This is a genomic window from Pelagicoccus sp. SDUM812005 (genome assembly GCF_031127875.1).
Lineage (GTDB): Bacteria > Verrucomicrobiota > Verrucomicrobiia > Opitutales > Opitutaceae > Pelagicoccus.
In genome coordinates this window covers 343,055-394,898 of sequence record NZ_JARXIA010000002.1, presented here as the reverse complement: position 1 = coordinate 394,898, position 51,844 = coordinate 343,055, and the positions used below count along the sequence as shown (strand labels likewise).

47 protein-coding genes and 1 tRNA gene (1 of these 48 only partly in view) are annotated in these 51,844 nt (G+C 60.5%); 22 read left to right on the top strand and 26 right to left on the bottom strand.

From position 1 onward, the window contains the following. The first annotated feature begins 7 nt into the window (after nucleotides 1–7). Nucleotides 8–84: transfer RNA gene (locus tag QEH57_RS05180), tRNA-Asp, on the top strand. A gap of 258 nt (nucleotides 85–342) precedes the next feature. On the opposite strand, the gene mqo is transcribed toward QEH57_RS05180, so the two are convergent. Next, nucleotides 343–1,845 (bottom strand): malate dehydrogenase (quinone), encoded by a 1,503-nt coding sequence (gene mqo, locus QEH57_RS05175; RefSeq protein ID WP_309005619.1) that lies wholly within the window; start codon nucleotides 1,843–1,845, stop codon nucleotides 343–345. Between the two features lie 53 nt (nucleotides 1,846–1,898). After that, nucleotides 1,899–2,663, bottom strand: a complete 765-nt coding sequence (locus QEH57_RS05170; protein ID WP_309005618.1) for a DeoR/GlpR family DNA-binding transcription regulator — start codon at nucleotides 2,661–2,663, stop codon at nucleotides 1,899–1,901. A gap of 119 nt (nucleotides 2,664–2,782) precedes the next feature. Between QEH57_RS05170 and QEH57_RS05165 the strand changes: the two genes are divergently transcribed. From QEH57_RS05165 to QEH57_RS05110, 12 genes are read left to right on the top strand one after another with little or no spacing between them, the layout of a single operon-like run. Then, nucleotides 2,783–3,457, top strand: a complete 675-nt coding sequence (locus QEH57_RS05165) for a phosphate propanoyltransferase (protein ID WP_309005617.1) — start codon at nucleotides 2,783–2,785, stop codon at nucleotides 3,455–3,457. Nucleotides 3,458–3,499: 42 nt separating this feature from the next. Beyond that, nucleotides 3,500–3,769 (top strand): BMC domain-containing protein, encoded by a 270-nt coding sequence (locus tag QEH57_RS05160; RefSeq protein ID WP_309005616.1) that lies wholly within the window; start codon nucleotides 3,500–3,502, stop codon nucleotides 3,767–3,769. A gap of 51 nt (nucleotides 3,770–3,820) precedes the next feature. Then, a complete protein-coding gene (locus tag QEH57_RS05155; protein WP_309005615.1) occupies nucleotides 3,821–4,099 on the top strand; it encodes a BMC domain-containing protein in 279 nt (92 codons plus the stop codon). A gap of 42 nt (nucleotides 4,100–4,141) precedes the next feature. Further along, nucleotides 4,142–5,326, top strand: coding sequence for an acetate/propionate family kinase (locus QEH57_RS05150; protein ID WP_309005614.1), 1,185 nt, complete (start codon nucleotides 4,142–4,144; stop codon nucleotides 5,324–5,326). Between the two features lie 42 nt (nucleotides 5,327–5,368). Further along, nucleotides 5,369–5,671: a BMC domain-containing protein gene (locus QEH57_RS05145; RefSeq protein WP_309005613.1), complete on the top strand. Its 303-nt coding sequence runs from the start codon at nucleotides 5,369–5,371 to the stop codon at nucleotides 5,669–5,671. Between the two features lie 12 nt (nucleotides 5,672–5,683). After that, entirely contained in the window at nucleotides 5,684–5,998 is a 315-nt protein-coding gene (locus QEH57_RS05140) for a EutN/CcmL family microcompartment protein (protein WP_309005612.1), read from the top strand. Then, a complete protein-coding gene (locus QEH57_RS05135) occupies nucleotides 5,998–7,440 on the top strand; it encodes an aldehyde dehydrogenase (RefSeq protein WP_309005611.1) in 1,443 nt (480 codons plus the stop codon). The genes QEH57_RS05140 and QEH57_RS05135 overlap by 1 nt, the downstream gene beginning before the upstream one ends. Then, nucleotides 7,437–7,712 (top strand): EutN/CcmL family microcompartment protein, encoded by a 276-nt coding sequence (locus QEH57_RS05130; protein WP_309005610.1) that lies wholly within the window; start codon nucleotides 7,437–7,439, stop codon nucleotides 7,710–7,712. The genes QEH57_RS05135 and QEH57_RS05130 overlap by 4 nt, the downstream gene beginning before the upstream one ends. Then, on the top strand, nucleotides 7,709–8,008 hold the full coding sequence (locus QEH57_RS05125; RefSeq protein ID WP_309005609.1) for a EutN/CcmL family microcompartment protein: 300 nt from the start codon (nucleotides 7,709–7,711) through the stop codon (nucleotides 8,006–8,008). Before QEH57_RS05130 ends, QEH57_RS05125 begins: the two co-directional genes overlap by 4 nt. A gap of 34 nt (nucleotides 8,009–8,042) precedes the next feature. Next, nucleotides 8,043–9,185, top strand: a complete 1,143-nt coding sequence (locus QEH57_RS05120; RefSeq protein ID WP_309005608.1) for a class II aldolase/adducin family protein — start codon at nucleotides 8,043–8,045, stop codon at nucleotides 9,183–9,185. 59 nt (nucleotides 9,186–9,244) lie between these two features. Next, entirely contained in the window at nucleotides 9,245–10,255 is a 1,011-nt protein-coding gene (locus QEH57_RS05115; protein ID WP_309005607.1) for a malate dehydrogenase, read from the top strand. A 56-nt stretch (nucleotides 10,256–10,311) separates the two neighbouring features. Further along, nucleotides 10,312–11,496: a zinc-binding dehydrogenase gene (locus QEH57_RS05110; protein WP_309005606.1), complete on the top strand. Its 1,185-nt coding sequence runs from the start codon at nucleotides 10,312–10,314 to the stop codon at nucleotides 11,494–11,496. 169 nt (nucleotides 11,497–11,665) lie between these two features. Here QEH57_RS05110 and QEH57_RS05105 read toward each other — a convergent pair whose 3' ends face one another. Beyond that, nucleotides 11,666–13,537, bottom strand: coding sequence for an ABC transporter ATP-binding protein (locus QEH57_RS05105; protein ID WP_309005605.1), 1,872 nt, complete (start codon nucleotides 13,535–13,537; stop codon nucleotides 11,666–11,668). 37 nt (nucleotides 13,538–13,574) lie between these two features. Further along, the gene (locus tag QEH57_RS05100) at nucleotides 13,575–15,425 is read right to left on the bottom strand and encodes an ABC transporter ATP-binding protein (RefSeq protein ID WP_309005604.1); all 1,851 of its coding nucleotides are present in this window, start codon (nucleotides 15,423–15,425) and stop codon (nucleotides 13,575–13,577) included. Between the two features lie 369 nt (nucleotides 15,426–15,794). Between QEH57_RS05100 and gluQRS the strand changes: the two genes are divergently transcribed. Both gluQRS and QEH57_RS05090 read left to right on the top strand, forming a co-directional pair. Next, entirely contained in the window at nucleotides 15,795–16,658 is an 864-nt protein-coding gene (gene gluQRS, locus QEH57_RS05095; protein ID WP_309005603.1) for a tRNA glutamyl-Q(34) synthetase GluQRS, read from the top strand. Between the two features lie 61 nt (nucleotides 16,659–16,719). Further along, nucleotides 16,720–17,394: a MarC family protein gene (locus QEH57_RS05090; RefSeq protein WP_309005602.1), complete on the top strand. Its 675-nt coding sequence runs from the start codon at nucleotides 16,720–16,722 to the stop codon at nucleotides 17,392–17,394. Nucleotides 17,395–17,441: 47 nt separating this feature from the next. Here QEH57_RS05090 and ybeY read toward each other — a convergent pair whose 3' ends face one another. From ybeY to QEH57_RS05070, 4 genes are all read right to left on the bottom strand, one after another. Then, a complete protein-coding gene (gene ybeY / locus QEH57_RS05085) occupies nucleotides 17,442–17,918 on the bottom strand; it encodes an rRNA maturation RNase YbeY (RefSeq protein WP_309005601.1) in 477 nt (158 codons plus the stop codon). Then, nucleotides 17,875–20,247, bottom strand: a complete 2,373-nt coding sequence (locus QEH57_RS05080) for an HDIG domain-containing metalloprotein (RefSeq protein ID WP_309005600.1) — start codon at nucleotides 20,245–20,247, stop codon at nucleotides 17,875–17,877. Before QEH57_RS05080 ends, ybeY begins: the two co-directional genes overlap by 44 nt. Nucleotides 20,248–20,302: 55 nt before the next feature. Continuing rightward, entirely contained in the window at nucleotides 20,303–21,265 is a 963-nt protein-coding gene (locus tag QEH57_RS05075) for a PhoH family protein (RefSeq protein ID WP_309005599.1), read from the bottom strand. A 61-nt stretch (nucleotides 21,266–21,326) separates the two neighbouring features. Next, the gene (locus QEH57_RS05070; RefSeq protein ID WP_309005598.1) at nucleotides 21,327–21,818 is read right to left on the bottom strand and encodes an HIT domain-containing protein; all 492 of its coding nucleotides are present in this window, start codon (nucleotides 21,816–21,818) and stop codon (nucleotides 21,327–21,329) included. Nucleotides 21,819–21,986: 168 nt separating this feature from the next. On the opposite strand from QEH57_RS05070, the gene QEH57_RS05065 reads away from it, so the two are divergent. After that, nucleotides 21,987–23,279, top strand: coding sequence for a glycosyltransferase N-terminal domain-containing protein (locus QEH57_RS05065; RefSeq protein ID WP_309005597.1), 1,293 nt, complete (start codon nucleotides 21,987–21,989; stop codon nucleotides 23,277–23,279). Between the two features lie 47 nt (nucleotides 23,280–23,326). Beyond that, on the top strand, nucleotides 23,327–23,563 hold the full coding sequence (locus QEH57_RS05060) for a ferredoxin (RefSeq protein WP_309005596.1): 237 nt from the start codon (nucleotides 23,327–23,329) through the stop codon (nucleotides 23,561–23,563). Between the two features lie 116 nt (nucleotides 23,564–23,679). Here QEH57_RS05060 and QEH57_RS05055 read toward each other — a convergent pair whose 3' ends face one another. From QEH57_RS05055 to QEH57_RS05030, 6 genes are all read right to left on the bottom strand, one after another. Further along, nucleotides 23,680–25,155, bottom strand: coding sequence for a TrkH family potassium uptake protein (locus QEH57_RS05055; RefSeq protein WP_309005595.1), 1,476 nt, complete (start codon nucleotides 25,153–25,155; stop codon nucleotides 23,680–23,682). Nucleotides 25,156–25,227: 72 nt separating this feature from the next. Continuing rightward, complete coding sequence (gene trkA, locus QEH57_RS05050) at nucleotides 25,228–26,589, bottom strand: Trk system potassium transporter TrkA (RefSeq protein ID WP_309005594.1); 1,362 nt, start codon at nucleotides 26,587–26,589, stop codon at nucleotides 25,228–25,230. Nucleotides 26,590–26,797: 208 nt separating this feature from the next. Then, the gene (locus QEH57_RS05045; RefSeq protein ID WP_309005593.1) at nucleotides 26,798–27,190 is read right to left on the bottom strand and encodes a DUF1318 domain-containing protein; all 393 of its coding nucleotides are present in this window, start codon (nucleotides 27,188–27,190) and stop codon (nucleotides 26,798–26,800) included. A 27-nt stretch (nucleotides 27,191–27,217) separates the two neighbouring features. Beyond that, on the bottom strand, nucleotides 27,218–27,418 hold the full coding sequence (locus QEH57_RS05040; RefSeq protein ID WP_309005592.1) for a hypothetical protein: 201 nt from the start codon (nucleotides 27,416–27,418) through the stop codon (nucleotides 27,218–27,220). A gap of 108 nt (nucleotides 27,419–27,526) precedes the next feature. Continuing rightward, nucleotides 27,527–30,466, bottom strand: coding sequence for a YdbH domain-containing protein (locus tag QEH57_RS05035; protein ID WP_309005591.1), 2,940 nt, complete (start codon nucleotides 30,464–30,466; stop codon nucleotides 27,527–27,529). Nucleotides 30,467–30,608: 142 nt separating this feature from the next. Beyond that, the gene (locus QEH57_RS05030) at nucleotides 30,609–31,445 is read right to left on the bottom strand and encodes an HAD family hydrolase (RefSeq protein WP_309005590.1); all 837 of its coding nucleotides are present in this window, start codon (nucleotides 31,443–31,445) and stop codon (nucleotides 30,609–30,611) included. 226 nt (nucleotides 31,446–31,671) lie between these two features. Between QEH57_RS05030 and QEH57_RS05025 the strand changes: the two genes are divergently transcribed. Next, the gene (locus QEH57_RS05025; protein WP_309005589.1) at nucleotides 31,672–33,129 is read left to right on the top strand and encodes a hypothetical protein; all 1,458 of its coding nucleotides are present in this window, start codon (nucleotides 31,672–31,674) and stop codon (nucleotides 33,127–33,129) included. 51 nt (nucleotides 33,130–33,180) lie between these two features. Then, nucleotides 33,181–35,946, top strand: coding sequence for an SUMF1/EgtB/PvdO family nonheme iron enzyme (locus QEH57_RS05020; RefSeq protein WP_309005588.1), 2,766 nt, complete (start codon nucleotides 33,181–33,183; stop codon nucleotides 35,944–35,946). A 39-nt stretch (nucleotides 35,947–35,985) separates the two neighbouring features. On the opposite strand, the gene QEH57_RS05015 is transcribed toward QEH57_RS05020, so the two are convergent. The 8 genes from QEH57_RS05015 to QEH57_RS04980 all read right to left on the bottom strand — a co-directional run bounded on the left by QEH57_RS05015 (nucleotide 35,986) and on the right by QEH57_RS04980 (nucleotide 45,776). After that, nucleotides 35,986–37,344, bottom strand: coding sequence for an alkaline phosphatase family protein (locus tag QEH57_RS05015; RefSeq protein ID WP_309005587.1), 1,359 nt, complete (start codon nucleotides 37,342–37,344; stop codon nucleotides 35,986–35,988). A gap of 131 nt (nucleotides 37,345–37,475) precedes the next feature. Next, nucleotides 37,476–38,630 carry a 3-dehydroquinate synthase gene (locus tag QEH57_RS05010; protein WP_309005586.1) on the bottom strand — a complete coding sequence of 385 codons (1,155 nt, stop codon included), beginning with the start codon at nucleotides 38,628–38,630 and terminating at the stop codon, nucleotides 37,476–37,478. 68 nt (nucleotides 38,631–38,698) lie between these two features. Beyond that, entirely contained in the window at nucleotides 38,699–39,577 is an 879-nt protein-coding gene (locus tag QEH57_RS05005; protein ID WP_309005585.1) for a UbiA family prenyltransferase, read from the bottom strand. Between the two features lie 44 nt (nucleotides 39,578–39,621). Further along, nucleotides 39,622–40,815, bottom strand: coding sequence for a metabolite traffic protein EboE (gene eboE, locus QEH57_RS05000; RefSeq protein ID WP_309005584.1), 1,194 nt, complete (start codon nucleotides 40,813–40,815; stop codon nucleotides 39,622–39,624). 127 nt (nucleotides 40,816–40,942) lie between these two features. Continuing rightward, nucleotides 40,943–43,366: a response regulator gene (locus QEH57_RS04995; RefSeq protein ID WP_309005583.1), complete on the bottom strand. Its 2,424-nt coding sequence runs from the start codon at nucleotides 43,364–43,366 to the stop codon at nucleotides 40,943–40,945. A gap of 65 nt (nucleotides 43,367–43,431) precedes the next feature. Then, nucleotides 43,432–44,208: a TatD family hydrolase gene (locus QEH57_RS04990; RefSeq protein WP_309005582.1), complete on the bottom strand. Its 777-nt coding sequence runs from the start codon at nucleotides 44,206–44,208 to the stop codon at nucleotides 43,432–43,434. A 93-nt stretch (nucleotides 44,209–44,301) separates the two neighbouring features. Next, nucleotides 44,302–44,571 carry a hypothetical protein gene (locus QEH57_RS04985; protein ID WP_309005581.1) on the bottom strand — a complete coding sequence of 90 codons (270 nt, stop codon included), beginning with the start codon at nucleotides 44,569–44,571 and terminating at the stop codon, nucleotides 44,302–44,304. After that, on the bottom strand, nucleotides 44,568–45,776 hold the full coding sequence (locus tag QEH57_RS04980) for a PLP-dependent aminotransferase family protein (RefSeq protein WP_309005580.1): 1,209 nt from the start codon (nucleotides 45,774–45,776) through the stop codon (nucleotides 44,568–44,570). Before QEH57_RS04980 ends, QEH57_RS04985 begins: the two co-directional genes overlap by 4 nt. A 70-nt stretch (nucleotides 45,777–45,846) precedes the next feature. On the opposite strand from QEH57_RS04980, the gene QEH57_RS04975 reads away from it, so the two are divergent. Continuing rightward, nucleotides 45,847–46,731, top strand: a complete 885-nt coding sequence (locus QEH57_RS04975) for a LysR substrate-binding domain-containing protein (protein ID WP_309005579.1) — start codon at nucleotides 45,847–45,849, stop codon at nucleotides 46,729–46,731. 14 nt (nucleotides 46,732–46,745) lie between these two features. Here the strand turns inward: QEH57_RS04975 and QEH57_RS04970 are convergent, their stop codons facing one another. After that, complete coding sequence (locus QEH57_RS04970) at nucleotides 46,746–47,747, bottom strand: metal-dependent hydrolase (RefSeq protein ID WP_309005578.1); 1,002 nt, start codon at nucleotides 47,745–47,747, stop codon at nucleotides 46,746–46,748. Nucleotides 47,748–47,875: 128 nt separating this feature from the next. Then, nucleotides 47,876–48,685 (bottom strand): spondin domain-containing protein, encoded by an 810-nt coding sequence (locus QEH57_RS04965; RefSeq protein WP_309005577.1) that lies wholly within the window; start codon nucleotides 48,683–48,685, stop codon nucleotides 47,876–47,878. Nucleotides 48,686–48,936: 251 nt separating this feature from the next. Between QEH57_RS04965 and trpB the strand changes: the two genes are divergently transcribed. Both trpB and QEH57_RS04955 read left to right on the top strand, forming a co-directional pair. Continuing rightward, a complete protein-coding gene (trpB, locus tag QEH57_RS04960) occupies nucleotides 48,937–50,160 on the top strand; it encodes a tryptophan synthase subunit beta (protein ID WP_309005576.1) in 1,224 nt (407 codons plus the stop codon). A gap of 116 nt (nucleotides 50,161–50,276) precedes the next feature. After that, on the top strand, nucleotides 50,277–51,149 hold the full coding sequence (locus QEH57_RS04955; protein ID WP_309005575.1) for a YicC/YloC family endoribonuclease: 873 nt from the start codon (nucleotides 50,277–50,279) through the stop codon (nucleotides 51,147–51,149). A 6-nt stretch (nucleotides 51,150–51,155) separates the two neighbouring features. Here the strand turns inward: QEH57_RS04955 and lspA are convergent, their stop codons facing one another. Further along, entirely contained in the window at nucleotides 51,156–51,737 is a 582-nt protein-coding gene (lspA, locus tag QEH57_RS04950) for a signal peptidase II (RefSeq protein WP_309005574.1), read from the bottom strand. Nucleotides 51,738–51,747: 10 nt separating this feature from the next. After that, nucleotides 51,748–51,844, bottom strand: the end of a protein-coding gene (locus QEH57_RS04945) for a TraR/DksA C4-type zinc finger protein (RefSeq protein ID WP_309005573.1). The gene runs 674 nt beyond the window's last position; the window shows 97 of its 771 coding nt (coding positions 675–771); the start codon falls outside the window, past its right edge; its stop codon occupies nucleotides 51,748–51,750.

Genomic DNA, 51,844 nt, shown 5'->3' with positions numbered 1-51,844 from the left:
ACGCCACGGGGTAGTAGCTCAGTTGGTTAGAGCGCCTGCCTGTCACGCAGGAGGCCGCGGGTTCGAGTCCCGTCTATCCCGCCACCGTGAAAAAACCGTTCCTTTCGGGGGACGGTTTTTTTTGTGGTTTATAACCAAAAGCAGTGGGATTGGCGTTTGCCTTTAGGGCAGTTACGGTGGGAGACGAAGCTCAAAGAGCGAAGGCTGCTTGCGACGTGCCGCAGATTCCTGCTCTAATATCTTGCATCGCGGCATGGCGCGAGCGCCAGCCCTGCGTTGGGGGAGGGACGCAAAAAAGCCGTTCTTCGCGGGCGAAGAACGGCTGGAAGGTTGCTGGGCTGGCTAGCAGAGCTTTAGCGATTGGAAGGCTTGCTGGCTGAGCTCCTTCTGTCTCTGGGACAGGCTGGGCTTCGTTAGGTCTTCGTCGTAGGATGGGATCATCTCTTTCATGATGGCGTGTCCTTCCGGCGTTGCGAGGCGGTCGGAGAAGCATTTTTTGACGACTTCGAGTATAATGTTTGTGGATACGGAAGCGCCGGGGGAGGCTCCGAGGAGGGCGGACATGGACTTGTCCGCCGCGGTGAGAACTTCGGTTCCGAAGTGGACGATGCCGGCGTCGCCGTCTTCCTTTTTGATGGCTTGCACGCGAATGCCGGCGTCGATCAGGTTCCAGTCCGACTCCTTAGCATCAGGGAAGAAGGCTTGGAGCTCCTTCATGCGGGTGGTCATGCTTTGGGTGCCTTGCTGGACGAGGTAGCGCACGAGCGGGATGTTGTGGAGGCCGACCTTGATGAGCGAGGCGATGTTGTCCATGCGGATGGATCGTGGAAGGTCGCTTGCTTTGCCTTCGACGTGCAGGAACTTGGTGGTCCAAGCGGCGTAGGGGCCGAAGAGGAGGGCTTTTTTGCCGTCGATGATGCGCGTGTCCAGGTGGGGAACTGCCATGGTGGGGGCGGCCCCGGGGGACATGCCGTACACTTTGGCGACGTGCTTTTCGACGATTTCGGGCTTTTCGCAGATGAGCCATTGGCCGCCGATGGGGAAGCCGCCGAAGCCTTTGGCTTCTTGCATGCCTGCTTTTTGCAGGAGCGGAAGGCTGCCGCCGCCGGCTCCGATGAAGACGAATTTGGCGGTGTTTTTGAAGGACTGGTTGGTTTTCAGGTCCTTGATGGTGAGTTCCCAGCGTCCGTCGTCTTGCTTGTTGAGGTCGGTGATCCGGTGGCTGGTGGCGTAGCCGCAGCCTTCTTGCTTGCCGAGCCAGGTGATGAACTTGCTGGCGAGGGCTCCGAAGTTGACGTCGCTTCCGAGGTCCATCTTGGTGGCGGCGATGGGGGTGTCGTCGCGGCCTTCGAGGAGGAGGGGCGCCCACTCGCGAATGACCTTTCGGTCTTCGGTGTACTCCATGGCGTCGAAGAAGTGGTGGGCTTGCATCTGGCGGTGGCGCGAGCGCAGGAAGTCGACCTGCTCTTGCCCGTAGACGAAGCTGATGTGGGGGACCGGGTTGATGAAGTCGGTGGTGTTGTCGATCATTCCCGTGCGCGCCGCGTAGCCCCAGAATTGCTTGGAGTGTTCGAACTGGTGGAAGATTTCGATGGCCTTGGAGACGTCGACTTCGCCGTCGGGGCCGTAGTCCGGGGTGTAGCTGAGTTCGCAGATGCCGGCGTGTCCGGTGCCCGCGTTGTGCCAGCCTTTGGAGGCCTCCTGCGCGAATTCTTCCGTCATCTCGTAGAGCTGGATGCGCAAGCTGGGATCGAGCTTCTTGAGCATCGCTCCGAGGGTGGAGGACATGATGCCGCTACCGATTAGGACAACGTCGGGGTCTTGGATGTGTTGAGAACTTTTCACTGTTATAATTTAGAGATATTTGAATTACGAATTTTCGAAACGTTCTTGGTGCGTTAGTCGGCGTAGACAATCTGGGCTCCGCTTTCCTCAAGTGTAGATAGAAGGGGGTGGGCGGCGTCCTTGGTTGTGACAAAGGTGTTGATTTGCTCGCACTGGGCGAAGAAATAAGTGGAGGAGGCCCCGAGCTTGGTGGCGTCGGCCAGCAGGATGGCGTTGGCGCAGCGGGGGATGACGAAGTCCTTGATGTGGGCTTGGGCCTCGTTGACTTCGCTGATGCCGCGGATTTCGTCGACGCCGTTGCCGGAGAAGAAGGCTTTGTCGACGCGGTAGCGGCGCAGGGTTGCGATGGTGGCGGGGCCGATGAAGGAGTGGGATTGGCGGTCGAGCACGCCGCCGGCGATGATGATTTCGATCTCGGGGTAGGGGGCGAGCTCGGCGAGCACCAGCGAGGAGTTCGTGATGACGGTGGTGCCGGCGAACTTTTGGGGATGGGAAGTGAGTTGGAGGGCGGTGGAGCTGGCGTCGATGAAGATGCGGTCGCCCGGTTGGATGAGCTCGGCGGCCGCTCTGGAGATGCGGCGCTTGGGATCGATGTTTTGGATGCTGCGTTCTTCGAAGGAGCGGTCCTTGTTGAGGTGCTGGCTGGCCACGGCGCCGCCGTGGGTGCGCTGGAGGCGGTGCTCCTTTTCCAGCTTTTCGAGGTCGCGGCGGATGGTTTCGTCGGTGACTTCCAATTGCTGCGCGAGATCGACGGTGCGCACGCTCCCCTCCCTTTCGAGAAGTTCTATGATAACTTGGTGTCTATTAGCCGCGATCATTTGTGGGAAAATCTGTGATTATGTTGGGAATTTTGGATTTTAGGGTTGATAGGTCAAAGGAAAAGCAACAAAACCAAAATTAATCCACATTTGGTGTTCATTTTTCCCCATTTTCCAGCATGCAAGGTACTCAAAATTTAAATGCCCTCGAAGAGATCGTCCGTCAGAGCGTCTATCGGCAGCTAGGCTTGGATAAGTCGCCGGCTGCGACGGCGCCGAACAAGCTGTTGGTGAACATCAGCGCTCGCCACTGCCACCTTACGCAAGAGGCGGTGGAAATCCTGTTTGGGGAGGGGCATCAGCTCACTCCTAAGAAGTGGCTGTACCAAGACGGGCAGTACGCGGCGGAGGAGGCGGTCACCTTGATCGGCCCGCGCAGCCGCATCATATCGAATCTCCGTATCCTCGGACCCTGCCGCAACATCAACCAGGTCGAAATCGCTTATACAGACGCACGTGCGCTCGGGTTTGACGTTCCCGTTCGCCAGTCTGGAGATATCGAAGGTACGCCTGGTTGCATGCTAATGGGGCCGAAGGGTTACTTTAAGCTCGATAAGGGAGTGATCCGCGCGGCGATCCACGTGCACATGTCTCCGGAGGACGCGGCTCACTACGGCGTGAAGGACAAGGACTTCATGCAGTTGAAGGTGCATGGCGAGTGTGGCCTGACTTTCGACAAGGTCTTCGTTCGCGTAAATCCGGACTTCAAGCTCGAGGTTCACCTCGACACCGACGAAGGCAACGCTTGCGGACTCGACGAAAACACGATCTGCGAGCTGAAGAAAATCAAATAACCGTAACCAAAATTTAAGTACAACAATTAACCCATATAAGTCATGAGTGAATCAATCGGAACAATCGAAACCAAGGGCTTCGTCGGCAGCGTCGAAGCGAGTGACGCAATGAGCAAGGCTGCTGGCGTAGAAATCGTTAAGCAGGTGCAGATCGGCGGCGGTTTCCTGACAGTCATCGTCAAGGGCGATGTCGGCAGCGTAAAGGCTGCTGTTGAGGCGGGCGCGGAAGCGGCCAACCGCGTAGGCGAGCTCGTTAGCTCCAACATCATCGCGCGTCCACACAACGATCTGCTTAAGCAGTTCGGCTTCTAGTCCGCGGGACAGACGCACGTTTACTATAACATTTAAAAGAGATTTATACACATGGCTTCACAAGCACTAGGAATGATCGAAACGAAGGGCCTCGTCGCTCTTATCGAAGCGAGCGATGCCGCTCTCAAGTCCGCCGACGTCACTATGACCGGTTGGGAAAAGGTTGGCAGCGGTTTGGTCTGCGCCATCTTCACTGGCGACGTCGCTTCCATCAAGGCAGCGGTTGACGCAGGCGCCGAAGCGGCTAGCCGCGTTGGCGAAGTGGCAGCGGTACAGGTGATCGCTCGTCCGCACGACGACCTCAGCAAGCTCGGTAGCTTCATCGGATAAGGTATCCGTTCGATAGATACGACTTCCTCCAACGAAATCGGCGTGAAAATTCTGGTAGCCAACTTAGGTTCAACATCGTTCAAGTACTCTTTGTACGAGGGCGATGACTCTGCTCTAACGCTTGTAGCCCGTGGCGGTTACGAACGCGTGAGCGACTATGGGGAAACCATTCGTGACGCCATCTCTTCGATGAAGAAGGATGGGCATATCGATTCGGTGGACTCGATTGACGCGGTTGGATTCAAGACCGTTCTCGGTTTCGAGAAGACTGGCTGCGTAGCGGCGGACGATTCGGTGATCGCCGATCTTCGCGCTTCCGCGGAGTTGGCTCCGGCTCACAATCCGGCCTACGCGAACGGCATCGAGCAGTTTGCCAAGGAAATGCCCAACGCCCAGCTCGTGGCTCTCTACGAAACGGCTTTCTACCAGTGGGCGTCCAAGCCGAGCCGCCGTTATGCGGTGCCCAAGGCGTGGTACGAAGCGGGGGTTCGTCGCAACGGATTCCATGGCGCGAGCCACAAGTACGTTGCCGAACGGTCTGCGGAGCTCTTGGGACGCGAAGACGTCGCGGAGCAAGTGCGAGTCCTCTATCAGAAGGATCAAGTCGAACTCGAAGGTAAGCCCCTGCGCGTCGTTTCCTGCCATCTCGGCGGAAGCAGCTCGGTGACGGGCATTCGCAATGGTGTCGCTATCGATACCAGCATGGGGCTCAGCCCGCAAAGCGGTCTCCCGCAGAACAATCGCGTGGGCGACCTCGATTCCATGGCCGTGACTTACGTCATGAAGAAGCTTGGCCTGAGCATCGAGGAAGTTGAGCGTCAGTTGACGAAGGAGTCCGGTCTACTCGGGCTTTCCGGTAAGAGCAACGACGTGCGCGATATTTGGGCAGCAGTGGATGCTGGCGACGAAGATGCAACGCTCGCAATGGATTCACTCGTGTATGCGATCCGTCAATACGTCGGCTCCTATATGCTGCAGCTCGGAGGCCTCGATGCTCTCGTCTTTACCGCTGGTATTGGCGAGAACGATACGCGAGTCCGCGAACGCGTTTGCCAAGGCCTTGAGGATCTCGGCCTCGAGCTCGATCTCGAAAAGAATGCGGTCACGCGGGGCGAGGAAACTTGCATCAGCGCCGCGAACAGCCGGATCAAAATCTATGTGATCCCAGCCAACGAGGAACTCGTGATCGCTCGCGAGACCAGTCGTTTTCTATCTCACAACAAGTGATCAAACCTCACGAAAAACTCTAAAAACAAAGCAATTATTATTATGAAACAGGCAATCGGAATTCTCGAAACTAAAGGTCTCACCGCTCTCATCACTGGAACTGACGCAATGCTCAAGTCCGCAGACGTACAGATCACTGGTCCTGTAAAGAACGTAGGCAGCGCCATGGTAAGCGTGACTGTCGAAGGCAACGTAGCGGCTGTGAAGGCGGCGATCGAATCCGGAGTAGAAGCAGCTCAGGCTGTTGGCGAAGTCTTGAGCGCGCACGTCATCGCTCGTCCTAGCGAAAGCCTCTCTGCCGTTATTCCTCAGGCAGCTGCAGCGAAGAGCCGCGCTACTAAATAGAGACCTTAGGCCATGTTTGTTGCCAAGGTTATAGGCCAAGTCGTTGCGACCAAGAAGGAGGAAACTCTGCGCGGTCGTCGGCTTGCGATGCTCCGCCCCTTGCTAGCGGACCCAGACAATCCGAAGAAATTCCTCGAGGGGAGCAACACGATTGTCGCGGTCGATACGCTAGGGGCAGGTACCGGAGAGGTCGTACTCTTCGTGCAGGGCAGCTCTGCCAGGCAAGTGGATGGCCTGAAGTCAGTACCCGTGGATGCCTCCATCATCGGCATCGTCGATTCGGTCAGCGTGCTGGGCGAAGCAACCTACCAAAGCGGAAGTAAGTAATGAATCAGCAGATTATTTCAGCAGTGGTGAGCGAAGTGCTCGCCAAGATCAAGCAAGAGAATCTCGGCGGGAGCGTAGCGGCGCCCGCAGTGGTATCGCGTCCTTCGAAGCGTATGGGCGTTTTCGACACAGCGGAAGCAGCAGCCCAGGCCGCTCGCAAGGGACAGGAGCAACTTCGCCGGAAGGGGATCGCCACTCGCGTGGAGATCGTCAACTTGGTAAAGAGCATCTGTACCGAGAAGGCGGACGAGTGGGGTAAGCTCGAATTTGCGGAAACCAAGATCGGTCGCCTCGACCATAAGATCGCGAAGCTCCTCGGTATCCAAAACATTCCTGGCATCGAGTGGCTCAATCCCTACAGCCTCAGCGGCGACAATGGGATCATGATGGAAGAGTACGCGCCGTTCGGCGTCGTGGCAGCCATCACTCCGGTTACGCACTCCATCCCGACCATCTCTGGAAACATCGTGAGCATGGTGGCGGCGGGTAACGGCGTTGTATTCAATGCTCACCCAGGCGGGGCGGCTTGCGCGGCGGAAGCGATCGCGTTCTTCAACCAAGCCATCTACAACAAGACTGGTATCGAGAATTTGGTTACGATCATCGAGAAGCCAACCATCGAGTCCTTCAACGATCTCTGCAAGTCTTCCTATGTCGACTTGATGTGCGTGACGGGCGGTCCTGCGGTTGTGAATGCAGCGATGCAGAGCGGCAAGCGCGCGATTTGCGCCGGACCGGGCAACCCTCCAGTGGTTGTCGACGAAACGGCAGACCTCGACCATGCGGCTCGTTCCGTTATTCTCGGTGGCGGCTTCGACAACAACCTGCTCTGTATCGGAGAGAAGCAAGTCTTCGTGGTGGACTCAGTCCACACCCAGTTCATGGAAGCCTTCAAGCGTGCGGGCGCTCACTTCCTGCCGCGCGAAAACATGAAGAAGCTGGCCGGCGAAGTCTTCACCTACAAGGAAGATGGCGGCGGTTGTTCGCATCCAGTATTGAATCGCGACTACGTTGGCGCGGATGCGACTAAGCTTGCGCATGTAGCAGGCACGAGCGCTCCAGCGGGTACGGAAGTTCTCTTTGGCGATTGCCCAGGCGACTGTCCGTTCGTGGAAGAGGAACAGATGATGCCGGTCATTCCCGTGGTTCGCGCCAAGAACGTGGACGAAGCGATCGAGCTCGCCTACCAATCCGAGCACGGCTACCGCCACTCCGCGATCATGCACTCCAAGAACTTGGACAACCTGACCAAGATGGGCCAGAAGATGGACTGTACGTTGTTCGTAAAGAACGGTGCCAGCATCGCCGGTCTCGGTATGGGCGGCCATGGATACGCCAACTTCTCCGTCGCCACCACGACGGGCGAAGGGATCGTGACGACTCAAACCTTCACGCGTAAGCGTCGCTGCGTGATGGTCGATAGCCTCAACATCATCCGGTGATTCTCGGTCAGATAGTCGGAAACGTGACCTCTGCGGTATGTCATCCAGGTTTGGATGGCATCCGTATGCTCCTGTGCGAAGTCTTGGACAGCCAAGGCCAGGGCACGGGGCGCATTATTGGCACGGCCGACTGGATTGGCGCGGGCGACGGCGATACGGTATTGATCAACGCGGACGGCGATGCGGTGCAGGTCTACGCGAAGAACCCCGAAGCTCCCTTGCGCAATGTCGTGATGGGCATCGTGGACGAACTGGAAGGGAAGGGCGCATGAGATTCGGCAAGGTAATCGGACGCGTCGTGCTCGGCCAAACTCTAGAGTCCTTGGCAGGGGCCCGCTGGCTTATGGTTAAGCCATTGAGCCGTGCCCAGTTCAAGGATACGGAAAGCAAGGAATCTTCCGCAGATCCGGCTCTCGTCGTTTACGACAAGCTGGGAGCCGGGCTCGGGGACGTTATTGGATTTACAGAAGGGGGCGAGGCGATGCTCCCGCTTCCACGAGGCACGCCAGTGGATGCCTACAGCGCACTCATCGTCGATCGTATCAATTTTTTCGGTACGAAATCTTAATTTTAAACAACAAACATTTCACACACATTCTGCTATGAAAAAAGTACTCACAGAAAGCGACATCGAAGCCCTCTTGGCTCAGGGCAAAGGCGCTGACGCGATCCCGGCCGGAACCATCCTCACCCCTTCCGCCAAGGACCGGCTCAAGCTAGCAGGCGGCACGGTCGCTAAGCGCTCCTCCTTCTCCAAGCCAGCTGCGGCGTCCGCTGCTCCAGCAGGTAATGTGACGATGAGTGACAACGAGTTGTTTGGCGTACCCGTTATCCCGAATTACGAATACACGTGGACGCCGGGCCAGGACCCGAAGACACGCGACGAGATTCGCGCCTTCTACTTTTCTCCAGAGATCACTACCATTCGCGAAAACATGGCCCTGATGGGTAAGCGCATGTGGGAGCGCGAGTACACCGACGGCAACGGCGGAAACTTGACGGTACGCGTAGGCGACAATCTCGCTCTTTGTACGCCAACTCTGATCTGTAAGGGATTCATGAAGGCGGACGACATGGCTTTGATCGATCTCGATGGTAACCAGATCGCCGGACGCCTCAAGCGCACCAGCGAGGCCATGACTCACCTCGCTATCATGAAGCGCCAGCCTAAGGCCAAGGCTTGCTGCCACGCTCACCCGCCGCACGCCACGGCTTACGCGGTAGCGAAGGTTCAGCCGCCAACGTGTTTGATCCCGGAAGCGGAAGTATTCCTCGGCCAGATCGGTGTCGCTGAGTACCGCACCCCAGGCTCTCCGGAGAACGCCGAGGAAGTCGGCACCGTAGCGATCGACCACATGTCCGTTCTCATGATCAACCACGGTGTGATCACTTGGGGTAAGGACATCGAAGACGCTTACTGGAAGATGGAGAACACCGAGTCTTATTGTAAGACGGTTTGGGTCGCTTCCATGCTCGGCAAGAAGCTCGACCCAATCAAGGCTTCCGAAGCCAAGACGCTGATCGAGCTCCGCAAGTCGCTCGGTATGGACGACAAGCGCGAAGGCTGGAAGGAGTGCGAACTCTGCGACAACTCCGACTTCCGTCCAGGATTCTTCACTGATCGCGATGGCGGCGCCTGCCAGGTAGCCTGCGGTTGCGATTCCGGATCCAGCTCCAGCATCGCGGATGCGGAAGAGTTGGTGAAGACCATCACCGCTGAAATCCAGAGCCAGCTCGGCAAGTAGCGAAAGCTCGCTTGCTGAGATCCCCCCAAAAGAACCTTAGAACAAACCCAATTGAAACGATGAATACCTTCTCTTCTAAGAAAGAACCGATCCGTGTAGCTGTTACCGGAGCCGCAGGAAATATTGGATACGCATTGCTCTTCCGTATCGCTTCGGGAGCTATGTTCGGTCCGAACCAGCCTGTCGCTTTGAACCTCATCGAAATCGAGCCTGGCATGAAGGCTCTGGCTGGGGTTGCCATGGAGTTGGACGACTGCGCGTTTCCGTTGCTTACGGAGATCGTTCAAACCGATGATCTGAGCGTAGGTTTCAAGGATGTCGATTGGGCTTTGCTGGTAGGTTCCGTGCCGCGCAAGGCAGGAATGGAAAGAGCGGACCTGCTTGGCATTAACGGCAAGGTATTCATTGGACAGGGCAAGGCGATCAACGATAACGCGAAGCCAAGCGTGCGCGTGCTCGTGGTAGGCAATCCGTGCAACACGAATGCGCTGATCGCCATGAAGAGCGCTCCGGACATCCCGAACGAGCAGTTCTTCGCCATGACGCGTCTCGATGAGAACCGCGCCAAGACTCAGCTCGCCCAAAAGGCAGGCGTACCGGTTAAGGAAGTTTCCCAGCTTTGCGTTTGGGGTAATCACAGTCCTTCGATGTATCCAGATTTCGAGAACGCGAAGATCGGCCGCCAGAAGGTGACCGACGTAATCGCCGACCAATCTTGGTTGCGCGATACCTTCGTTCCCGTGGTCGGCCAGCGCGGCAAGGCGATCATCGATGCCCGCGGCGCCTCTTCGGCAGCCTCTGCGGCAAATGCGGTGGTTGACACGGTGCGGGATCTCTCGGCTCCGAGCCACGGCGAGATCCACAGCGTTTGCGTCGTTTCGCATGGCGAGTACGGAACGCCCGAAGGCATTATCACTTCCTTGCCGATCCGAGTGGACGGCGCGGGACAGTGGCGCGTAGCGGAAGGTGTAAAGCTTTCTGAATACGCGAAGGAGAAGATCGCTGCTTCCAACAAGGAGCTGCTCGAAGAACGTGAAGTCGCTTTTGGCCAGTTGGGTCTGAGCTACTAGTTTGTTTTCCTGCGGGTTCGGTGGAATCTTCTGAAATATCGCGTATCGTTCACGAGGTGCTCTCGAGCAGAGGCTTGGTGAGCTCCGCGTCGAGCCAAGTCGACGAGCCGGAGGCGTCCGTGCTTGGCGGCAAGACGGGGCGTGCAGCGGTCTTGGTCGAACCGCGGAAACTGGAAATTCGAGAGTTTCCGCTGCGCGAGATCGGCCCCAAGGAGATTCTCGTAAAGGTGGAGGCTTGTGGCGTCTGCGGCACGGATGTGCACTGCTACAAGTCCGACCCGTTTGGGTTGACGCCAAACGTCTTGGGCCACGAAGGCACGGGCGAAGTTTTGCAGGTCGGTTCTGAGGTCAAGATGGACAGTGTCGGCAAGGCGGTGAAGGTGGGCGACAAGATTGTCACTAGCTTGATGGAAACGTCGCCGGACTGCCTGATCGCCAAGTACAACCCGGCCAAGGCGAATCTGAGCGACGACCTCAAGGTTTACGGTTTGCTTCCGGACGAGCCCGACAACCATTTCAACGGATACTTTGGCGAGTATCTGATCATACGTCCCGGCTCGTCCTTTTTCGTGGTAAACGACATGAGCGTCGAACTGCGTTGCTTGATCGAGCCGGCGGCGGTCGTGTGCCACGCGTTGGAGCGTGCCAAGAGTTGCGGCGGCAACCGTTTGAATTTCCGTTCGCGGGTCGTGGTGCAAGGTTGCGGACCGATTGGCCTGTTGATGATTGCGGTGCTGCGGACGCAGGGCGTGAACAACATCATCGCTCTGGACGGCAATCCGGATCGGCTGGAGATGGCCCGTTCGCTCGGCGCGGACGAGTTGATCAACTACAAGGAGTATTCCGGCATCGACGAGATCGCGGATAAGGTGCGGAGCCTGACCAAGGGGCTTGGCGCTCACTGGGGCTTTCAGGTTACAGGCGTGCCGTTGGCTCACGCAAATCTCTACAAGCTCATCCGGCGCGGCGGCGGTATTTGCGAGGTCGGACACTTCGTGGACGGCGGTGAGTGCGCTATCAATCCGCACCGCGATATTTGCGCGAAGGAGATTACCTTGGTTGGTAGCTGGGTGTATAACAGTTTTGAATACCCGAATGCCTACCACTTCCTGCAACGGGCGGAACGTATCGGTTTGCCGGTGACTTCCTTAATCACCCACAAGTTTCCCCTCGATCAGATTGACGAGGCCTTTCAAGTCAACCTGCGCCAGGAGGGCGTGAAGGTTGTGGTGGAAGTGTGACGCGCTAGAATTTGTTTAGGTCGTACATTGCGATATGGGGGGTGCTTGGACGTGGGTCGTCCAGGCACCCTTTGGCTTTTGGGGGGATCGTAGCGCCGAGCTTTAGCCGGCGTCCCCGGAGAGTTGATCCTGCACTGCGGTCGCTGGCTGAAGCTCAGCGCTACGATTGTCAACCGGCTTCCAGGGCTTGCTCTTCGCCCTCGCGGCGGAACTGGTTGACGTAGAGTTCGTAGTAGTGGCCGCGCTGGGCGAGCAGTTCCTGGTGGGTGCCTTGCTCTTCGATCTCTCCTTTTTGGATGACGAGGATCTGGTCGGCAGAGCGGATGGTGGAGAGTCGGTGGGCGATGACGAAGCTTATGCGGCCGTCGAAGACGCGCTGCATGCCGTCTTGGATGAGCTTTTCGGTTTCGGTGTCGATGGATGAGGTTGCTTCGTCCATGATGAATATCTGCGGATCGGCCAGCAGGGCGCGAGCAAAGGAGATGAGCTGGCGCTCGCCCGTGGAAAGGCGGGCGCCGCCTTCGCCGATCGGCGTTCCGTATCCGTTTTCCAACTTCATGATAAAGTCGTGGGCGTTGACTAGGGTGGCGGCTTCGCGGATCTCTTGATCGGTGGCGCCGAGTCGTCCGTAGCGGATGTTTTCGATGACGCTGCCGTTGAAGAGGTGGGGCGTTTGCAGGACGTTGCCGAGCTGGGACTGCAACCAGGCGAGGCTGCGTTGGCGGTAGTCGAGACCGTTGATTCGAATTTCTCCAGAGGTCGGTTCGTAGAATCTGGATACGAGGCTGACGATGGTGCTCTTGCCGCCGCCCGAGGGGCCGACCAGGGCGATGGTTTGGCCGCGTTTGACGGTGAGGTTGAAGCGTTTGAGGATCTGCTCCTTGTCGTTGTAGGAGAAGGAGACGTCGGCGAATTGGATTTCGTCGATTTGGTGAGGGTGGCCGTCGGGAGCGATGGTGGTTTGATTCTGCGCGCCTTCCGCGGGCTGAAGCTCCGCGCTGCGGGTAGCTATCTTTTGCAGGACTTCGGGGGAGTCCTTGATTTTGGGTTCGGTGGCGAGCAGGCCCATGACCCGTTCGCCGGCGGCTTGGGCTCCTTGGATCTCGGCGAGGATCTGGGCGATTTGGTTGATGGGTTGGAAGAAGTTGCCGGCGTAGCTGATGAAGGCGACGAGAATGCCGAGGCTGATGCTGCCGCTGAGCACGTTGAGGCCGCCGTACCAGAGGGCGAGTCCGGAGCCGAGGCTTCCGATAAGCATGACGATGGGCAGGTAGATGGCGCTGAAGAAGGCGCGGCGCACGGAGGCGGAGTACATGTCGGTGGACATGCCTTCGAACTCGCTGAGGTTTTCGGTTTCGCGGCCGAGGGTCTTGGTGGTTTTTACCCCGGCGATGCCTTCGTTGTAGGAGGCGGTGATGCGGGCGTTGTGCTTGCGGATCTGGCGGGAGGTTATGAGCATCTTCTTTTGGAAGTAGATGCTGATGGCTAGGAGCGGGAGGAGGGTGGCCAGTACGATGAGGGCCAGTTTCCAATGCAGGATGAGCATGGTGATGGACATGGCTGCAACGAAGAAGCTGCCCCATAGGATGTCGAGGAAGCCCCAGGCGAGGATGCGTGAGAGGCGGTCGCAGTCGGCGGTGAGGCGGGAGATGAGCCAGCCGGTGGGTTGCTTGTCGTAGAAGGAGAACTCGAGCTCTTGCAGGCGCTTGAAGCAGTCGCGCTTGATATCGAAGGCGATGTGGTGGGATATGCCACCGGCGCAGCGGATGAAGACGTAGACGAGTGCGGCGAGGGTGAGGGCGAGGCCGAAGTAGGCGCCTGCGATGGGTATCAGGTCTTTGGGTACGCCGCCGTTTTGCACGACGTCGATGGCTTTCATGGTGACGATGGGGAAGGCGGCGTCGATGAGGCTGAGGACGAGAGCGCTGGCCATGAGCGGGAGGAGGAGCCGCTTGTGGTTGAGGGCGAAGCGGAAAATGCGTCGCCACAAATCGAAGTCGATCTTGGTGGCGAGTGCTTCGGTGTCGGGTGGGTGGGTCATGGTGGGCTGTGAGTTGGATGTTCGGGCGCGGCTCTTCCTAGCTTTTGGTTTCGACGGCGAGGGTGGCTTCGAGTTGGGTTTGGATGGTCCAGAGGCGGCGGTAGAGGCCGTCTTCGTCCTTGAGGCTTTGGTGGGTGCCGGACTTGGTGATCCTGCCGTTTTCCAGGACCACGATCTTGTCGGCGTGGGCGAGGGTGGAGAGACGGTGGGCGATGACGATGGTGGTTTGTTTGCCGTGGCGCTGCTGCAGGGCGGAGATGATGGAGGACTCGGTTTCGTTGTCTACGGCGCTGAGGGCGTCGTCGAGCAGGAGGACGGGAGGCTTGCGCAGGAGGGCGCGCGAGATAGCGACTCGCTGGCGCTGGCCGCCGGAGAGGGTGATGCCTTTTTCGCCGATCTCGGTGTCGTAGCCGTCGCTGAAGTTTTGTATGGTATCGTGGATACAGGCCATGTTGGCGGCTTCTTCGATGTCGGCCTGCTGGGCGTCGCTGACGCCGAAGCGGATGTTGTTGCGAATGCTGCGGGAGTAGAGGAAGGGCTCTTGCAGGACGACGCCGAACTGGGCGCGCAGGTAGGCGCGGTCGAGTTCTTTGATGTTCATGCCGTCGATTTGGATGGAGCCGCTGTCGCAGTCGTAGAAGCGGAGCAGCAGGTGCATGAGGGTCGTTTTTCCGGAGCCGGAGGGCCCGAGGATGGCGAGGGTTTCGCCCGGTTCGATTTGCAGGTTGATGCCTTCGACGGTGGGGTCGGTAGGGTGGTGGGCGAAGGTGACGTCCTGGAAAGCGATGCGTCCGGTGGTGGGCTGGTTCGGGGCCAGCGTGATGCGGTCGCCTTCGGTTTCGAAAGGTTGGGTAAGGATTTCGTTGATACGTTGGAGGGCGACGGCGGTTTTTCCGAAGTCGGTGAGGATGCGTCCGATCATGCGTACGGGCCAGAGTACCATGTTGAGCAGGGCGAGGAAGGCGAAGATGGTGCCGATGGATACGCTGCCTTGCAGGGCGAGGTAGGCGCTAGCGATGAGGGCGATGCCGATTTGGGTGAGGCTGGCGATGTCGGCCACGGACCAGAACCAGGACATGATCTTGATCAGCTTGATGCTGGAGTCACGGTATTCGGTATTGGGTTTCTCGAACTTTTCGATTTCGAAGTCGTGGCGTCCGAAGGCGCGTACGACGCGGATGCCGGTGAGGTTTTCCTGGACGACGGAGGTGAGGCGGCCTTCGGCTTCGTCGACCTCGGTGAAGAGGTGTTTCACCTTCTTGATGTAGAGGTAGCTGTAGAGGATGATGACCGGGATGAGGGCCATGGACGCTATGGTGAGGCCGACGTGCATGGAGAGCATGATGGGGAGCACGGTGGCGATGAGGACCAGACCGCGACCGATTTCCACGATATGGGCGGCGAGGAAGATGCGGGTGGTTTCGACGTCTGAGGTGCAGCGTTGCACGAGGTCGCCGGTCTGGGTTTGGTCCAGGTGGCGGTTGCTCATGCGTTGGATGTGGTCGTAGAGCTGGTCCTTGAGGCGTTTGCAAATGCCGTCGGAGGCTTTGGCGGCGGCCAGCTTTTGGTAGTAGTTGAAGAGGCCGCCGAGGGCGGCGAAGGCCAGCATGGCGATGGCGGGCAGCCAGAGGTTTTGGGTGACGAGCTCGGGTCCGCCGATGAGGTCGATGACGCGGCGCAGGAGGGGCTCCTCGTGGACGGGATCCTGGACGAGGGAGTAGTCGATGGTGGCGCTGCCGATGAGCGGGACGACGAACTGGAAGGCGGTGGCGGCGAAGAGGGCGAGGGCTGCCCAGAGGTACATGCCGCGAAAGCCGGCGATGAGGGTCCAAACGAGCTTGGGTCCGGACAAGGTTTTGCCGGAGTCGTCGTGTAGTTTTAGAGTCATGGTCCGCGAAGAGTTGGAAGAGTTGTTTTGAACGATGAACGCTACGGTTCGGCTTCAAACGCGGACAAAATAAAGGCCCGCCGTGAGGCGGGCCAAGGGGATGGGAGGGAAATTGTGTGCGGCCCGCGAAATTTTGACGAGCCTTCTGATCTGCTAAATCCTAGAAGCGCTCGGTCCCCGATGAGAGGAGTGGATTGTGAATCATTGCCGTGAGCTTCATAGTCTTAAGTTTGATCAGCTTTCTGAAAAAGTTAAGTTCAGCGAATAAAGATGGACGAAACAGTTCAGGCAAGAAAAAGTTTGTTTAAACTACACTTGTAGTGCTGTGGGTATGACAGAGGGTTCTCGGTTCTGGGTGAGATAAGGATTATGGTTAAGAGCAAGCGTAGGATATTTGGGGAATATGTGGGGAGGGTGGCGCCGACTCCGACGGGTTTGATGCATCTGGGGCATGCGTGCACCTTTTTGGAGGCCCAGCGTCGGGCTCGGGCGGCTGGCGGGAAGCTGCTATTGCGTATCGAGGATTTGGATCAGGCCCGTTGCAAGCCGGAGTTCGTGGAGGCTTTGGCGGAGGATTTGGCGTGGGCGGGGCTGAGCTGGGAGCCGGAGGTGCTGCGGCAGAGCGAGCGCTTGGCTTGGTTTCGCGAGGTGCTGGGGAGGCTGCGGGAGGCGGGAGTGGTGTACCCGTGCTCGTGTTCGCGCAAGGATGTGGCGGAGGCGATCCGGGCTCCACATGTGGAGGGGCAGGAGCCGTTGTATCCGGGCACCTGTCGCGAGCGGGAGTTTGTCTTTGGGAGCGAGGCGGAAGCCTTGGCGATCAACTGGCGCTTTCGGGTACCCGACGGGGAGGCGATCGCGTTCGAGGACGGGCGGCTCGGGGCGCAACATTTCGTGGCGGGCCGGGATTTCGGGGATTTCTTGGTTTGGCGGAAGGATGGCTTTCCCAGCTACGAGTTGGCGGTGGTGGCGGACGACGTGGCCCAAGGGATTACGGAGGTGGTGCGCGGGGAGGATTTGTTGGCGTCGACGGCGCGGCAGCTTCTGCTTTATCGGGCTTTGGGCGAGGAGCCGCCTGCTTTTTATCACTGTCCTTTGATTTTGGATACGGAAGGGAAGCGGTTGGCGAAGCGGGCGGGGGCGATGGGCTTGCGCGAATTGCGGGCTGGCGGGGCGCGGCCGGAGGAGTTGGAGGAGATCGCTAAGCGGGGTGGACGCTTGCGGGGCGGCGCGTGAGCGCTAGGCTCGGGGAGTTGGGGGTTGAATTTTGGGAGCGGGGGTGATGGGGATTGCAGGGATGGCTTTTTCAATCGAGTTCCTGCTGCTTTCGGTGGTGTCGCTTTTTACGATCGTGAATCCGTTTTCGGCTGTGCCGGCTTTCTTGGCGATCACTCCGAACGAGACGGTGGCGGACCGGAAGGCGGCGGCTCGCATGGCTTGCTTGATCGGAGCTTGCTTGCTGGTTTTGACGGCTTTGGCGGGGGAGTTCGTCTTTCGCTTGTTGGGTATCACCATTCCGGCCCTGCAGATTGCCGGCGGTATCATCTTGTTTTCGATTGGCTTCGAAATGGTGCGGGCTCCGGACGCGCCGAAGCGCTTGAACGAGAAAGAGAGCGTGGCGGCTCGGGAGAAGGCTGACGTTGCGGTGACGCCGCTGGCGGTGCCCTTGCTGTGCGGGCCGGGGTCGGTTTCGACGGTGATCATCCTGGAGAGCCAGGCGAAGTCGCTTTGGGAGACGGGTATGCTGTTGGCGAGCATCCCGATCGTCTATTTGGCGAGTTTCTTTATCTTGAGCGCGTCGGCGAAGGGCGGCGAGTGGCTGAACCCGATCCTGCTGAGGATCTTGCGTCGGGTGATGGGGCTGCTGTTCGCGGTGATCGCGGTGCAGTTCGTGGTGAACGGAGTGACTCAGCTACCGTTCGTGGACGGGATGGAGGAACCGGCGGCCGTCGAGGCTGCTGGCGAGGAATAAGCGGAGGCGTGGCTATAGGCTCCGCGGATGCGGGCTAAGGCGCTGCGCTAGGACAGGCTGAAGCTGGGCATGGCTTTGGCTTTGCGCGCGATTTCGAGCGCTTGTTGCTCGGCGCGGCGCATGAGGGCCCGGTCGGTTTCTTCGATGTCGTCGAAGCCGCAGAGGTGCAGGTAGCCGTGGATGATGTAGAGGCTGAGCTCGTGGCTGAAGTCGAGGTTCTCTTTTTTGGCGTACTCTCTTGCGACCTGGGGGCAGACGATGACTTCTCCGGCTTGGTCGATATCGGGATCGGGCGGGAAGGTAATGACGTCGGTGGGAGTGGGATCTCCCATGAATTGGTCGTGCAGTTGGGCGATGTACTCCTTGTCGACGAAGGCGATGGAGAGCTCTCCGGGAGGGGCGTCGAAGGCTCCGGCCTTGTCTAGGGCTCGGATGAGACGTTCGATCTCGGATTCGTCGTATCCGAGCTTTGGACACAGGCTATTTACTTGTACTCGCGCTGGTGCGTTCTGTTTTTCGGTCATCCGTCTTGGTCGAGGATTTCTTGGGGGCTTTTTCTCCGGTCTTCTGCCCTGGGTACGCGATGCGCGTGTGGAGGGAATTGAGCAGAGTGAAGATGAATGATTCGCGGACTTTGGCGACTTCCGCGATGGTGATGGGGCAGTCGTTGAGCTGTCCGTCTTCGATGTTGGCGGAGAAGATGCGGTCGACGAGTTCCTCGACGTTTTGGGGGGTGACCTTGGCGAGGGAGCGGGAGGCGGCTTCTACGGAGTCGGCGAGCAGGATGACGGCGGATTCCTTGAACTGGGGTTTGGGGCCGTCGTAGCGGTAGGTGGATTCCTGGACGTGGGAGGGATCTTCGGCCTGTTGCTTGGCCTTGTGGTGGAAGAAGCGGATGAGGTTGGTGCCGTGGTGCTGGCGGATGACGTCGATGATGGGGCGGGGCAGCTTGTAGGTGAGGCCGAGGTCGACGCCTTCCTTGACGTGGGACTTGATGACGAGGGCGGAGAAGGAGGGGGTCTTCTCGTTGTGGGGGTTGTAGCCGTCGAGTTGGTTTTCGGTGAAGTATTCCGGTTTTACCAGTTTGCCGATGTCGTGGAACATGCAGGCCACGCGGGCTAGCAGGCCGTTGGCTTCGATGGCGTTGCAGGCGTTTTCGGCTAAGTTGGCGACCATCAGGGAGTGGTGCCAGGTGCCGGGCGCTTCGAGCTGCATGCGGCGCAGGATGGGGTGGTTGTAGTCCGAGAGCTCGAGCAGGGTGATGTCGGTGGTGCGTTTGAAGAGGCCTTCGAGGATGGGCAGGACGCCGACCACGACGACGCCTTCGATGAGGCCGGTGGCGAGGCCGCCGGTCATTTGGTAGATGAGGGTGGACCAGGGGAGGCCGTCGACGAAGTTGAAGAGGAGGGTGAAGGTGGCGACGCTGACGCCGGCGAAGAAGCCGGCGGTGACGACGCGGCCGCGCTTGCGCAGGTTTCGGGAGACGTAGATGGCGACGGTGGAGGCGAGGAAGGACATGACCAGCAGGTCGAGCCGGTTGCCGAACATGACGGCGGTGAAGAGGCTGATCATGAGGGCCATGAGCAGGCCGGGGCCGGTGCCAATGAGGATGGCGACCAGCATGGGGGCCAGCACGGTCGGTGTGATGTAGGGGAGGATGGCGGAGAGCTGGTTGTCGTAGAGGAAGGTTTCGATGTTTCCGAGCTCGAAGCAGGTGCGCACGAGCAGGAGGTTGACGAAGACGACGAGGGAGAGCAGGGCGAGTCGGCCGTTGGACTGGAAGGTGCGGCGGTGCTCGAGGCGGATGTAGAAGGTGGCGGCGATGACCATGGCCAGCACGAGGAGGATACGGCCGATGAGCTGGTTATCGACGGTGCCTTCGCTCTTGTCGGCGATGTGGCGTTGGTATTCCCGCAGCTGCTCGTGCTGCTCTTGGGTGACGGGTTGTCCCGGCTCGATGATGGAGGCGCCTTCCTGCACGTTTACGATGACGGGCTTGAGGGAGGCGAGCAGCTCTTGGCGGCGGATTTCCATCTCGGCCTCGCTCTTGCGGAGGTTGGGCTTGATGGCGTCGCGGAAGATGCGGATGACGGCGTCGGCGGTCTGGGGCTGCACGTTGGAGGCGCGCAGGTTGATGCGGACGGAGCGGAGGGCGTCCTCGATGGACTCCACTCGCTTTTGGCCGATCTTGTTGTCCAGGTTGGCGATGTGGAAGATGGCGACGGCGCCTTGGCTGAACTTGAAGGTGGGGTCGTTTTCGTCGTAAATGCCGAGCTTGAAGCTTTCTTCGATGCTGATGAGCCCGGTTTCGATGAGGTTTTCAAAAGTCTTCTGGTTGGTGTTCTCTATAATGAGGGAAAGGTTCTCGGGGGTGAGGCGGTAGTTGCCCTTGGCGTTGAACTCCCGGGTGAGGGTGGCGATGTGGCTTTGGGCCTGGCCGACGATGAGGTCGTCCTTGATCTGGCGGAATCGGGCGACGGCCTGGACCAGTTCCTTGACGTGGGTTTTGAAGGCGTTGTAGGGCTCCATGTCTATGCGGTAGACGTGGGGGGCCTCTTTGAGGAGCTGCTGGCGTCGGCGTTCCGTGAGGATGGGGGAGCTGTAGGAGAAGGCTTCCGCGGCCACGATGCGGATGGACGCTACCTGGTTGGGGAGGATCTGGAAGCCGCTGGGCTTGATGCCTACGAAGCTGGTGACGACGATGAGGGCGACGGTGGTGAGGAAGACCAGTCCACCCACGAGGGAGCTCTCCTCGAGGAATCGAGGCAAGGTGGAGGGCGTCTCGGTGCGACGTTTCCTCTTCTTAGGGAACGTCTTCTGAAACCATGCCTTTAGTTGCTCGGAAACGGGCATATGTGGAGAGACTCTTTGTGGATCAAATGATTCAAATTCGGGCAAGCTTTACCCTCTATTGATGAGTGTCGCGGTAGCGGTCGTAGGCCTGGATGATCTTCTGCACGAGGTGGTGGCGGACGACGTCGCCGGCGTCGAAGAAATGGAAGCTGATTCCTTTTAGGCCCTTGAGGATGTTTTTAACTTCGAGCAGCCCGGAGGAGCGGTGCTTAGGGATATCGACTTGGGTGAGGTCTCCTGTAATGACCATTTGGCTGCCTTCCCCGAGGCGCGTGAGGAACATCATCATTTGCTCGGAGGTGGTGTTTTGGGCTTCGTCCAGAACGACGAAGGAATTGCTCAGGGTGCGTCCGCGCATGTAGGCGAGGGGGGCGATTTCGATGATGCCGCGCTCGGTGAGCTTTTCGATGTCGGACGGGCTGAGCATGTCGTTGAGGGCGTCGTAGAGCGGGCGCAGGTAGGGAAGGATCTTTTCCTGCAGGTCGCCGGGGAGGAAACCGAGGGTTTCGCCCGCTTCCACGGCCGGGCGGCTGAGAATGATACGCTCGACCTTGCCTTCGATGAGCTTGGAAACGGCGGCTGCCATGGCGAGGTAGGTCTTGCCGGTACCTGCAGGTCCTATGCCGAAGACGACGTCGTTTTCGAAGATGGAGCGGAGGTATTGCTTTTGTCCTAAGGTCTTGGGGACGATGCTCTTGCGCTTGGTCTTGATGACGGTGCCCCGTTCGAAGAGGGAGCGCAGCTCGTCTTGCTTGCCTTCGGAGACGCCGGTGACGGTCTTTTGGAAGTCGGCGTTCTTTACGGTGAGGCCTTGTTCGCGGCCTTCGAGGAGAAGCTCGAAGACGTCGGCCACGGCGGCGATGGCGGTCTCGCTGGCGGCGTCGACCTGGATCCAATTGTCGCGGGACACGACGGTGGCGTCGAAGGTGGACTCCAGCAGCTCGAGGTTTCCTTGGTCGCTGCAATAGAGCTCGCTCAGCTGGCGAGGGCTTTGGAAATGGATTTTGCGGGAAGGCATGTAGTAGAGCTAGGGGTGAAAAGCGATGGGTGAACGGGGCAGGCGCCCCTGTTTCACGTTTTCAGATGCCACTTTTCAAAGTTTGACTCAGGTGTTCCCACATGGCTTCGAGCGACTGGGGGAGGACGCGGGTGGAGCCGAGGACGGGCATGAAGTTGGTGTCGCCGCTCCAGCGGGGCACGACGTGCTGGTGCAGGTGCTTGGGCACGCCCGCTCCGGCGGCTTCGCCGAGGTTGATGCCGATGTTGAAGCCGTTCGGGTTCAAGGCCTTAGCCAGCAATCTCTTGGCTTTTAGCGTGGTTTTGGTGAAGCAGAGCAGTTCCTCGTCGCTGAGGTCCTCCAGGTCGGGCACTTCCCGATAGGGGAGGATGAGCAGGTGTCCGGCGTTGTAGGGATAGCGGTTCATGAGGATGAAGCTGTGCTTCTCGCGGGAGAGAATGAGGGTTTCCTTGTCGTTGTCCAAGGCGGGCAGGTCGACAAAGGGGTGCCGTTGAGCAGGCGTCTTTTCCTGCTTCACGTAGTCCATTCTCCAATATGCGTGAAGGTGATCCATCTTGATTTGAAAGCGGGAGAATAGGTTCGAGGGGGCGCTTGTCAATGAGGAGGGCGGGCGGCGGCGAGGGGCGAAAACTGGACCGTACTGTAACTTAGAAGGGGGGGGAAGAGCGGGTTTAGGATGGGGAGGCTTGCCTTGGCGGGGGAGAGTTGGTTTTGAGGGCGGGTGTTTATTTGGATCTATCGAGTCCTTTTTCTTCCACTCTGGCTGCTGACTTTGCCGGGCTACTTGCTGCACATCCGCAAGCGCGGCGGGTACCGGAAGGATTTCGGTACGCGTTTCGGCCGCGGGATGGAGGTGCCGGCGAAGCGAGCGGGAGCGAAGCGGATTTGGATCCAGGCGGTGAGCTTGGGGGAGATGCTGGCGATCGAGCCGCTGCTCAAGGCTCTGGCGGCGGACGAGCGTATCGAGATTTACCTTACAGTGACGACGAGCACGGGCTATGCGTTGGCCCAGGAGAAGTACGGCGAACTGGCGGTGGGGATCTCTTATTTTCCGATCGATTTCTATCCGTTCAGCGCTCGGGTTTGGGACAAGATCGACCCGGATGTCGCGATCTGCGCGGAGACGGAGCTTTGGCCGGAGCACACGCGGCAGGCGGCGAAGCGAGGGGTTCCGTTCCTGCTGGTGAACGGTCGCCTTTCGGACCGCTCCTTCAAGCGGGCCATGAAGTTGCGCGGCTTTTTCCGTACTATCCTTTCGAATACGTCGCAGGTCTACGCCTGTTCGGATCTGGACCGGGAACGCTATATCGCCTTGGGGGCACCTGCGGAGCGGGTGAGCGCGACGGGAAACATCAAGGTCGACGTGACGATCGAGCCGATCTTGGACGCGGTGACGCGGGCGTCGATGCGAGCGGAGATGGGCTTGAGCGAGGGGTTCCTCTTGCTGGGGTCCTCGACGTGGCCGGGGGAGGAGGAGATGCTGGTCGAGGCCCTGCGGGCGATCCGGGAGCGAGAGCCGGCGGCCCGTTTGCTGATCGTGCCGCGGCATGCGGAGCGTCGCCACGAGATCGAGGCGATGTTGCGGGAGCGGGCGAGCGACTTGAGGTTTCACTTCAAGAGCCGCGGCGTTCCGGAAGGGGAGCTGGATATTTTGGTGGCCGACACGCATGGGGAGCTGCGGGCTCTGACGCAGTTGTCGGACTTGGCGTTCGTGGGGAAGTCGCTGCCGCCGCATACGGAGGGGCAGACTCCCGTAGAGTGCGGGGCCCTGGGCGCTCCGATGGTCTTCGGCAGCGGCATGTCGAATTTCCGCAGCATTCGCGAGGGGCTTTTGCAGCATGGCGCGGCGCGCGAGGTGAAGGATGCGGCGGAGGCGATCGAGGCGATCGTGGAATTGAGCCAGGACGCGGACGCTCGCGCCAAGATGAGCACGGGGGGATTGGCTTGGCATGCGGGGAGCAGGGGAGCGGTCGCCCGCACGGCTGCGGGAGTGCTGAGCTGGCTGGATCGCTAGCGCTCGCATCTTGACAGGAACGGTGAATTATAGATTTAAACGCTGATATGGCAGACAAATCCGATAAGTGGTCAGACAACGCAGCTGGCAAGTTTTACGTAGATGAGCAGTGCATCGACTGTGACCTTTGCCGTGAAACCGCACCAGACTTCTTCACTCGCAACGACGACGAAGCCTACTCGTTCGTGCACACGCAGCCTACCGACCAGGCTGGCATCGACCTCTGTATGGAAGCTCTCGAAGGTTGCCCGGTAGAGGCGATCGGCGACGACGGCGACGAGTAGTCGCGCGAGCTAAGCGCCAAGAATTTTGCAAACGCGTTCCCGCAAGGGGACGCGTTTTTTCGTGGCTTTACGGTAAGCTTAAATTCTGGGGCGCGCGGGACTACGCCGCGGAGCGCTTAGGAGAAGCGTTTCCAGAGGGGGGGAGCGAAGAGGGCTAGGATGGCGTAGAGCTCGAGTCGTCCCATGATCATGAGCAGGGAGAGGAAGAGCTTGGTATGGTAGTGGAGGAAGCCGAAGTTCTCGGTGGGGCCGACTTCCGCGATGCCGGGGCCGACGTTGAAGAGGCAGGCGAAGACGATGCTGAGGTTGGTGTCGATCTTGTGGGAGGTTTCGAAGACCGAGACCAAGAGGATGGAGCCGCAGATGACGCTGGCGATGAGAACGAGGTAGGAATTGACTTCGCTGACGGCTTGGGGGCTGAGGGTATTGCCGTTGACGCGAATTTGGCGGACCACGCGGGTGCGGAAGGAGCGTTCGACGCCGACGATGGATTGCCGCAGGGCGATCACTAGGCGGGAAATCTTGATCCCGCCCGCGGTGGAGCCGGTACAGCCGCCCACCAGCATGAGGAAGAGCAGCATCATCTGCGGGAGGGAGGTCCACTGGGTGAAGTCTTCGGTGGCGAAGCCGGTCGTGGTCATGATGGAGACTACTTGGAAGGTGCCGGCGCGGATGGCGTGCTCGGTGGACCAGCCGGTGCCGTCGAAGCGCAGGAAGGCGCTGACGAGGATGCAGGCGATGACCAGGATGGAAAGGTAGGCGGCGAATTCGGTATTGCGCAGGACGAAGCGGAAGCGACCCATGCACAGGCGGAGGATGAGGATGAAGTTCAGGCCGGCCAAGGTCATGAAGACGATGGAGATCCACTCGATGGTGGGGCTGTCGAAGGCGGCGAAGCTGGCGGAACGTGTGCTGAAGCCGGCGGTGGATACGGTAGTGAAGGTGTGGCAGACGGCGTCGAACCAAGACATGTCGGCTCCCCAATAGGCGAGGTAGCAGGCGGTGGAGAGGCCGAGGTAGACCCAGACGAGCTTGGCCACGGTGGACTGGATGCGGCTTTCCTCGAATTCGGAGACGCTGCCCGAGGCTTCGTTGGCGTAGAGCATTTTGGCTCCGACTCCGATGAAGCCGAGCACGGCCACGAAGAATACGACGACGCCCATGCCGCCGATCCACTGGCTGAGGCAGCGCCAGAACATGAGGCTTGGGGGGAAGCTTTCCAGGTCGCCGAATACGGAGGCTCCGGTGGTGGTGAGTCCGGAGCTGCTCTCGAAGATGGCGTCCGCCATGTCGGCGTAGGGCAGCACCATGACGTAGGGGATGGCTCCGATGAGGCTGGCGAGTAGCCAGGCGAGGCCGATGGTGCAAAGGGCTTCCTTGCGGAAAAACTTCTTGGTGTGGTTACGGCCTACCCAGAAGAAGAGGACAGCTGCGAAGACGGAAATGCCCAGCGAGGTGATGAAGGCTTTTTGGGTGAGTTCCAGCTCGGCGGCAGAATCGAGCCAGTGGGCGGTGCAGAGGCAGACGATGAAGGCGATTGCCAGGATCAGCATCACGACGCCGAGGAGCTTCGATACGAGTGGGAAGTTCAAGGGGAGAGCGAAAGGTGGAGGGTGGAGAGTGGAACGGGATGCGTTCGAGGAGGCGAGCTGGCTCGGTTGGGCTTACTTGGTGAGCTTGAGGAGCTCCTTGATGCGGCTTTTGCAGATGATGGCGATGATGGAGTCGCCGGCTTGCAGGATGTCGTCGCCGGTAGGGGTTTTCGGCATGTAGTTGTGCTCGTGCCCGACGATCACGCATTCGGCAGGCCACTTGATATCGCGTATTCGCTTGTCGACTACGGCAGACTTTTCGGCGATATCGAGTTCGATGATGAAGTTGTTGTCCACTTCTTGGCGGACTTGGTCTTCGAGCTCGATGAAGGGTTTCTTGCCGATGTAGCGGAGGACTTCGTTGGTGGCGGCGACGCGAGGGGAGACTGCGAGCTCCACGCCGAGATTGGTGTTCAGCTTTTCCAGGATCTCGATGTAGTCGGCCCGGTTGATGGCAAGCATGGTGTGCTTGGCTCCCAGTTTGAAGGCTTGGAGGCAGGTCATGATGTTGTCTTCGTCGTCTTTGCGGCAAGCGACGAAGAAGTCCGAGTGGCCGACTTCTTCCTCCTCGAGCACGCGCAGGGAGGTGCCGTCGCCGTGGATCATGGTGACGCTGGGGAGTCGCTCGGCCAGGGTGTGGCAGATCTTGAGGTCCTTTTCGATGATGCGGATCTTGAAGCGCGGGTTGGAGAGGAGCCGCGCCAGCGAGATGGCGATTTCGGTGCCGCTAAGGATGGTGACGGTGATCTTGGCGGATCCTTTGGAGGAGGGGTCGAAGAGGGCTTTGGTTTCGAAAAGGGAGTCGGGGTGTCCGAATACGGTGACTTGGTCGCCGACGGAGAGGGTGGTGTTGGCGTTGGCGACGATGTTGCTGTCGCCTCGTTGGATGAGACCGATGCGGATATTTCCGGGCAGGCGCATGTCCTTGAGCGGCGTGCCGCAGACCTTGGCGCCGGGCTGGATCTCGATGGACTTGACCTCGATTTGGCCGCGACCGAAGTCCTCTACGGCGACGCGTCCGGGGTTGCGGATGCGTTTGGCGAGTTCTACGGCTGCGAGCGCTTCGGGATTGACGAGGTGGTCGATGCCGAAGTGGCGCTGGTGGTTGATGAGGGTGTTGTCGCGGTAGGTCGCGTCGTGGGCGCGGGCGAAGGTCTTGGTGGCGCCGAGGGCCTTGGCGAGGGAGGCGGAGACGAGGTTGGTCTCGTCGCTGCTCGTCATGGCGAGGAAGAAGTCGCACTTGTTGGCCCCAGCCTTGAGCAGGGTGCCGGCGGAGGCTCCGTTTCCTTTGACGACGCGCACGTCGACCGTCTCCGAGAGGGTATTGGCGAGCGCGTCGTCGCGTTCGATCACGGTGACGTCGTGGTCGGCGATGCTCAGGGTTTCGCTCAAATGGGTGCCGACTTCGCCAGCTCCAACGATAACGATCTTCATTAGAGAGAGCGTTTAGGCGATCGGACCTTGCTGAGCAAGAATTGCTTTTGGGTGAGGTCTGCCGCGCTCACGGACGGCAGGCCTAGGGGGATGCGCCTGGGGGCGGGGGCGCTTCAGCCCGCAAGGGATCTTGCAGCGCGGTCGCAGGCTTCCTGCTTCGCCAAGGCTATTGCGGACATGAAAGCTCCGCGCTGCGTGTTGGGCGTTGTTATCCTTTTTTCGACCAGGCTCCGTCGGGGGCTTGTATCCAAACGCCGGGAGCGGACTTCTTGCGGAGCTCTTCGGCGCGGCCTTGGCCGACTACGGTGGAGGTGAGGCCCAGGCGCTGGCCGACGAGGGTGTAGAGGGCGCGGCGGTCTGCGTTTTCCGCATTCATGAGCTTGGTCTCGTCGGGCTTGAGCATGGCTCGTTGCTCGAGCAGTCCGGAATTGTTTTCGCCGACTTTGCCGGCGAGCTTGAGGGCGTCGACGCTGGCGACGCGATCGATGATGCGTTGCTTGATGGCTTCCTCGTCGGCGGACTGGGCGGAGGCGAAGCTAGGGACGAGGGCGAAGAGCAGGGCGAAAAGGGGGAGGAAACGGGCGATGGAAAGTGTTTTCATGGTCGTTTGGACGGTGAGGTGGTGATGCTATTCAGATTCGTTGACGGTGGTGGAGGCGGCGTCGATATCCCCGAAGACGTCGGCGAGTTCCTTCTGGAGCTTAACGCGGAGGTCGATGGTGAGGTTCATATAGATCGGATCGAAGCTGCTATGGGTGCGCACGTTGATGCAGCCGGAACTGGCGATCGCGACGAGCGCGAGGGAGGTGAGGGCGATGGTTGATTTCACGAGACTGGATTGGGTTGGTAAAGTGTTGTTTGGGACCGCGGCGTGGGAGGCTTGTTTCGGATGGTGGGTAGCTTGTAGGAGAATAGACGGTGGCGCACGCTCCAAAATTCAAAGAGAATTGAGGCGGATGACAAAGTTGTAGAGTTCGGTGAGCGATCCGTGGAGTTCGGTGGCGATCACGACGGGAACGTCGCCGAGGTCGGTGTGGGCGGTGCCGCCGATCTGGATTTTTATAGGGGTGTCGGGTTCGTTCTCGGGGAAGAGGTCGGCGTAGAATTTCGTGATGGTGATGTTTCCGAGGGCTTGTTCGGCCGCCTTTTCGGGATCGATCTTGAGGAACTTGAGGAGGCGATCGGAGAAGCTTGGCTTTTGGGTAGGGGTGTCGGCGGAATCTTGGGTGAGCAGGCCGCGAGTATTGTAGCGGAGGGAGGCGGGAGCGCCGTCGGGCAGTCGCAGCTCCCCGCGCAGCAGTTCGAAGCTGCCGTCCTTGAGGCGGAAGGGCAGTTGTCCACTCACCTTGCCTTGCATGCGTCCGTCGAAGAAGTCGATGTAGCTGGTGATTTGGCCGAGGTCGAACTGGTCGAGGTCGAGGGCGCTTTGGAAGTCGGTGCCGTCGATGGGGATTTGGGCGGAGCGGAGGTGGGCTTGTCCACCGAAGAGCGATAGGGTGGCGAAGTCGACGGCGAGCAGTTCCCCGGCTTGGAGCTTGAATCGGCTTTGGGCCTGCATGGATTTCAGGTCGCCCGCTTCGATATCGGCGATGCGGAGGGTGGAGCTGAGCTCGCCGCTGTCCAGCTGGGCGAGGGAGGCCAGCTCGAGGTCGAGCTCGATGCCGCGAGCATTTAGCTGGGAGGCGGGATAGGCCAGGGATCCGTCACGAAGGGTGAGGGAGAGGGTTGCGTCGCTGGAGTCAGCCGTGGCGTGGAAGGCGCCTTTGGCCTGCAGGTCGGCGGATACGGTGATGCCTGACAGCTCCGGAACCAGGCGTCCGGGCAGGTCGGAATGCTGGAAGCTAAGGGGGGAGAGGCTGTATTCGCCGTTTAAGGACAGGTTGGAAAGAGGGTTTTCTAAAGTCTGTTGGCTGGAGGCTTGGACGGGGGTGCCGTCAATCATGGCGGAGAGCGAGGAGCTTCCCTCGAGGTTTTCCAACGGGCCGTGGAGCTCGTTTTCGAGGTAGAGTTGTTCGATGCGAAGCTTGTCGTAGGAGAGGATGCCGGCTCCGAAGGCCGACGAGAGAAGCCACTCGCTCGCTTGGGGCTTGAGGGAGACGCTGCCGCCGCTCCATTGAGCTTTGAGTTCGGGGGTTGCAAGTTGGTTGGCTTGCCAGTCGAGATTGAAGGTTGTGTTGGCGAGAAGGGGAGTGAGCGAAGCCTCGTCGAGTTTGAAGTCGGCGTCGAGAGGCGCGGTGTCGAGGTCTTGGAATTCGATCTGCGACTGGATGGCGATGCCATTTCCGTTGAGCGAATCGGATTGTATCGAGATATTGGATGCGTCGAAGTTTATGTTTCCGGAAAGGGTATCGGAGTCGTCGGGTTGGGTCAGAGACAGGATAAGTTGGTAGCTGCCTTGCAAGGTGGCGATTGGAGGAAAGCTGGCGAGAGGGCCCTCCGGAGACGCGGAGAGGTTGAGCTGGATTTCGCTACGGGTGTCGTAGACTTGGGTGTCGAGGGTGAGGCTTGAGGTGGGGAGGCTGGCTTCGGTTCCGGCGAGGGAAAGGGAGGCAGGGTGGAGCTCGCCGGTGAGGTGGATGCGGATCGGGTCGCTGGGCGTATCCGAAATCTGGATGGTTCCTGTTCCGTTGCGCAAGGTGGCAGGGCTGGTTTCTGCGAGCTCTAGGGGGGTGGCTTGGAAGGAGAGCTGCTGGGTGTCGCCCGAAAGGGTGAGGGTGAAGGGCGCGAGGTCGAATGCGTTGGCGGTGAAACGATGTTGGTCGGCTTTGGCGTTCAGGGGGGTGGCTGGATTTTCGAGTTCGTAGCGTAGTTGCAGGGAGCTGGCGGCTTGGATGTAGTCGGAGTCGTAGTTCCACGAGATGGGCTTCTGTGTTTGAATATCCAATACGCTGAAGTCGGTGATGGTGGCGACGAGTTGGATCGGGTCGCGGGAGTCGAGCGAAAGCGTTTCGCGGGTAATGGCAGCCGGGCTTAGGGTGAGTTGAAGGGGGATTTTGGCGAAGTCGGTGAGCGTTGTTTTCGCGCTGAGCTGATGGAGCTGGGCGGAGACTTCTTCGTATCCAATATCTAGGTCGTGGATTTCGAGGGAGAGCTCGAGGCGGGGGGATTTGTCGAGCGGCGGCGCGATTTTGGCAGTTAGGTCTAGGGGGCCGGCGGCGAGACGGTTTAGCTCCGGTAGGGACTGGCTCCACGCTGGATAGTAGGAGTCGAGCAAGGATTGGGGATACTCTAGATGGAGGGTTGCTTCGAACTCGCTGTCGTGAGGACTGGAGAGGTGGGCGCTGAGCTGGAGGGTGTCGCTCTGGCGAGCGAGCCGAGCTTCGAGCTGGAGGGCATCGGGGCGCGGTGCGGTTGCGGTCGCGGTTAGGGCGAAGGCGCTCGGTTCCGGGAGGTTGGAGAGCGTCAGGGATGAATCGACAATTTGGATACGATTGAAGGGAAGGGGAAAGAAAGGGGTGAGGTCCAGCTGGCGGGTGAGTTCGCTGAGCGGGGGGAGGGGGGCGTTGGTAGAAGGAGAAGGTTCGCTTGAATCGGGGAGTGTTAGCGAGAGGGAGAGGCCGCTCAGGATGGCTTCGTCTATCCGGTATTCGGAGAGGAGGTCGCGCAGGTCGAAGGAAAGTTCGATGCGGTCGCCGGAGAGTTCGTGGCCTTGGAACGCGAGCTTGAGGGACTCGATCGTGAGGGAGTCCGGCTGCAGTTGGGTGATGGTGAGCTCGGGATCTGAAACGCCTTGGTCTTGCAGGAAGTTCTTGGCGAGGTGGGTGGCGATCCGGGTGCGGAATCCCCAGAGCGCGACGGCGCCGATCAGCAGCAAGACCGTTAGGACGAGGAGCGCTCGGAGCAGGATGCGGCTTAGTTTGCGAAGACGGGGATTCACAGGGCGTAGTGGGAGGATCCGACAGATGATTGCCGGATATGCTCCGGCTTTTCAATAGGTCCTTGAGAAATCTTGCGCGGAGAGAAGTGGCCGCGCCGTGGTTGGCGTTCGGTTTCGCCGCCGGAATGGGCAGCAGGCCCTGCTATTGCTTGTAGTAGTCCTGCATGGCTTGCACGGCGCGGGCGAAGGAAGTTTCGGGAGGGCCGTCGGGGGTGACGAGGGTCGCGGCTTCCTTGGGTGAGATCCAGGCTCGGTCCATGGCGGCGGAGAAGCCGGAGAACTCGAACATTGGGATGTCGTTGTTCCCGTCGCCGAAGGTCGCGAGTTCGGAAGGGGCGATGCCGAGGTGGGCGATGAGGGGCTTGAGAGCGGACGCTTTTGAGGTCTTGGGGTCGGCTTGCTCGAAGATGTTTTCCATGGAGCGCACGGTGTAGAGCTGGCTGTCTCGCAGGAAGGGGAGTTGCTGGACCGCGTCGAGTCGCTCGCTGGCTTCGAAGTAGACGATCTTGAAGATCGATTCCTTCAAGATGGCTTCCGGAGTGGTCGGGGTGGGGGTGATGCCTGCCAGCTTGGTGTAGTAGTCGAGCCAAGGGGAGGGCGGGGTGAGGGAGTAGAGTCCGGTGGCGGCGTAGGCGACGATGGAGAGTTTGTTTTCCAGTCCGAATGCGATGGTGGCTTCGGCCGCGTCGGTGGGCATGTGCGATTCGAAGAAGGTCTGGGTGTTGTCCACGTCGGAGGCGTAGGCGCCCTGGGCGGAGACCATGTAGCGGACTTGGGGAAGGCTGCGAGCGAAGGGCAACATGCTTTGGTAGTGGCGTCCGGAGGCGAGGATGATCTCCACGCCTGCTTCGTGCATGGCAGCGATAGCGGCCCGGTTTTCCATGCTGATGGAGTGGTCGGGAGCCAGCAAGGTACCGTCGAGGTCGATGGCGACGGCACGGATCGGGTGAAAAGGCGAAGTGCTGCGGTGTGTGTTCATGTTGCCCCCGAAGGACAGGAGGCTTCGCCAAGGAGGGCGAGGATATTGTTTGTTACGAGTTGGGGCGGTGGGGTGGGCGTCGGAATTTAGGAAGGGAGCGGCTTCTTCATTCTCTGCGGAAATTAAAAGTAGCGAGATCGTCCCCTCGGGGGTGAATCAATTCGAGGGATCTTTTTTCGGGCATGGCTTACCTACAACGAGAATCTAACCGAACTTGGGCCAACTTATGAAACGTTACATTCCGAAAGCTAGGCAGTGCACGGCGTCGCTACTGCTGCTCGCCTTGACGGCGTGCGGCACCCGATCGAGTTTGAACCTTAGGACTGCGCCGGAGGAGGCGGAGCTTACGGCCACCAATGCCTCGGGCGACTCCGTCCGGTTGGGCAAGCCGCGCTCTACAGGCGTCAAACTGCCTATCGACTTCGAAAGTGACCGTTTTTACGAGGTTAAGGCCACTCCGATCGGCGAAGCGGCGGAAACCCATCTGCCCACCGTCGCCCGCATCGACCCCAGCGTGTACGAGGGGGCGCCGGCGCCCTCGGGCGAGCGCGAATTCGTCATCGAACTGGACCGGAAGGCCTATGTGCTGCTCGAGGACCTGCTGGAGCAGCTCGATCCGCAAGGGCGTTGGGCGACGGCTCCAGTTGCGCGCCGGTCTTTCAACGACATCGAGGAAGTGGGCGGGTCGGCCCCCGCCCTCATTTACGATTTCGGCTCGGAGCTCGGGGTGTCGGGGATCGACATTGCTCCAGACGGCGAGCGCATGGTTTTTTCGCAAAGCGTCTACGAGACACGGTCGGTTGAAGTGCCCGTCTCCCGCCGCAAGTCGGAGCTGCGCGAGGTTTCGGAGCTGGTCGGGTCCAATTTGATGAGCCTGCGAATCGGTTCCCGCGGGCTGCAGCACTTAACTTCGGATTCGTTTCTCGACAAGTTTCCCGCCTACACCGCCGATGGCCAGCACCTGGTTTTCAGTTCCAACAGACGCCAGACGGGGCTCTCCGATATATTGAGAATCCGTTCCACTGGGCGTAGCGGATTTACGGACATATTCGTCAGCAATCGTGAATCGCTCGTCATGCGACCGACGGTGGCAAATAACGGCGTGATCGCCATGGAGGTGCGCCGACTGGACAGGGTTGAGGGAGAGCCGCGGCTGCGCGAACCCTATGTCTGGACGGTGGGGGGAGAGGACGGCTACCCGACGCAGGTGATTCGGGGGTCGCAGCCTTCCATTTCGCCGGATGGTGAGAACATCGCGTTTATCGGCACCGACGGAAACCTTTGGGTAACGGCCGCGGATGGCAGCAGCTCCACCCAGCTTACCCTCAACGCGCGGGAAATCGAAACCCAGTACTACGCTTCGCTGAACGAGCAGGAGCGGGTTGCTTTTGACGAGCTCAAGGCCTCCGGGTTCAAGCCGATCCAGCCGTACTCGCTTCCAACCTGGTCGCCGGACGGCCAATACATCGCCTACAGCTCCTGGGAGGGGCTCGACTCCACTGGACGCCCCAACGAGGACATTTGGATCATGAATTTCGACGCAGGCTCCAAGCGGCAGCTGACTACCAACGGCTCCGTTGACACCCACGCCCTCTTTGCTCCGGACCAGAAAGGGATCTATTTTCTGTCTAATCGCGGACATCGCTGGGCGATTTGGAGGATCTACGTCGATCTCAGTTTGTAGTCGATCCGGCATGGATTCTGCGAAATCGGGGACTCTCTTGGATAACCCATTATGCAAAGCCTCCCGCTAGCTCCTGATTCTACCTACCACAGCGCCAGTCCGGGGCGGACCGTTTTCGGCGGACGCTATCGGCTGGAGCGACTGCTCTCCCGCGGCGAAGGCGATGCGGAGTGGCTCGCCAAGGACAAGGAATCGCGAAGTTGGGTCACGCTCCGGTTCCTTCCGACGTCGCTGGGCTTGGACGAGGACGCAGTGAGCGAGCTAACGCGACAGGCTCGCGTCAATTGGGGCCTGGACCATAGCAGCATCAACCGCGATCTCGATTTTCGCTGGGAGGGCTGCCTCTACGCCTTGATCTCCGAGTACCGCGAAGGCTTCACCTTAGGGAGAGAACGCATGACCCGACCCCTGCGCGTCCTTGAGACCGCGGATCTGGAGGGGTGGGTCAAGGAGGTTTGCTCGGCCTTGGACTATGCTCGAGCCCAAGGCGGGCCGCCCCACGGCGACCTGAAACCGGGAGCTCTCCTGCAGGGCAAGAAAGGGGACCGCGTCATAACGCGTTGGGGCTTGGCCGCAGAGCTATCGCAGAGGAGCGGCCCGGAGGCGGTGCAAGCAAGCTTGGCAGGCTCGCTTGCCTATTCCAGCCCACAGCTCTTGGCAGGAGAGCCGGCTCGCTTCTCGGACGACTTTTACGCCCTCGGCGCCACGCTGTACGAGCTGATCACCGGTCTCCCGCCCTTCCACGAGGGCGATCTTGAGGAGCAAATTCGAAGCGAGGTTCCGCCTACGATGAAGGAGCGTCGCCTGCAGGTGGGTCAAGCGGGCGACTCGATTCCATCGGGCTGGGAAGCGGCGGTGGCGGCCTGCTTGGCTAAGGATGCGGACGACCGCCCGAGTGGCGGCGAGGAATTCCTAGCCTATTTGGATGGTAGCCATCCATGCTTGGTCCCAGCGGCTCAGGTACCGGTTCCTGAGCCGCCGGAGCGGGAAAGCGCAGGCTTTCGCCAAGAGACGGCCGCTGTTGAGGACGAGGAATCGGCGTCTCGGCGGGGAGACGCCGACGCGGATACGGATCGAGAGTCCGAGGGCCTCGCGGATGGAGCTCGGAGGCTATCTTTCGAAGACGCCGAAGATGGCGGGCCACCCACCTCGCGCATGCTGCTGCGACTGGCGTTCGTTTTGCTGTTCGTCGTCTTCGGCGTGGTCTATTACTTCTTTGCATGGTTGCCGGTGCGGGACCACCGCCAAGCCCTGGCTGCGGCCGCGGCAGCGGAGGTTCAGGAACAGGCGGAGCAAGAGCGGCTCGCCCAGGAAGCGGCCGCGGCGCAGATGCTCCGCATCGAGCAGGAAGCGCTCGAGCGAAGGGAAGCCGAACGCTTGGCGGAGCAACGGCGGGAAGCAGCGAGATGGGAGGCGGAGCGATTGGAAGCCGAGCGTATCGAAGCCGAACGGCTGGCGGCCGAGAGGCTCGCAGCGGAAAGTCGGGAGGCGGAACGGCTTGAGGCGGAGCGTTTGGAACAGCTGCAACAGCTCCCTGAGCGCGAATCGCTGGCCGCCGTCGGGGAAGAGACCGATCGAAGTCGAGCGGTCGCGCCTGAGCCGGTGACAGTGGAGACGCCGCAGGGAACGGCTCGGTTGGTGGCTGAAACGGGCTCTGGCCAAAACCCAGCTGTGGCGAAGATATCTTTGCGAAGCCTTGAGCTCGAAGCGGAAGCTCCTCCAGTCGAGTTGGATGCCGAGAACGTCTTGGAAGCCGACGGTTTGCCGGCAGGGCGCTACCGAGCGACGGTGAGCCGGGAAGGGTGGCCCACGCAGACTTGGGATTTCGAGCTGCGGGCGAATGGCACAGTGGAGCGGACTTTCGATCTGAGCGAAGCCTCCGTTTACCTAACCAGCAATCCTGAGGGAGCCGAGGTTTGGGAGGGCAGCCGGAAGCTGGGCGAGACTCCGCTTTTGCTAGAGGGCTTGGCGCCTGGCCCTGTCCAGTTCGAGTTGCGACGGCGTTTTAACCAGAGCGTCACCGTTTCGGGCGTGGCCGTGGCTGGGAAAAAGGCGGACCTTTCGGCGCAGCTCGTTGGCATGGAGGGCCCTCCCGGTCGCGTTTGGGAGCGCCAAGTGCCTGGCGTTGGAATCCCGCAAGTTTGGATACAGCCTGGTTCCTTCATGATGGGAAGTCCGCCTGACGAAAAAGGCCGCCGCGACGATGAGTCCTCGCGCCGCGTGACGTTGGAGAAGGGCTTTTGGATCGGCCTGCATGAAGTGACGCAAGACGAGTGGCAGGCAGTGATGGGAGGCAATCCTTCGCTCTTTAGGTCCGGGGGAGGCCGACTTCCGGTCGATACGGTAAGCTGGAGCGAGGCTCAGGAGTTTTGCCGTCGGCTGAACGAGCAGGCCCGGCGAGAAGGCCGTCAAGTGGAGGGCTACGAATACCGGCTGCCGACGGAGGCGGAATGGGAGTACGCCTCTCGCGCGGGATCGGAAGGTCCCTTTGGCGGCGACGAACTGGAGGCGATGGCCTGGTACGTCGAGAACAGCGGGCACAGATCCCGAGAGGTAGGCGTTCGGAAAGCCAATGCCTGGGGGCTGTTTGATATGCACGGCAACCTCAGCGAATGGTGCCATGACTGGTATGGCAACTATCCGCCGGGAGCGGAGGAGAATCCGTCAGGTCCCGCTTCGGGCACTACTCGAGTGTTTCGCGGCGGCAGCTGGGGGGCAGGGGCGGACTTTTGTCGGTCGGCCAAGCGCAATAGCGCCCGCCCTGACGACCGGTTCCACTCCCTTGGCCTGCGGGTGGCGCTGGCTCCCGCTCTTTAGCGAACGACTTCGCGGCTTCAACCGAGGGCGCTTTCCGCTTTAGAAATGGGCGAGCAGTTGGTGGTGGACTGCGGTGGAGGTGAGTTCGGGTGGCGTTTGTCGTGGGGTTATGAATACGGGCCAGTCGGATTTGTTTTTGGGGCAGGCTCCGTGGGAGCCTTTGACGAGGGTGGCGTCGAGGGGGATGACGTCGAGCAGGGCCCGGAAGCCGAGCTTTTTCTTGAGGAGGAATTTGGCGATTTTGGCCGGTGGAAATTTGATCTGGGGGTCGATGAAGAGTTCCACGGGGTCGTAGCCAGCTTTGCGGTGGATGTCGACGCAGCGGGCGAAGTCGGGCGCGAGGGAGTCGTCGAGCCAGTAGTAGTAGGTGAACCAGGCGTCTTCGCGCGAGACGGCTACGAGGTCGCCGCTGCGGGGATGGGCGATGCCGGCTGCTTGTTGGGCGGCACGGTCGAGAACTTGGTCGACGCCGGGGAGGGCTGCGATGGTCTCGCGGACCTGGGTTTCGAGGGAAGGGTCGTTGAGGTAGACGTGAGCGACTTGGTGGTCGGCGACGGCGAAGGCTTTGCTGGCGCCGCAGTCGAGCTGCTCGAGGCCGAGCTCGTCTTTGATGGTGATCCAACCTTTTTCGCGCAGGGCGCGGTTGATGTGGATGGGGGTGTCGACTTGAGTGATGCCGTATTCGGAAAGCAATACGACCTGGACTTGTCGGCTTTCGTAGAAGTCGAGGAGCTCGCCGACTACGGTGTCGATTTCTTGCAGGTCGCGGGCGATGTGGGGGTGCTGGGGGCCTAGGCGCTGAAGGTTGTAGTCTAGGTGGGGGAGGTAGACGAGGCTGAGGTTGGGGCTGTGTTTTTCTTCAGTCCAAATGGCGGACTTGGCGATCCACTGGGAGGAGGGAATGCTGGCTTTTGGGCCCCAGAAGGTGAAGAAGGGGAATTCGCCGAGGTCGGCCTTGATTTCTTCGCGCATGCCCATGGGTTGGGTGTAGACGTCGAAGACTTTGCGTCCGTCGGCGGGGTACATGGGGCGCGGGGTGATCGTGTAGTCGGCCGACGAATACATGTTGTACCACCAGAAGAGTTTGGCGGTGGTGAAGTCGGGGTTGGCGTCGCGGAGCTTTTCCCAGAGCTTAGGGCTCTTTACGAGGTGGTTGGATTGTTTCCAGAAATGGATCTCGGAGTAGTCGCGGTTGTACCAGCCGTTGGCGACGATGCCGTGCTCGGAGGCCGTCGCTCCGGTGAGGTAGTCGGACTGGGCGGTGCAGGTGACGGCCGGGAAGGCGGGTTTGACGCAGGCGGAGTTGTGGGTGGTCGCGTACTTTTGGATACGGGGTGTGTGGGGACCGATGAGGCCTTGGGTGAGGCCGACGACGTTGATGACTGCGAGACGTTGCATTTATTTTTAAACCACGGATGGACGGGTATGAAAACGGATCGTTTTAGATTTGATAGCGGCTTGCTTTGGGGGTGCGGGGAGGTGGGTGGTTGACTCTGCGGGACGGGCGTAAAGCCCGTGCCCTACGGGGGCTATCGTGGGAGGCTTTGGATGGATTGGAGGATCTTTTCGGTATCCATTTCGTGGACTTCGAAGCGTTGGCCGATTTCTTTGAGCAGGGTGATGGTGAGCAGGCCGCCGAGGTGTTCGCGGAATTCTTCGAGGCCGGCGAGCGTGGCGTTTTTGCCGTCCGCGGTCTTTTGCTCGAGTTCGGGGGCGTAGGTGGGGAGTTGGAGCTTTGTAATGAGGTTTAGGATACGGTTGACGGACGTTTGGTCGAGGTAGCCCATCTTTTGCGAGTAGAGAGTGTCGATGGCGATGCCGATGGCGACGGCTTCTCCGTGGGAGATGCGGAAGTCGGAGAGTTGCTCGAGCTTGTGGGCGGCCCAGTGTCCGAAGTCGAGGGGTCGCACGGAGCCCATCTCGAAGGGGTCGCCGGAGGTGGCGATGTGGGTGACGTGGTGCTTGGCGGAGCGGTGCACGAGCTGGCGCACGGCGTCGGGCTGGAAGGCGTTGAGGGCGTCAGCGTGGGACTCGATCCAGTCGAAGAAGGTGGCGTCTCGGATGAGGGCGACTTTGATGGCTTCGATGTAGCCGTTGCGCAGGTGCTTTTCGGGCAGGGTGTCGAGGAATGCGAAGTCGTTTACGACGGCGAAGGGGGGCGCGAAGGTGCCGACGAAGTTTTTCTTGCCGCGGAAGTTGAAGCCGTTTTTGACGCCGACTCCGGCGTCGCCTTGGCCGAGGGTGGTAGTGGGAAAGCGGATATGGCGAATGCCGCGGTGGGCGGTGGCGGCGGCGAAGCCGACGGTGTCGAGCAGGGCGCCTCCGCCGATGGCGATGAGGTAGGAGTGGCGGCAGATCTTTTGGTCTTCGATCTGGGCGTAGATTTCCTTGAGGTAGTCGGTGTTGTTCTTGATGGGTTCGCCGGCGGGGAGGAGGTGGATGCCGCGCAGGTTGAGCTCTTCGCGGTGGTGCTGGAAGTAGGCCTCGATTTGGGGAACGAGTTGGGGGTTGGCGGCGGCTACGCCTTCGTCGAGGTAGAGGATGGCTTTGCGGCGGGACCCGGATTCCTTGGAGCAGAGCAGATTGAGCAGGAGGGGATTTTCGGTGGCGAAGGCGTTCTCGGTGAAGAGGACGCGCAGTTGGTAGGGGATGGCGATGGAGTGTTCGATGTTTGGAAGGTTCATCTTTTGATTTTGCCCACGAGGGACAGGAGTGGGCACGAACGAGCGCGGCATTAGATTTCGAATACTTGTCAGCTGGCGGGGATGAAGCGTTGGGCGGCGGTGGTGAGGGCGAAGAGGACGGCGAAGAGGACGAGGTGGGGTTGGGTGGCGAGGCCGAGGGTGGCAAGGATGAGGAGGTCGAGCAGGGGGATGGAGGCGAGGAGGGGGCCGATGGTTTTGCCGATGATGAGCTTTCCCCCGACGCGGGCTCGCAGGAAGGAGCGGGCGATCCAGACCAGGAAAAGGGCGAGGGCGGCTGTCTGTTCGGCGGTGAATCCGTGTCGGCTGTAGTAGAAGGCTCCGAGTACGGGGGCGGCGATCATGGCGAGGGCGGGGTAGTCGATCTCGTTGGTGGTGGCTTCGGTACGGGCGAGGAAGGTGATGCCGAGGACGAAGACGAAGATGGTGCCGGTGGCGATGAGGTTGTTGGTATCGATGCCGTTGGCGAAGGCGGAGGCGACGGCGAGGTAGAGCAGGGCCCGGCATGCGGCCATGAAGATGGGGGCGATGGGATTGCCTTTGTGGTTGCTGTCGTAGAGGACGACGCTGGCGACGACGCCGGCGGCGAAGGCGGCGGGGAGCCAGCGAGTGAGGCCGGGGTCGTTGAGCAGGCCGGTCCAGGCGATGGCGGCGAAGCCGAGGGCAAGCAGGGCGGCGGCGATGTTTCGCACGGCGGGGGCGGAAATTTGGCCGGAGGGGATGGGGCGCTCGGGGCGTTGTTGGGCGTCGATCTCGCGGTCGCAGTAGTCGTTGAGGTACATGCCGCCGATGTAGAGGAGGCTGGCTCCGAGGAGGTAGCTGGCGAGCTGGAGGTTGTTGTAGCCGCCGACGATGATCCAGGCGCAGAGGATATTGGACCAGACGGTGGGCAGGTTGGAGGCTCGGGCGAGGGTGAGGTGAGTGCGCATAGGGAAGTGGCGAGTCCTGGGTGGGTCTTGCTTTAGGATCGTGGTTAGGAAGAAGGGAGGAGGGAACGGGTTTCTAGTTGGGGGAGAAGCCAGCGGTATTCGGCGGTGATTTGCTCGACGACGGTGGGCGTGTGTAGTTGCTGGGGCATGACGGCCCAGGTGTAGGTTTCCATCTCGAAGTGCTGGCAGAGAGCGGGATTGGCTGCGACGTAGTCGAGAGTGTCGAGAAGGTGGTCGGCGGTGGAGAGCAAGGGAGAGGCCGGTTGGGCGTGCAGAGGAATGTGGAAGTGGATACGCCATTCGTCGGCGGTGTCCTGGCCGTTTCGTCGGGCGGCGAGGGCCTCGGGGAGATCGAGGTATTTTCGTTGGGTTTGGGGGGCTGTTTTTTGGGGACGGGGGGCGGCAATGACTTGGTGGAGGTAGGTGGGTTCGCAGTAGGTCTGCAGTTGGTCGAGGGTGGCGGGGGAGAAGTCGCGGACCTTAAGGGCGGAGGAGAGGTGGATCTTGGAAAGTCGGATGCCGTTGGCTTGGTAGCATGCGAGGGATTCGGGGGCGCTTTCGTATTGGAGAGCGAGGTGGCAGGTGTCGTAGTTGACGCCGATGCGTTGGCGGATACGGTCGGCCTGGGCTTGGCCGTCGAGGAGTCGGTCGAAGAAGCGGAGGGTTTCGGGGGTGGTTTCGAAGAGGCAGAGTGGTTCGGGCTCCAGGCCGAGGTGGAGGTCGACGTCGTTCTTTTCCGAGAGTTTCTCGATGTGTTCAAAAAGTCGATACAGGTTTTGGTTGATGGCCTGGATCTGCTCGTCGGATTGGATGAAGGGTTTGAAGGAGCCGGGGACGGTGGAGACGGAGCCGGCAACGCCTTGGGGGACGAGCTGGACGAGGATGTCGAAGAGCTGCTGGGTATAGGCTAGGCGCTCCGGGGTGGTCCAATCGGGAGAGTAGGCGCGTTCCTTGACGGGTTGGCCATGAAAGTCGCCGTATGGGAAGCCGTTGATGGTGAAGACGTAGCAATTTTCCTTTTCGAGCCACCCTTTGAAGTTGGCTAGGGTGGCGGGGCGTGAGAGCTCCTGGGCTGCGGAGGCGGAGAGGCGGAGTCCGATGGCGTATTCGTCGTTTGGGCACAGGTTTCGGCGTACGGAGAGCACGTCCTCTTGGAGGGAGCGGAAGGTTTGCTCCCAGTCTTTGCCAGGGTGGACGTTGGTGCAGTAGGCGAGGTGTGCGTGGTGTTTGAGGCGCATGGAGGATCCTGTTCGGCTTGTGTTTACCGAAGGTGTAGGGGACGGAAGGCCGGAGGCAAGGATATGCGGGCCGAGGCGGCGCGGAGTGTGGGGCCTTGTTTGGCTCGGGGCGGGAGGCGCCGGAGATCTAGTCTCGCTTGCTCAGGTACTCGCGGGCCTTTTGGAGGGCGAAGGTGAGCTGTTCCGGGCGAATGGGTTTGGAGAGGTAGTCGTCCATCCCGGCTTCGAGGCAGTTTTCCTTGTCGCCTTCCATGGCCCCGGCGGTGAGGGCGATGACCCAGGGTCGCGGGAACTCCGGGGGAAGGAGGCTTTGCAGCTTGGCGAAGGTTTCGATGCCGTTGAGGCCGGGCATCTGGATGTCCATGAAAACGATGTCGTAGGGGGTCTGCTGGCAGAGGTCGAGGGCGGTGTATCCGTTTTCGGCGAGGTCCGTTTGGTAGCCGCATTTCTTGAGCAGGTTTGCGGCGACGGTTTGGTTGACGGGGTTGTCTTCGACGATGAGGACCCGTTCCGCGTAGACGGCGCTGGCGGTTTTGCCGCGAGGCTGGCTTTCGGTCTGGGCTCGTTCGCTGGGATCGGTAAGGATTTTGGCGAGCGCCTCGGCTAGCTGGAAGGGCGCGATCGGCTTGAGGATGCGGATTTGGAATTCGCTGGGGGCTGCTTTGTCGAGCTGGTTTTCGAGGGTGTCGATTCGGAATAAGGGGAGCGGGTAGGGGAGCCGGACTCGTTTGATCTGGCGGGCGAAGGAGTTGGCGCGTTGCCAGTCGGCGTCGAGGTCGACGAAGGCGCAGTCGAAGCGGGTGTCGCCTTGCAATGACTTGAGGGCGCGTTCGGGGGTGGCGACGGCGGTGACGCGCAGTCCTAGGGAAGCGAGGGCTTGGTTGAGGATTTCCTTGCTGCGACTGGGGGCGCCGATGACGAGCGCTTCGCGGGCGGCGAATTCCGGGAAGTTCGTTTGGGTAGGGGGGCTAAGGGCGGGCAGGGAGGCGACGCAGGTGAAGGTGCTGCCGCTGCCGAAGTCGCTTTCGACCCGGATTTCTCCGTCCATGAGCTTGGCGAGGCGTTGGCAGATGGCGAGCCCGAGTCCGGTTCCTCCGAACTGGCGGGTGGTGGATGCGTCCGCTTGGGAGAAGGGGCGGAAGAGCTTGTCGATAGTCTCTGGCTTGATGCCGATGCCGGTGTCTTTGACGGAGAAGCTGAAGCGGTAGCGGGGTCCGTCGGTCTCGCCGGGGGACTCGGGCTGGGCGGCGAGGTGCAGCTCGATTTGGCCGGCGGCGGTGAACTTGACGGCGTTGCCGAGGATGTTGACGGCGATTTGGCGAAGTCGGGTCTTGTCCCCCAGTACTTGGCGGGGGACTTCCGGAGCCACGGAAAAGTGGAGCTCGAGGTTTTTGCTGGCGGCGAGGGGGCGAACGACTTCGAGGGCTTGGTAGAGGCAGCGTTCGATGTCGAAGGGATGGGCTTCCAGTTCGATGCCGCCTGCCTCCAGCTTGGAGTAGCTGAGGATTTCGTCGATGATGGCGAGGAGGGAGTCGCCGCTGTCGATTATGGTCTTGAGGTAGCTTTTTTGGTCGGGGTCCAGCTTGGTATCGTCGAGGAGGGAGGCCATCCCGAGCACGCCGTTCATTGGGGTGCGGATCTCGTGGCTCATGGCGGCGAGGAACTGGCTTTTGGCTTTGTTGGCGTCCTCCGCTTTTTGGCGGGCTCGTTCCAGCTCCGCTTCGGAGCGTTTCCGTTCGGTGATGTCGGTCATGCTGCCGAGTATCCTTTGGGGCCTCCGGTCGGCGGCGTAGGCGACCTTTCCCCGGAGGGAAACCCAGAGCCAATTGCCTTCGGCGTGGCGGATGCGAATTTCCGTATGGAAGGAGCGGGAGAGGTCTTCGGTGACGTTTCGAAGGGCTTCTTCCAGGCGCGGTAAGTCGTGGGGGTGGAGGTCTCGGTAGAGGCTGGCGAGGCTTCGGGTTTCCTCGTGAGGGGGGAGTCCGAGGAGGCTTTGCCAATGGGGGGAGGTCCAGATTCGCTTCCTTGCGATTTCGATTTCCCAGACGCCTTCCTCGCTGGATTCCATGGCGTGCACCCAGCGGTTGGCGATGCGGTGCAAGGTGCTTTGGTCCTCGCTGAGCTTGTCGGCGATCCGATCGAAGCCGATGGCGCAGGCGACTCCGTTGATTTCGGCGAATACGAGGGTGTATTCGATCATGACGGTGCTCTGGTCCTTGCGGCGGTGGAGGGACATTCCGTGGATGGCTTCCGTGTTCTTGGGGGGAACGAACCATTGGAGGCCGACGGTGGAGGTCCAAGGAACGGCGTGAAGGATGTCTAGGGATTGGCCGACCAGTTCGTCGCGGGCGTAGCCGTGGATCTGGCATGCCTTCGGATTGCAGTCGCCGATGAGGATGGGGTGCTTGTCGTCGGAGCCGGGTACGATGACGAGGATGCCCAGCGGCGCGTGCAGCCAGAGGGAGTCCAAAAGGGGGCTTTGGATGGGGGCGTCTTTGAGAAAGGCGGGCGAGCGGGGATGCTTTCCTGGAGGAAGAGGAGGTAAAGCCATTTGAGTGTCGCGTACTTCCACGTACACTCGGGGAAGTCGGCGAGAAAGGCAAATGGCCTGCTCTTTTAGTTGAGCTTAAAGTTCTGGGACTGGCTGAGGAAAGCGAGGGGGGTCTTGTAGAAGACTTGGTCGATGGTTTCGTCGTCGTAGCCGCGGCGGCGCATTTCCATGGCGGCGTAGGGGACGGCGAGGGGTACGGAAACTCCCCAGTCGCAAGCGGAGTTCATCCAGAGTCGGTCGGCGCCGTAGGCCTCGATCATGTCGATGGCTCGGGGGGAGGTGGCTTTGGACTCGGGGTAGAGGGTGATGCCGCCCCACATGCCGGCGTCCATGACGTACTTGACGGTGTGCTCTTCGACGTGGTCGATGAGTACGCGGCTGGGGTCGATGCGGGAGTCGGACTTGATGAGGTCGACGATGAGCTGGGTGCCTTTGAGCTTATCTTCGAGGTGGGGGGTGTGGACGAGGATGAGCTGCTGGTGTTGGGCGGCGAGGTCGACGTGTCGCTCGAGGATGGTCATCTCGTTGCGGCTGTTCTTGTTGAGGCCGATTTCGCCGATGCCGAGCACGTTGGGCTTGTCTAGGAATTCGGGGATGAGGTCGATGACTTCGTTGGCGAGGACGAGGTCTTCGGATTCCTTGGGGTTGATGCAAAGCCAGGAGAAGTGGGGAAGGTGGAACTTGGCGGCCCGGGCCGGCTCGTACTCGGTGAGCTGGCGGAAGTAGTCGTAGAACCCTTTGGAGGAGCTGCGGTCGAAGCCGGCCCAGAAGGCGGGCTCGCAAACGGCCTTGCAGCCTGCGGTGACCATGGCGACGTAGTCGTCCGTGGTGCGGCTTACCATGTGTGCATGGGGTTCGATGTAGCGCATGTTGTCGATTGCTGCGCGACTCGCTGGTCTTGGCAAACCGGAAAGCGAAGGGATGTGGAGGTCGCCCTAGCCTTTACCGGGCCATGCTCCGCAGGCGGCCTTGGTGGTGGCGGCTGGGATGAGTTCTTTGGTAGGGTCGGAGAGGGAGAGCAGGACGGAACGGGCCCGGTCGGCTTGGCCGAGCTCTTTGAGGGCTTCGAGGAAGGCTTGGTAGCGGAAGTCGTCGGTGGCTCCTTCGCGTTCGACGCGGTCCATGAAAGCGGCGATGTCGATCAGCTTGGATCGGGCGTCCATGAAGTAGAGGTCGACGGGGTTTTGCGGCTTGGCTGGCTTCATGCGCTCGACTTTGCGCAGGCGGCAGGCTGATGCAAGTCGCGGACGACCTCGGCGAGGATTCGGATGCCGGCTTCCATGCGCTCGGGCGAAACGAGGGAGAAGTTGACCCGCATGCTGCAACCTGCTTGCTCGGCTTCGGAGAAGAAGGGGGTGCCGGGCATGAAGGCGACGCCGCGTTCGAGGGTTTGGGCGAGGGCGGCGGAGAGGTCGATGGAGAGCTTGAAGGTGAGCCAGAAGAACATGCCTCCGGAGGGGATCTCCCAGGTGGCGAGGTCGGAGAAGTGCTGGCTGAGGTAACGCTGCATGAGGTCGCGCTTTTCGCGGTAGTGCTGGCAGAGTCCGGCCAGGCGCTCGGCGTTGGCTTGCGGATCCTGAAGCATTTGGGCGGCGACGAACTGGGCCGGGCGATTGCTGTGCAGGTCGGCGGCCTGCTTGAGCTTGAGCAGGTGCGGGAAGAGCTCGGGCGAGCAGGTGAGGCTGCCGAGTCGAAGCCCGGGGATAAGGGTTTTGGAAACGCTGGCGAGGTAGATCCAAGGGCAGCGCTTGAGGAAGCTGGCGATGGGGGGCGCGGGTGGAGTGTCGTAGGCGATATCTCGATACGGGTCGTCTTCGAGGAGAATGGTGTCGTGCTGGTCGAGCACGGCTGCGATTTGCTTGCGACGCTCGAGGCTGTAGCAGGCGCCGGACGGGTTTTGGAAGGTTGGATTGAGGTAGATGACAGGAGCCTGTGTCTCTGCGAGCAAGCGGTCGAGGGCCTGCGGGCAGATGCCTTCGCTGTCGAGCTCGAGGCTGTGCAGCTCGGCTTGGAAGAGCTTGAAGACTTGGATGGCTGCGAGGTAGGAGGGGGCTTCCAGGATGATGGGCGTGCCCGGCTCCAGAATGAGCTTGGCGGCGAGGTCGAGGCCTTGCTGGGAGCCGGAGGTGATCAAGGTGGAGTCCGCGGTGGCGTCGAGCCCGAGGGATTGGCTGCGGGCGGCGAGGATCGATCGCAGGGATCGCTCGCCTTCGGAGGGGCCGTACTGGTAGGCGGCGGGAGGGACATCCGGCAGTTTGAGGTTTTGCCAGAGGGAGGCGTCGGGCAGTCCGCCGGCGAAGGAGATGATCTCCTTGTCCTGGGTGCGGGAAAGGATGTCGCGAGCGACGGAGCCGGTGAGCTTCTGGATGCGCTGGGCAAGGCGTGGCGTGGACTGAGACGGGGTTTTCATTCCCCATCTTAGCAAAGTTCTTTAAATAACGAAAATATCAGTATTGGATGTTTTTGATAACAAAAACGATATGGAGATTCCCACTCACAAGCAGGTGCAGACGTTTTTGGAGGTTTGTCGCGATTTCCATTTTTCGCAGGCGGCGAAGCGTCTGGGGGTGGCGCAGCCGCAGTTGAGCCGGACGGTGCGGGAGCTGGAGAGCTTGGTGGGGACGAGGCTCTTTTTGAGGCAGGGGCGTCGGATAGCGCTCAGTGTTGCGGGAGAGGTTTTTTTGCGGGAAGTGTATCAGCTGCCGGCGATTTTGGCGCGGGCGGTGGAGGGAGCTCGAAGGGCGGCGGCGGGCGAAGAGTCGGTGTTGCGCATCGGGTTCGTCGGCGCCTTGATGGGCGAGGAGTTGCTTGAGGTATTCCAGGGATACCGTAGTCGTCATCCGGATACGCAGTTGAGTTTGTTCGATTTGGCTCCGTCCGACCTGTTGAGGCAGGTGGAGTCGGGCGAGCTCGACGGGGCGTTTTTGGGAGTGAAGCCGAAGGAATTGCCGAACGGGGTGTCGAGTTTTCAATGGAAGGTGGAGCCGGTGCTGGCCTGTCTGCCGCGCGAGCATCGCTTGGCGGAGCGAAAACGTATCAAGGTGCGGGACCTGCTTGGGGAAACTCTGGTGGTGCTGGCGGCGGGGCTGGCTCCTTCGTATCGAGATTTCTTGGACGACTTGTTCGAGAAGGAGGGAGGACGGGTGGACTCCTGCTTGGAGACGAATGGTTCCGACGCGATTTTGAGCATGGTGGTGGCCGGCTGTGGCGTTGCCTTGCTGCCGCGGTCGGCCTTGCGTCGGGCGGAGGGACGGATCGCTGCGGTGCCGCTGGAGGGATCGGAAGCCCGCTTGCGTGAGGTCTTCCTTTACCGTTCGGGCGCAAGTGGTGGCGTGGCGCCGCTCTTGGATTTGTTAAAAGGCTGAGGGCTCTTTCGAGGCTACTCGCCTTTGAGCATTCGCAGCAGGTTCTCTCGGTCGGATTCGCTGATGGCTCGCCTCGTTTCGAAGGCGGCGTGTCCGGCGTCGTTTATTTGGGCGAGATTGAGCCCCCAGAGCGGATCGATGGCGTTCGGGATGGCCGAGTAGCGGAGGTCTGTGATGAAGTCGGGTTCTTGGGGGAGAGCGGCGAGGTAGCCGTCGGAGAAGTGGTCGAAGCGGCGGAGGTCGTCGGCGAGGGGATCGTCTGCGGGAATCGACTGCAGGGCGGCTTCGAGGTCGTAGGCAGGAAGCTGGGCGCCGGGATAGGTTTTGCGGGGAGTGAAGAAGCCGACGCGGACGGCGTCCACGTAGTAGCTTCCTTGGTAGAGGTAGACGCTGCGCCAGAGCACGAGGTTGGCGATGGAGGGTTTGACGGTGAGGCGGGTAACGGCGTGGTGTCCGCGTTCGCTGATAAGCGTTTGTTGCAGGGAGCTGGCGCGTTGGTTTTGCAGGAGGCCAAAGCTAAGGTAGGCGATGGCGAAGCCGGTGGCTGCTTGGGCGAAGAGTGTTCGTTTTTTGAATACAGCCAATAGGGCGAGTAGGAGGAGGGGCAGGGTGAAGAGCGGATCGACGATCGAGATGATGCTCCAAGAGATTCGGGCGTCGGAGAACGGCCAAAGCAGCTGGGTCCCGTAGCTGGTGCAGGCGTCGAGCAGGCCGGCGGTGGCGTATCCGCTTGTTGAATATAGGTAGAGGCGAGCGGGCGTTATCCACTTGCGGCAAAAGGGTAGGAATAGCAGGGCGGTGATCAGTCCGCCGAGCGGGATAAAGGCGAGGGAGTGGGTGAAGTGCCGGTGGTACTCGACGTTGAGGAGCGGGTCTTGTGAGGAACGGATCAGGATGTCGAGGTCTGCAAGCATTCCGCCGGCGCAGCCTGCGAGGGCGGCGATGCGGAGGTGGCCGGGTTTTGCGATCGCGAGGGCGGCGACGGTGCCGAGTACGCCTTGGGTGACGGAATCCATGGGAGTGAAGAGAGAGGGGAGAAGGGAGAAAAGTGAAGGGCGAACTGGCAATTCGCTTCTCGGAAACGCGAAAAAGGCGGCCTCTGGGAAGAGGCCGCCTCGGGTAAGTTTTTAGCTGTAAACGGGTGTTAGGCTTTTTCTTTGCCCATGCGTTTCTTGCTCATGTAGCGGAAGCCGATGACGGCGAGGGCTCCCATGAAGCCGATGTATTGGGTGGAGTCCGGAACTTGCTGCACGGAGATGCGGGCGAGTGGAGTGGCGCTGCCGAAGGTGCTATTGAGGGTGCCGAGGCCGGCGGGTAGTTCGGAGCCTTCGAAGTTAACGAGGCCGCCGTGGGTTTCCACGTTGAGGGAGGTGTCGGTGCTGGTGCCTCCGATGAGGGAGAAGGGGGCGCCGAAGGTGTCGTTGGCTTCGGTGCCCGCGTCCCAGACGTCGCGTCCGTAGATGTCCACCGAGAAGTCGCCGGTGTAGTTTCCGGCGGCGTCGAAGAGCATGTGGGCGATGTCGTTGCCGAAAAAGGCGTCGTTCGAGGGGATGAACATGGAGGCGTAGTTGAAGTAGAGGCTGCTGCCCGGAGCGAGGTCGAGCAGGGTGTAGGCCATGGAGCCCGGTGCGAAAAGCACGCCTGGAGGACCGTCGGATCCGAAGAGAACTTCGTGATGGCCGTAGGGGGCGATTTCCGAGGCGAGTCCGCCGGGGTCGCCTCCTTCGGCGAGGGCTTCGAGTCCGGGAGAGGCGGGCGAGCCTTCGTCGAAGAGATCGAAGCCTCCGTCGTGGAAGCCGAGGAAGACGGGAGTGAACCAGAGGCCGTCCGCTTCGCTTAGGTTTTCGACTTTGATTTTGAGGCTTACGGCGTGGGCGCTGGCTGCGGCGAGGCAGGCGGCGACAGCGATGCCGCGGAGCGCGGCCCGAGTGAGGGTGCTTGATTGTGAGTACATGTGTTGATTCTGAGACGAGTTGTTTCAGATCGATCTTGAGAAGGGCTTCATTGCCCGGCGCCGACTAAGAGAGGAGGGCCTTGCGGATTTTATTCCGAGCGATTGACGAATTTTTTCTGTATTGCGGATTTCACTACGTGTTTACCGGGTGAATCGGATCGCTGGGGAGGCTGGGGCAGGGGGCTGCGGGGGTGGAATTTCGTTCGATTTTTCAGGTTGCTTAGACGAGGGGCTGCTCATTCGATGCACCTATGAGCGCAAGCCCCAACACTTCTAACGACAAGTCAGCTTTGCCCGATGCGAAAGGGCGTTTTGGCCAGTTTGGCGGCAGCTACGTGCCGGAGACTTTGGTGACTGCCCTGGAGGATCTCACCAAGGAATACGAGGTGGCCAAGAAGGATCCTGAGTTCCAGAAGGAGCTTGCTTTCTACTTGAAGGAGTTCGCCGGGCGCCCGACCGGGCTTTACCTGGCGGAGAACCTGACGCGGGAATTGGGCGGGGCGAAGATCTATCTCAAGCGCGAGGACTTGCTGCACACGGGTGCCCACAAGATCAACAACGCGATCGGCCAAGCCTTGCTTGCCAAGCGCATGGGCAAGAAGCGGGTGATCGCGGAAACCGGCGCGGGTCAGCACGGGGTGGCGACGGCAACGGTTTGCGCTCACTTCGGCTTGGAGTGCGTGGTCTACATGGGCGCTGTCGATATGGAGCGCCAGAAGCTGAACGTCTTCCGCATGGAGCTTTGCGGGGCGGAGGTTCGCGGCGTGGAGAGCGGTCAGAAGACGCTCAAGGACGCGGTGAACGAAGCGATGCGCGACTGGGTGACCAATGTTCGCGATACGCACTACATCTTGGGCTCAGCCTTGGGCGCCCATCCGTATCCGATGATGGTGAGGGACTTCCACAAGGTGATCGGCGAAGAGACCCGCAAGGAGATCCTGGAGAAGGAAGGGCGTTTGCCTGACGAGCTGGTAGCCTGCGTGGGTGGCGGCAGCAACGCGATCGGTTTGTTCTACGATTTTCTCGACGAGGAGGGAATCCGCATGGTCGGCGTGGAAGCGGGCGGCCATGGCATCAAGCTCGGCGAGCATGCGGCTCGATTCGAGGGCGGGCGCCTGGGCGTGCTGCAGGGTTCGAAGACTTACATTTTGCAGAACCCGGATGGCCAGATCGAGTTGACGCATTCGATTTCGGCGGGCTTGGACTATGCGGCGATCGGGCCGGAGCACGCGTACTATCGCGACACGGGCCGGATCGAGTACGCTTACGCGACCGACGAGGAGGTACTGGAGGCGTTCAAGACCTTGAGCCGTACCGAGGGGATCATTCCCGCTTTGGAGTCGAGCCACGCTCTCGCCTACGTCTTGAAGCGCGCTCCGCAGATGGAGAAGGACCAGATCTTGGTCATGAGCTTGAGCGGACGAGGGGACAAGGACGTTAACCAGGTCGCCAAGATGTTCGGAGCGGACGTTTGATTGGTCGAAAGCGCGAAGGGCGCGGCTTGCCCGGGAAGGTCGTGGGCAGGATTTCGAAAGGGGGCCGAGTTTAGCGGTGGCGGTCCTTGCGGGGGTAGTTTTAATTTTTTGGCATTATGAAGAGCATGACTGGATTTGGCCGCTGCGAAGTGGCGGAGGATGGAATTGTGGTTTCGCTGCGCGTGAGCTCGGTGAACCGCAAGAATCTCGAGGTCGTTTGCTCGTTGCCGAAGGAGCTGCAGCAGCTCGATCGCAAGGTGCAGGAGCGGGTGCGCGAAGTGGCCGCTCGGGGACGGTTCCAGTTTTCGCTCGACGTTCGTCAAGACGGCGCGGCCAGCGGCGGCTTGCCCAGCGACGAGCAGATCGACGCAGCCATCGCTCGCCTGAAGTCCATTGCGGATCGCCACGGAGCGGATTTCAAGGTGGATGGGGACCTGCTGGTGCAGGTGTCTCGCTTGCTTGAAAAGGAGGATGCCGGACTGCCTGAGAAGGCGGCGGAGAAGCTTTTGTTCCAAGCGGTGGATACGGCTCTGAGCGAACTGGTCGAGATGCGCGAGAAGGAGGGGGCTGCCTTGAAGCAGGACTTGGAGGCCCGTCGCCAAACTTTGGCGACGCTGGTTTCAGCCGTGAAGGAACAGGCCCCCGGGATGGTCGCCAAGTATCGCGAAAACCTTCTCGCTCGCCTAGAGCAGGGAGGTCTGGAGCTCGACGTGAACGACGACCGGGTGCTTCGCGAAATCGCGTTGTTCGCGGATCGCTGCGATATCTCCGAGGAGATCACGCGGCTCGACAGCCATTTGGAGCAATTTTCCGAACTGATCGAGAAGGAGGAGCCGGTTGGGCGCCCGCTCGAATTTTTGCTTCAAGAGGTCGGGAGGGAAATCAATACGACTGGAAGCAAGGCGAGCTCGATCGAGGTGTCGCGGCTGGTGCTTGAAATGAAGAACGAGCTGGAGCGGATCCGCGAACAGGTCGCTAACGTGGAGTAGCGGCCGTTAGGCGGAGGGAGGCTTTTCCTCTTCGGCCTGGGGTTCGTCGCTTGGAATTTTCTTTGGGGAATTCTCGTCGGAGGCTGCCTCGGCTTTTTGCGTATTCTCTTTTTCGGATCTGAAGGAGAGGAGAATGTACAGGACGACGCCGACGGTGATGCCGGAATCGGCGATATTGAAGCTGGGAAAATGGTAGTCGCCGAACTGGAAATCCAGGAAGTCTATGACTTTTTGGATACGGATGCGGTCGATCATGTTTCCGATAATCCCGCCGATCATGAGGCCGTAGCCGAGCTGGATTTTCGGTTTGTCGAGCTCGAGAGCCTTGCGGAAGAAGAAGAGGAAGCCGAGCACGACGAATCCGACGGCTGTGAGCGGCCATGTGTATCCGGAAAACATGGACCAGGCGGCTCCGGTATTCGTGACGTGCACGATATGGAAGAATCCGCTGATGACCTCGATGCGGTTGGGCTCGAAGAAAGAGCCTTCCGGGAGGAGGCTCACGACCCAAAGCTTGGTGGCCTGGTCGAGAAACAAAACGGCTGCTGCCAAGATAAGCAGCAGCCTGTATTTGGAAAGTTTGGACACGCGGCGCGGCTCAGTTGTCGTCGTCGTCCGATCCGTAGTTGAGCGAGTCTTCCGACGATGCGTCGGCGAAAACGCCGCCCGCCTGGTTGCGAACGCGGAAGGTGTTC

Excerpts from the sequence above, each read along its gene's own strand:
- QEH57_RS05170 (WP_309005618.1), bottom strand. The coding sequence starts at position 2,663 with ATGATCGCGGCTAATAGACACCAAGTTATCATAGAACTTCTCGAAAGG.
- QEH57_RS05165 (WP_309005617.1), top strand. The coding sequence starts at position 2,783 with ATGCAAGGTACTCAAAATTTAAATGCCCTCGAAGAGATCGTCCGTCAG.
- QEH57_RS05160 (WP_309005616.1), top strand. The coding sequence starts at position 3,500 with ATGAGTGAATCAATCGGAACAATCGAAACCAAGGGCTTCGTCGGCAGC.
- QEH57_RS05155 (WP_309005615.1), top strand. The coding sequence starts at position 3,821 with ATGGCTTCACAAGCACTAGGAATGATCGAAACGAAGGGCCTCGTCGCT.
- QEH57_RS05145 (WP_309005613.1), top strand. The coding sequence starts at position 5,369 with ATGAAACAGGCAATCGGAATTCTCGAAACTAAAGGTCTCACCGCTCTC.
- QEH57_RS05140 (WP_309005612.1), top strand. The coding sequence starts at position 5,684 with ATGTTTGTTGCCAAGGTTATAGGCCAAGTCGTTGCGACCAAGAAGGAG.
- QEH57_RS05135 (WP_309005611.1), top strand. The coding sequence starts at position 5,998 with ATGAATCAGCAGATTATTTCAGCAGTGGTGAGCGAAGTGCTCGCCAAG.
- QEH57_RS05125 (WP_309005609.1), top strand. The coding sequence starts at position 7,709 with ATGAGATTCGGCAAGGTAATCGGACGCGTCGTGCTCGGCCAAACTCTA.
- QEH57_RS05120 (WP_309005608.1), top strand. The coding sequence starts at position 8,043 with ATGAAAAAAGTACTCACAGAAAGCGACATCGAAGCCCTCTTGGCTCAG.
- QEH57_RS05115 (WP_309005607.1), top strand. The coding sequence starts at position 9,245 with ATGAATACCTTCTCTTCTAAGAAAGAACCGATCCGTGTAGCTGTTACC.
- QEH57_RS05105 (WP_309005605.1), bottom strand. The coding sequence starts at position 13,537 with ATGACCCACCCACCCGACACCGAAGCACTCGCCACCAAGATCGACTTC.
- QEH57_RS05100 (WP_309005604.1), bottom strand. The coding sequence starts at position 15,425 with ATGACTCTAAAACTACACGACGACTCCGGCAAAACCTTGTCCGGACCC.
- gluQRS (WP_309005603.1), top strand. The coding sequence starts at position 15,795 with ATGGTTAAGAGCAAGCGTAGGATATTTGGGGAATATGTGGGGAGGGTG.
- QEH57_RS05090 (WP_309005602.1), top strand. The coding sequence starts at position 16,720 with ATGGCTTTTTCAATCGAGTTCCTGCTGCTTTCGGTGGTGTCGCTTTTT.
- ybeY (WP_309005601.1), bottom strand. The coding sequence starts at position 17,918 with ATGACCGAAAAACAGAACGCACCAGCGCGAGTACAAGTAAATAGCCTG.
- QEH57_RS05080 (WP_309005600.1), bottom strand. The coding sequence starts at position 20,247 with ATGCCCGTTTCCGAGCAACTAAAGGCATGGTTTCAGAAGACGTTCCCT.
- QEH57_RS05075 (WP_309005599.1), bottom strand. The coding sequence starts at position 21,265 with ATGCCTTCCCGCAAAATCCATTTCCAAAGCCCTCGCCAGCTGAGCGAG.
- QEH57_RS05070 (WP_309005598.1), bottom strand. The coding sequence starts at position 21,818 with ATGGATCACCTTCACGCATATTGGAGAATGGACTACGTGAAGCAGGAA.
- QEH57_RS05060 (WP_309005596.1), top strand. The coding sequence starts at position 23,327 with ATGGCAGACAAATCCGATAAGTGGTCAGACAACGCAGCTGGCAAGTTT.
- trkA (WP_309005594.1), bottom strand. The coding sequence starts at position 26,589 with ATGAAGATCGTTATCGTTGGAGCTGGCGAAGTCGGCACCCATTTGAGC.
- QEH57_RS05045 (WP_309005593.1), bottom strand. The coding sequence starts at position 27,190 with ATGAAAACACTTTCCATCGCCCGTTTCCTCCCCCTTTTCGCCCTGCTC.
- QEH57_RS05030 (WP_309005590.1), bottom strand. The coding sequence starts at position 31,445 with ATGAACACACACCGCAGCACTTCGCCTTTTCACCCGATCCGTGCCGTC.
- QEH57_RS05025 (WP_309005589.1), top strand. The coding sequence starts at position 31,672 with ATGAAACGTTACATTCCGAAAGCTAGGCAGTGCACGGCGTCGCTACTG.
- QEH57_RS05020 (WP_309005588.1), top strand. The coding sequence starts at position 33,181 with ATGCAAAGCCTCCCGCTAGCTCCTGATTCTACCTACCACAGCGCCAGT.
- QEH57_RS05015 (WP_309005587.1), bottom strand. The coding sequence starts at position 37,344 with ATGCAACGTCTCGCAGTCATCAACGTCGTCGGCCTCACCCAAGGCCTC.
- QEH57_RS05010 (WP_309005586.1), bottom strand. The coding sequence starts at position 38,630 with ATGAACCTTCCAAACATCGAACACTCCATCGCCATCCCCTACCAACTG.
- QEH57_RS05005 (WP_309005585.1), bottom strand. The coding sequence starts at position 39,577 with ATGCGCACTCACCTCACCCTCGCCCGAGCCTCCAACCTGCCCACCGTC.
- eboE (WP_309005584.1), bottom strand. The coding sequence starts at position 40,815 with ATGCGCCTCAAACACCACGCACACCTCGCCTACTGCACCAACGTCCAC.
- QEH57_RS04995 (WP_309005583.1), bottom strand. The coding sequence starts at position 43,366 with ATGGCTTTACCTCCTCTTCCTCCAGGAAAGCATCCCCGCTCGCCCGCC.
- QEH57_RS04990 (WP_309005582.1), bottom strand. The coding sequence starts at position 44,208 with ATGGTAAGCCGCACCACGGACGACTACGTCGCCATGGTCACCGCAGGC.
- QEH57_RS04985 (WP_309005581.1), bottom strand. The coding sequence starts at position 44,571 with ATGAAGCCAGCCAAGCCGCAAAACCCCGTCGACCTCTACTTCATGGAC.
- QEH57_RS04980 (WP_309005580.1), bottom strand. The coding sequence starts at position 45,776 with ATGAAAACCCCGTCTCAGTCCACGCCACGCCTTGCCCAGCGCATCCAG.
- QEH57_RS04975 (WP_309005579.1), top strand. The coding sequence starts at position 45,847 with ATGGAGATTCCCACTCACAAGCAGGTGCAGACGTTTTTGGAGGTTTGT.
- QEH57_RS04970 (WP_309005578.1), bottom strand. The coding sequence starts at position 47,747 with ATGGATTCCGTCACCCAAGGCGTACTCGGCACCGTCGCCGCCCTCGCG.
- QEH57_RS04965 (WP_309005577.1), bottom strand. The coding sequence starts at position 48,685 with ATGTACTCACAATCAAGCACCCTCACTCGGGCCGCGCTCCGCGGCATC.
- trpB (WP_309005576.1), top strand. The coding sequence starts at position 48,937 with ATGAGCGCAAGCCCCAACACTTCTAACGACAAGTCAGCTTTGCCCGAT.
- QEH57_RS04955 (WP_309005575.1), top strand. The coding sequence starts at position 50,277 with ATGAAGAGCATGACTGGATTTGGCCGCTGCGAAGTGGCGGAGGATGGA.